This window comes from Nocardioides acrostichi (assembly GCF_015319165.1).
Classification (GTDB): Bacteria; Actinomycetota; Actinomycetes; order Propionibacteriales; family Nocardioidaceae; genus Nocardioides; species Nocardioides acrostichi.
Genome location: NZ_JADIVZ010000011.1, coordinates 57,672 through 114,052, shown reverse-complemented (window position 1 = coordinate 114,052; position 56,381 = coordinate 57,672). Strand labels below are relative to the sequence as shown.

Genomic DNA, 56,381 nt, shown 5'->3' with positions numbered 1-56,381 from the left:
GGTGCGAGTTCGGCCGTCGTCAGTTCACGTTCCGCTGACCGCGTCGGCCCGGCCCGGACGAACCAGCGATGGCCGTCGGTGGCGTAGAGCTCCTTGGTCTGGCGGTCGCGCGTGAGCGTGATGTGCATCAGTCGCTGGGTGCCGTAGGACCGGAACGGAGCCGAGATCCAGTCCCCGTGCCGGTTGAGGACCGTGTGCTCGCCGCCCGCGAGCTCTGCGATCGGCCGCGGCCCTTGGGCCGTCAGGACGCGCGTCTCACCCGCCAGGCAATGGAAGAACCCGCGACTCGGTGTCACATGGAACGACGGCGTCTTCTCGTCGTGGAAGGGGCACAGCCCCTTCTGGGAGCCACCTCCGGCGTTGCGCAGCGCGACGTACTGGCTGACGACGTCGTCGATGTTGGCCTTCTCGCGCACCTCCGCGATGCTCTGCTCACGGATCCGGCCCACCACGGACGCGATCCTACGCAGGCGCGCCGAGGCTCAGTAGGCGCCGGTCATCACGTTGTGGAGAACCTCTCCCGCGGCGTACCGCTCGAGCTGCTCACGCACCAGCCGGTGGGCGCGCGGCCACATGGCGCTCGACGCACCGCCCACGTGCGGACTGATGAGCAGGTTCGGCGCACCCCACCACGGGCTGTCGGACGGCAAGGGCTCGGTGTCGACCACGTCGACAGCCGCGTGCAGCCGCTCGGAGCGCAGCTCTGCGAGCAGGGCGTCGGTGTCGACGACGCCGCCGCGGGCCATGTTGACCAGCAGCGCGTCGTCCTTCATACGGGCCAGGAACCCGGCGTCGACCAGTCCGCGGGTCTCGTCGGTGAGCGGCACGATGAGGATGACGACATCGGCGTCGGGCACGAGGTCGGGCAGCTCGGAGAACCCGTGGACCCAGCCGGCCTCGGTCTCACGCGCGGTGCGCGCCACCCGCACCACCTCGGTCTCGAAGGGCAGCAGCCGCGCCTCGATCGCCTGCCCGATGGAGCCGTAGCCGACCAGCAGCACCCGCTTGTCGGCGAGCGCCGGGCGCCAGCGGGTGTTCCAACGGTGCTCGTCCTGATCGCGGGTCATACCGGGGACGTCGCGCAGCGAGGCGAGGGTGAGGGCGAGGGTCAGCTCGGCGGTGGAGGTGTCGTGAATGCCGCGCCCGTTGCACAGCGTCACACCGGCCGGCACCCGGTCGCGCACGTTGTCGACGCCCGCCGAGAGCACCTGCACGACCTCGAGCGAGCCCATCTGCGGCAGTACGTCTCCCACGTCGGCGCTCATGCCGTACGGCGCCACGTAGAAGCGCACGTCGCTCACCGAGGCGGGCACCTGGTCGCGTGGGTCGACCACCTCGTAGCGCAACCCCGACGGCGGCTCGCCGAGCTCGCTGGGGTCGAACGGCAGCCAGACCAAGGGTGCGTCACTCACGCTCTCGAACCTACCGGGCGGGGTGGGCGCGCAACCGCTCCCACCGGGCGAGTGCGGAGGCGTCGGTGAGCGAGGCGACCTGGTCGATCACCACTCGAAGCCGCGCGGCGTCGTCCCTCGCCTCTCGCCAGTCGTCGGCGAAAGGCCGGTCCAGCGAGTCGGGCGCGCCCCCGACCAGCCCCTCCACCACCTCGGTGAGCAACTCGCGCTGGCGCTCCATGGCTCGCAGCCTGTCCTCGGCCTGCATCACGTAATGGGCCGCGATGCCCTTGAGCACGGCCATCTCCAGTCGCGAGCTCTCCGGCACGACCAGGTCGGCGCGGTAGCGCACGATCGGCCCGTCCGCCGAGGCGCGCGTGGCCTGCTGGGCGGCGCCGCAGAAGCGCCCGATGAGGTCGCTGGTGAGGTTCTTCAGCGCAGCCAGACTGCGCCGGCTGCCGTCGTGCGGGGTGGCGGGCCACGACTCCACCGAGCGGAGCCCGGACAAGACGTCGTCGAGCAGGTCGTCGCTCGCATCGGGGCGGTACCACGCACGCACGGTGTCCCACACCGCCGCCGTGTCGAGCGCCGTGAGGTCGATGCGTCCGGCGACGACGCCGTCCTCGACGTCGTGCACCGAGTAGGCGACGTCGTCGGCGAGGTCCATGACCTGCGCCTCCACGCAGCGCCGGATGCCGAACGGCGCCCCGCGTCGCAGCCAGGTGAACACCGGGAGGTCGTCGTCGAAGACCCCGAACTTGGCCACCTCTCGGGGCGAGCCGTCGGCGTGCACGCCGCCGGGCCTCTCCGCCTCGGCCAGGGGCCAGGGGTACTTCGTGCAGGCGTCGAGGGTGGCGCGCGTGAGGTTGAGGCCGGCCGAGCGGCCGCGCTCGTCGAACGTCTTGGACTCCAGCCGCGTCAGCAGCCGTAGCGTCTGGGCGTTGCCCTCGAACCCGCCGCAGTCGACCGCGAGGTCGGCGAGCACCCGCTCACCGTTGTGACCGAAGGGCGGGTGGCCGAGGTCGTGCGCGAGCGCGGCGGTCTCGGCGATGTCGGGCTGGCTGCCCAGGGCGCGGGAGAGATCGCGCGCCACCTGGGCCACCTCGAGGCTGTGGGTGAGCCGGTTGCGCACGAAGTCGTCGCTCTGCGGCCCCACCACCTGGGTCTTCGCAGCCAGCCGACGCGACGACGCCGCGTGCACCACCCGGGCGCGGTCGCGCTCGAACGGCGTGCGCTCGGGCGCCTCGACCCGCTTAGGCGGCTCGGGCACGATGCGCTCGCGGGCGGCCGCGTCGTAGAGCTGGTCGGCGTCCATCGGCGCGAGCCTAGAGCAGGCTGCTGCCGCTACCGTGAGCGCACACAACTGGCGCGGGTGGGACACCACCGGGGAGTGACGTCGCGAGCATCGACCGCCTGGGTGCTCACCACCGACCCGGGAGCGCCATGACCAGGATCCTGCACCTCTCCGACACCCACATCTCCCGCACCGGCCCCGACATGGACGGCGTCGACGCTGTCGGCGCCCTCGAAGGGCTGCTGCGCGACGTACGCCACGTGCCCGGCCTGGACGCCGTCGTCGTCAGCGGCGACGTAGCCGACGACGGCTCGGCGGCCGGATGCCACACCGTGCGCGAGCGGGTCGGGGCGTTCGCGGCGGGGCGAGGCATCCCGCACCTCTACTGCACCGGCAACCACGATGCTCGGTCAGCGTTCCGGGAGGCGTTGGGGTCGGGGCACCTCGGCCCTGGCGGGGAGAACCGCGGTCGTCCCCTGGCCGGAACGGAAGGCGCCTGCGCCGCGGTGAGCGAGATCGCCGGGGTCCGCGTGATCACGCTCGACAGCCTGGTGCCGGGGCAGACCCACGGCCTGCTGGGCGACCAGCAACTGGCGGCCCTCGCGGACGAGCTCGCCACGGCGTCCGAACGCGGCACCGCGCTGGTGCTGCACCACCCGCCGCTGGGCATCGAGTGGATCCCGAGCGTGAGACGCGTGGTGCTCCACGACATCGACGCGCTGGCGTCGGTGGTGCGGGGCAGCGAGGTGCGGGCGATCCTCACCGGCCACCTGCACTTCGCGCACCTCGGCCACCTGGCCGGCGTGCCCACGTGGGTCACCCCCGGCGTGGTGACCCGCATCGACACCACCGCTCCAGCCCACCTCGTGCGCGGCGTGCTCGGGGCCGGCGCGACCGTGGTCGATCTGCCGGACGACGGCGGCGCGCCCGGTTTCCACGTGCTGCACGCCCGTGATCATCGCGCCGGCGAGCAGGTGTACCTCTACGACGCCGAGACCGGCGCTGACGCGCGGGAGTAGGTCAGGCGGAGCAAGGAGCACGCTCATCGTGCTGCGCATGCGCCGCACGATGGAGCAGGCCGATGATCCAGGCACTCGGGGCGACGCTCGCCACCACCGATGCGCGCATGGCCCGCGCGCCCGGAGTCCGCGCTGGGGTCAGCGTGGCCGCCTGACGCTTTCTCAGTAGACCGACACGTGCACGTGGTCGTAGTGGTTGGCTGTGGTGGAGCCACGGTCCTCCATGCCGCGCCAGCCCTCGCTGGAGCGCTGCACCGACCAGATGTGCTGGGAGTAGATGACGTAGCTGACGCCCAGCTCGGAGGCGTGCGCACGGACGAAGTCCGCGATGGCCCAACCCTCGGAGCCCGAGACCATGATGTCGACCGCGTGCCCGGTGGCGTGGTCGGTCTCGCCGCCACGGAAGTAGCCGTAGGTGGAGATGTCCGGGAACGCCGCGCAGACGGCCTCGTGAACCTTCGCGGTGTTCGGGGCGACGCCGGAGTCGGCCGTGGTGCCGTTCGTACAGGCGCCCCCGAGCGACTGCTCCGCGGGGTCGGGCTTGTCGGCGCTGAGGTAGCCGTGGGTGACCCAGCGGCTGGCGCCGTCGATGACGACCTCGTCGCGACCTCCGGCCTCACGTCCGGTGATGAGCACCTTCTTGCCGCTCTTGAGCTCACCGGTCTTGTCAGCGCGCTCCCCCGGCGTGGTCCAGAGGTTGAGCGTGGCCGTGGTGAAGCGGTGCGTGTCGGCCGCCGCGATCGCCTTCTTCGTCAGGCGCGGAGACGTCGCCAGCTCCACCGCCGTCTTGGGCCGCAGCGACTCACCGTCGACGACCGGCGCATCGGCCAACCGGTCGCCGGACCGTGAGACCACGGCGTCGCGGGTGCTCCCGCTCGCGGTGGCCACACTGCGCAGGTCGGCCGCGGTCGTGACCGAGGCGTCGGAGCCGGGCAGGTGGGTGCCGACACCCACGGCGACGACTCCGGCGGTGGCGAGCACCGCCACGGAGGCCGCGGCGAGGGTCGATCGGCGGGGGCGACGCGCGAGAGGGCCGGTGGTTCCGGTCTCGTTAGAGCTGCTGGGGCGGGCATCGGTGTCCCGCTTGTGGCGCAGATAGGCCACAGCGCTGATCCTTTGCTGTCGGTGACATCTGTCTTGGCATGCTCTCGCCAGTGGCAGGGTGGTGCCGAGGCGAGGCGCAGTCCGTTACGAAAGCACAAGGTGGCGTTCGTTATCGAATCTTGACACGCCTTGCGCCGGGTGTTCCCGGTCACCCCCACCGACGGCTCTCGCGTCATCCGCCGGAGCCGGCCGCGGCGTCCTCCACGACGACGCAGCCTGCGCCGTCCACATCGTCGAGCCACCCCTCGGGCAACACGACCTTGGCGCGGGGAGCGCCCTGGCGGCCCCGGGGGGTGCCCAGCTCCGAGACCGGGAACGGCTCGATGGGGTCGAGATCGGCGAGCAGGTCGTCGAGCGCCGCGAGACTGTCGACCAAGCCCAGGCGACGACGCATCTCACCTCCGGCGGCGAAGCCCTTGAGGTACCACGACACGTGCTTGCGAAACTCCGTGCAGCCGCGCGCCTCGCCCATGTGCTGGCTGAGCAGCTCGGCGTGGCGACGCATCATCGCGGTGACCTCACCCAGCCGCGGCAACGTGGTGACCTGTTCTCCGGCGAACGCGGCAGCCAGGTCGCGGAACAGCCAGGGCCGGCCGAGACAGCCGCGGCCCACGACCACACCGGCCGCCCCGGTCTCCTCGACCATGCGCACGGCGTCGCCCGCCTCCCAGATGTCGCCGTTGCCGAGCACCGGGATGTCGACGGACGCCGCCAGCTCGCCGATCGCGTTCCAGTCGGCGTCGCCGGAGTAGGCCTGGGCGACGGTGCGCCCGTGCAGCGCGATCGCGGCGCATCCGGACTCCTGGGCGATGCGGCCGGCGTCGAGATAGGTGAGATGCGCCTCGTCGATGCCCTTGCGGGTCTTCATCGTGACCGGCACGTCGTACGCCGTCGCCGCGCGCACGGCGTGCTCGAGGATCTGGGCGAGGAGTCCGCGCTTCCACGGCAGTGCTCCCCCGCCGCCCTTGCGCGTGACCTTGGGCACCGGGCACCCGAAGTTGAGGTCGATGTGGGCCACGCCGTACTCGGCGCAGAGGATCTCGGCAGCCTTGCCGACGTAGACCGGGTCGGTGCCGTAGAGCTGCACCGAGCGCACCGTCTCGGCCTCGTCGAAGACCAACATGTCGCGGGTGTGCTGATCGCCCTCGACCAGACCGCGACTGGTGATCATCTCGCACACGTAGAGGCCTGCCCCGTGCTCGGCACAGAGCCGACGGTAGGCCGCGTTGGTGATGCCTGCCATGGGCGCCAGCACCACCGGCGACGCTACGTGCAGCGACCCCAGCGCCAGGCCGGGGTGGGGAGCGGTCGCTGCGGTCACGCCGTCCATTGTCGGGGGCGGGTCGAGATGGCCCAAACGCGCGCTACCGCGATCGTCGTGGCCGGCGCCAGCGGCGCCAGAACACCACGCCGAGCAAGAGGTCGGCTGCGAGGAACGTGATCGGGAAGACCGACGGCTCCTGCATGCTCAGGACGAGCGCGATCAGACCGAGGCCGACCGCAGCGTAGGCGAGGCGCAATCGGTAGACGTGGTCGTCGTCGTGGAACCTCACTCGACCACCCCACTACCGTTGACGTCCAGGTACTACCCCCGAGCGGGGCAGTGACCGTCCTGCACTCTGGCAGGCTGGTCGCGTGCCCGCCGGACTCTCCATCGACGCCGTGCTCGCGCTGATGCAAGAGGTCGCCGCCGAGGTCATCACGCCTCGGTTTGGCCGGCTCGACGAGGGCGAGGTGGCCTCGAAACGTCGCCCGGGCGACCTCGTGACCGTCGCCGACCGCGAGGCGGAGGTGCTGCTGACCCGGGCGCTGGGCGCCGCGTACCCCGGCGCGCTGGTGCTGGGCGAGGAGGCGGTGGCGGCCGACCCGTCGTTGCTCGTTCGGTTCGGCAGCGCGGAGCACGCCTTCACGGTCGACCCCGTCGACGGCACCCGGCACTTCGTCGCCGGCTCGCCCGACCACGCCGTGATGCTGGCGGAAGTGCGCTCCGGCGAGGTGGTGCGCAGCTGGGTCTGGCAGCCGCAGCACCGATGCGCCTACGTCGCCGAGCGCGGCGCCGGCGCCTTCTGCGGCGAGCGTCGGGTGCGTCGTCCTGGCAAGGCGAGACGGATGCCACGACTCACCGGCACCTGCTGCGGCGTCGACTACCCGCGCCTCGCGGAGGGCACCGCCGACCTGGCCGTGTACCTCAAGCAGAAGCCCTGGGACCACCTGCCCGGCCGGCTGCTGCTCACCGAGGCCGGCGGGTCGGTACGGCGGCGCGGCCCGCTACTGGTCGCCTCCGGCTCCTGAAAACTCGTGACGGGTCACCTGAAAACTCGTGGCAGGTCAGGTGAAAACTGGCGACGGGTCAGGTGAAAACTGGCGACGGGTCAGCGATGAACGGGGCGCACGGTGAGGAGTTGGCTGGAGGATCCGAGGTGCCCGGCGGTGTCGTGCAGCACGGTGTGGGTCAGGCCGAGGCCGGTGGGGCCGAAGGTGACATCGGTGTCGAAGCCGGCCCACTCCCCGACCGGCTCACGCACCAGGTGGGCGGTGAGGTCGACGTTCGGGAAGAGGATCTCACGCGGGTCGGCCCTCACCGTCATGCCGTTGGAGACGTCGAGGATGCCGAGACGGCGCGCCCACGGGCTGACCGGCTCCCCGGCGACGAGCGGGTGTGCCGTGCGGGCCCAGAACCGGCCGCGGCCCGGCGCCTCCTGGTCGCGGCGCAGCTCGATGGAGGCGATGAAGCCACCCGGCCAGACGGTGGTCGGATCCCACGGCTCGCACGAGTCGGGGCCCGAGAGGGCAGCCACCGGAGTGCCTGCGATGGCGGCGGTGTCGCCCGGCTGCATCAGCCAGACCCTCGCCCGCACCGCGGCGCGACCCGCCACGAGCACGCGGGCCTCGACCAGCTCGATGGTGCGGCCGGGGCGCAACACCTCGAGCTCGGTGCTCACCTCACCGACCGGCATGACCCCGAGGATGTCGCACGAGACACGCGCCGGCAGCAGGGCCGCCGCATCGTCAGGGCGGCGACGGTCGCGGTCGACCTCGACCAGGTGCGTGAGCAGTCCGAGCGCCGGCGCAATGTGCTGCTCGGCCTCGTCCCACGCGCCGCCGGTCAGCTCCGTGGCGACGAACCGGTCGTCGTCGAGCCGCTCGAAGTAGGGGGAGGTCACTGCCCCTTCTTCGAGCCCTTGCCCGAGCCCTTGCCCGAGCCCCTGCCCGAGCCCTTGCCGGAGCCCTTGCCGGAAGCCTTGCCGGAAGCCTTGCCCGAGTCGCGTTCGACGCCGAGGGCGAGCACCTTGCCGGTCCAGGTGATCGGGCTGTAGTCCTGGTCGGGGCGGAAGCTCGCGGCGACCAGCGTCCCGCCGTCGGGCACCAGGTAGACCAGGCAGCGCAGCACCTTGTCGCCCTGGGCGAACTTCTTCGGAAAAGCCGCCGAGCCGCAGGGCTTGAAGTCGCCCTTGAACGACGTGGACTCGACCAGCGTGTCGTCGCCGTCGACGACGTAGAGCGGCGGACGCAGCCCACCCAGGTCGGTGTCGCCGACGTTCTTGAACGTGGCCGTGACGAAGTACGGGGCCGACTTCTTGACCTGCGCCGACAGCTTCCAGCCGGCGAAGGACTCCTTGAACGAGGTCTTGCGCAGATCCTTGACCTCGATGTCGAGGACGCCCACCTTCTTCTGGTTGGGCCGGTAGGCGACCGTAGCGGTCTCGCCGAGCGCCAACTCCGAGCCCTGCTCGGTGAGGTCGATGCGGCTCGGCACCGGGAGCGCGGACGCCGACTCCGACGGGCTCTCGCTGGCCGAGGGCGACGTCGAGGCCGAAGCGTCGGTGCCGGGCTCGTCGCCGCCGCCCGAGCAGCCGGCCAGAGTCAGGCTCAGCGCCAGCGCGCCGCCCGTGATGACGGCCCCGACCCGGCCACGGCTCTGCCCGCTCATGTGCACGCCCATCTCGTTCCTCCCGCTCACCGGCCCACCCGTGGGGCGCCCCTCACGCGCCGAGCAGCCGCTGGGCGAAGTAGCCCGGCACCTGGTCGAGCGCGATCCGCTCCTGGCGCATGGTGTCACGCTCGCGGACGGTCACGGCGTCATCCTCGAGGGTGTCGAAGTCGACGGTGACGCAGTACGGCGTGCCGATCTCGTCCTGGCGACGGTAGCGTTTGCCGATCGCGCCGGCGTCGTCGAAGTCGACGTACCAGTGCTTGCGCAGCTCCGAAGCGAGCGCCTTCGCCTTGGGCGAGAGGTCGGCATTGCGCGAGAGCGGCAGCACCGCGACCTTCACCGGGGCCAGACGAGGGTCGAGTCGCAGCACGGTGCGCTTGTCGACGCCGCCCTTGGTGTTGGGGGCTTCGTCCTCGTGGAAGGCGTCGACGAGGAACGTCATCAGTGAGCGCGAGAGCCCGGCTGCCGGCTCGATGACGTAGGGCTTATAGCGCTCGTTCGCGGCCTGGTCGTAGTAGGAGAGATCCTTGCCGGAGGCCTTGGCGTGCGTGGAGAGGTCGTAGTCGGTGCGGTTCGCGATGCCCTCGAGCTCTCCCCATTCCGAGCCGGCGAAGTTGAAGCGGTACTCGATGTCGACGGTGCGCTTGGAGTAGTGCGACAGCTTCTCGGCCGCGTGCTCGTAGTGGCGCAGGTTGGCGGGGTCGATGCCGAGGTCGACGTACCAGGCGGTGCGGGTGTCGATCCAGTACTGGTGCCACTCCTCGTCCTCACCGGGCTGGACGAAGAACTCCATCTCCATCTGCTCGAACTCGCGGGTGCGGAAGATGAAGTTGCCCGGCGTGATCTCGTTGCGGAACGACTTGCCGATCTGCGCGATGCCGAAGGGCGGCTTCATGCGCTGGCTGGTGACGACGTTGGCGAAGTTGAGGAAGATGCCCTGCGCGGTCTCGGGGCGCAGGTAGTGCAGTCCGGACTCGTCCTCGACGACGCCGAGGTAGGTCTTGAGCAGGCCCGAGAACTGGCGCGGCTCGGTCCAGGCGCCGCGCGTCCCGCAGTGGGGGCACGCGAGGGTGGCGAGGTCGACGGAGTCGGGGTCGTCGAGGCCCTTCTTCTCCGCGTAGCCCTCCTGGAGGTGGTCGGCGCGGAAGCGCTTGTGGCACGACTGGCATTCGGTCAAGGGGTCGCTGAACGTGGCGACGTGGCCGCTGGCGACCCAGGTCTCACGCGGCAGGATGATCGAGGAGTCCAGGCCCACGACGTCGTCGCGCTGCTGCACCATGGCCTTCCACCACTGGCGCTTGATGTTCTCCTTCAGCTCCACCCCGAGCGGGCCGTAGTCCCACGCCGACTTCGTGCCCCCGTAGATCTCGCCGCACGGGTAGACGAAACCTCGGCGCTTGGCGAGGGAGACGACGTTGTCGACGGCGGACGGAAGGGGCTTGGCCACTGCTGATCACTGCTCTCTACTGGAGGACGCCGGCTGGCTGCCGACGCGAGGGATCAGCCTAACGAGCGCGCGACCGCGGTGTTGAGGTCGGTACCGGGCTCGGCGACCTCGTAGGCACTCGGCTCGTCGAGAGCGCGTCCGAGCAGCGGCACGGCGTGCATCTTGACGTCGTAGGAGGACAGGGCGCGGCGGTAGGCGCCGACGTGCTCCCACCGGGTCGTGAGCGTCCACAGCTCGGGGTCGTCGACGTTGCGGCCCACGATTCCCGCGAGGAAGCCCGGCCGTGCCGCCAATGCCTCACGCGCGCGCTCGATCGCCAGACGGAACGCCTGCGACTCGACCTCGGGCACCCGGAACCGCGTCACGACCAGCATGGGACGAGCCTACGACCGCCCGAGTTGAAAATGATTCTCAGATAGGTGAGAATCATTCTCATGAGGTCGCTCCCAACCCGCCCAGCCCGTCGGCCGCGCATCGCCGTCATCCTTGCCATGGCGATCGTGGCCGCCGCCGGTCTCTCCGGCTGCTCGGCCTTCTCCGAGACCAGCACCAGCGCCGACGGCAAGGTCGACGTGGCCGCCGCGTTCTACCCCCTGGAGTTCGTGACGCAGCGGGTCGGGGGCGACCTCGTCGACGTGACCGACCTGACCCAGCCCGGGCAGGAGCCGCACGACCTCGAGCTCTCCGTGGCCGAGACCGCCGCGATCTCCGAGGCCGACCTCGTGGTCTACGAGAGCGTCCTGCAACCGAACGTGGGTGACGCCGTCGACCAGAACGCCACCGGCACCGACCTCGATGTCGCCGACGTCGTGCACCTCAAGCCCTTCGTGCCCGGTGAGGCGCACGACGAGGAGACCCACCCCGAGGGCGACGACGACACCAGCACCGACACCAGCACCGACGAGCACGACCACGACCACGACCACGGGGAGCTCGACCCCCACTTCTGGCAGAACCCGTTGCTGCTGGCGAAGGTGGCCGAGGCCGTCGCGGCTGACCTGGCGAAGATCGACCCCGATCACGCCTCCACCTACCAGGCCAATGCCGACAAGCTCGTCGACGAGCTCCAGCAGGTCAACCAGGAGTTCACCCAGGGGCTCTCGCAGTGCGAGCGGAGCACGATCGTGGTCTCCCACGATGCCTTCGGCTACCTCGAGCGCTACGGCCTGACCGTGGAGGGCATCGCCGGCCTCTCCCCCGACGCCGAGCCCACCCCGGCCGACCTCGGACGCCTCCAGAAGCTGATCGAGAGCGACGGCATCACCACCGTGTTCAGCGAGACCCTGGCACCGCCGGCACTCTCCGAGACCCTGGCCAAGGACGCCGGCGTCACGACCGCCGTGCTCGACCCGATCGAGGGTCTCACCGACGCCACCGCCGACGAGGACTACCTTTCACTGATGCGCGAGAACCTGGCTGCCCTGGAGAAGGCGAACGGCTGCTCATGAGCCAGCCCCCGGTCCTGCTGCGCGACGGCGCCGTCGCCGTCGGCGGCCGCCCGATCCTGCGACACATCGACCTGCGCGTCGACGCCGGGGAGTTCGTCGCCCTGATGGGGGCCAACGGTTCCGGCAAGTCGACGCTGGTGCGCGCGCTGGTGGGCATCCGACCACTCACCGCGGGCCGGCTCCAGCTCTTCGGCACCGACCTCGGCCGCTTCCACGACTGGTCGCGCATCGGGTTCGTACCGCAGCGGGGCGGCGCCGGGTCCGGCGTCCCGGCGTCGGTGTGGGAGGTCGTCGCCTCAGGGCGGCTCACCCGCCGTCGGCTGCTGCGACCGATGAGTCGTCACGACCGCACCGTGGTGGCCGACGCCCTCGAGGTGGTCGGCCTGGCCGACCGCGCTCGCGACGGCGTCTCGAACCTCTCCGGCGGTCAGCAGCAGCGGGTGCTCATCGCCCGGGCGCTGGCCGGTGAGCCCGAGCTCTTCTTCCTCGACGAGCCGACCGCCGGGGTCGACCTGCCGAACCAGGATGCGCTGGCCGGCGCGTTGGATGTGCTCAAGCAGCGCGGGGCGACCATCGTGCTGGTCGCCCACGAGCTCGGCCCGCTGGCGCCGCTGGTCGACCGTTCGGTGGTGATGCGCAGCGGCCGGATCGCCTACGACGGCGCCCCGCTGGGCGACCAGGCGGTACACGACCCGCTGTTCGGCGGCATGCTCGACGGCATGCACAGCCATCACCACGTCGACCACATGCACCGCAGCCCCCACGACGTGACACCGCCGATGAACGCGCCCCTGGACCGCCAGCCCCACGAGGAAGGGCACCGATGACCGCCGCGGAGCTGTTCGCGCTGCCCTTCATGCAACGCGCCCTCATCGCCGCCGTGTTCACCGGACTCGCAGCCCCCGTGGTCGGCACCTACCTCGTGCAGCGGCGGCTCTCCCTGCTCGGCGACGGCCTCGGCCACGTCGCGGTCACAGGCGTCGCGCTCGGCCTGCTGACCGGCACCTCGCCGACGTGGACGGCGGTGGTCGTCGCCCTGATCGGCGCCGTGCTCGTCGAGGTGATCCGCGAACGCGGGCACACCAACGGCGACGTGGCGCTCGCGCTGCTCTTCTACGGCGGCCTCGCGGGCGGTGTCCTCGTCACCGGGCTGGGCGGCCAGAGCGCCTCGACGCTCCAGTCCTACCTCTTCGGCTCCATCACCACGATCTCGGTCTCCGACGTGGTGGCCACGATGGTGCTCGCCGCCGTGGTCGTGCTCCTCGGCCTCGGGCTCTCACCGCAGCTGTTCGCGGTCGCCCAGGACCACGAGTACGCCCGCGTGGCCGGTCTCAACGTGCGCTTCTACAACATGCTGGTCGCGGTGCTGGCTGCCGTGAGCGTGACCGTCGCGATGCGCACCGTGGGCCTGTTGCTGGTCTCGGCGCTGATGGTGGTGCCGGTGGCGACCTCCCAGCAGGTGGCGCGATCGTTTCGCGTCACGCTGGCTGCCGCGATGGGGCTCGGGCTGTTCGCCTCCGTGGGCGGGCTGGTGGTCTCGGCGTTCGCGTCGTTCCATGCGCGGGTGGCACCCGGGCCCTCGATCGTGCTGCTGGCTCTGGCCTGCTACGTCGTCACGTGGCCGATGGGCGCCTGGCTGCGACGCCGAGCGAGGCTGCGAGCACCGTTCGCCGACCACGTTCCCGACTCCGCCGACCCCGACGAGCACGACATCAGCGAGCAGCACACGCACGACCACGGCCCCGACTGCGGCCACGTGGCCGTGCCGCACGGTGACCACGTCGACTATCTGCACGACGGCCACCGGCACGCCCCGCACGGCCGGCACTATGACGAGCACTGAGCCCCGGGTCGGGTCGGGTCGGGTCGGGTCGGGTCAGGAAGGGTTGGGCAGCGCTCCCCCGAAACGGCGATCCCGCTCGGCGAAGATCTCGATGGCCCGCCACAGCGCCAGCCGGTCGACGTCGGGCCAGAGGATGTCGGTGAACACCATCTCGGCGTAGGCCGCCTGCCACAGCATGAAGTTCGAGAGCCGTTGCTCGCCCGAGGTGCGCCAGATCAGGTCGGGCTCGGGCACGTCGGGCAGGTAGAGGTGGCGCGCGAAGGTCCGCTCGTTGACCTTCTCGGGGTTGAGCCGGCCGGCGGCGACCTCGCGCGCGATGCTGCGGGCGGCGTCCGCGAGCTCGGCGCGGCCACCGTAGTTGACGCACATCGTCAGCGTCAGCACGTCGTTGTCTCGGGTCATCTCCTCCGCTACCCGCAGTTCCTTGATGACCGATCTCCACAACCGGGGCGCCCGCCCCGCCCAGCGCACCCGCACGCCCAACTCGTGCATCTCGTCACGGCGACGCCGGATCACGTCGCGGTTGAACCCCATGAGGAAGCGCACCTCGTCGGGGCTGCGCGACCAGTTCTCGGTCGAGAAGGCGTAGGCCGAGATCGCCTTCACACCGATCTCGATCGCGCCCTCGACGACATCGAAGAGGGAGTGCTCGCCCGCTTCGTGCCCCTTCGTGCGGGGCAGACCACGCTCCTTGGCCCACCTCCCGTTGCCGTCCATCACGATCGCCACGTGCTGCGGCACGAGCTCGCGCGGGACGACGGGCGGCCGCGCCCCGGTCGGGTGCGGTGTGGGGGGTCGGACAGCGCGCTTCACGCCGCGCAGCCTACGACTCGGCGAACGCCGGCTCGCATCAGCGCTCGACGTAGGCCAGGGAGCGGAGTCCACGCTCGATGTGCCAGTTGAGGTAGGCCGACACCAGGCCGCTCGCCTCGCGAGAGGTGCGAGCATCGGCCCGTTCGACGACGTCCCAGTCCCCTGCGAGCAGCGCGCCGAGCAGGACGAGGGTCTCGGGCGCCGGGCTCGCCGAACCGGGCAGCCGGCACGTGCTGCACAACGCTCCGCCCATGGCCACGTTGAACCAGCGGTGCGGCCCCGCGAGACCACAGTGAGCGCACGCCTCGAAGCTGGGCGCGTACCCGGCCACCGCGAGCGAGCGCAACAGGTAGGAGTCGAGCACACCGGTGGGGCCGTGCACGCCCCGGCACATCGCCCGCAGGCCGCCGACCAGCAGCAGGAACTGCTGGGTGGCCGGCTCCCTCTCCTCGACCGCGAGCCGTTCAGCCGCCTCGAGCATCGCCGTCCCGGCGGTGTAGCGCTCGTAGTCGTGGCCGACGCCGTTCGCGAACGGCGTGATCGTCTCCGCCTGGGTGATGGTGTCGAGACTGCGACCCTCGGCGAGCTGGAGGTCGACGTGCGTGAACGGCTCGAGCCGGGATCCCCACCGCGACGTGGTGCGCCGCACGCCGCGAGCGACGGCGCGCACCCGACCGTGCTGGCGGGTGAGCAGCGTGATGATGCGGTCGGCCTCCCCCAGCTTGTGGGTGCGCAGCACGATCGCCTCGTCGCGGTACAAAGGCACGCCTCCATTGTGCCGTGCGCGGCCTGCTGCGGCTCCTAGGCACGCGGAACGCGAGAAACGCGCAAGATCACCGCAAGGTTCGACCCACAATCCACAAACCGGCATCGTGCGGCACCGAGGTCGGCGAGGATGAGCGCCATGACCGTCTCCGGTCATCGGTTTCTCTCCTTGCCGATGACATCGCTGCTGCTGGGTGTCGTCTACCTGGCGGGCACCACGTCGGTCATGTTGCGCCCGGCCGGCAACCCGGTCGCCGTCTGGTGGCCCGCCGCCGGGGTCGCAGTCGCCCTCGTGGTCTACACCCGACCTGGTCGTGCGCCGCTGGCACTGGCCTTCGTCAGCGTCCTGGTCGTGACCGCGCTGGCGAACATGACCGCCGGCCGCGACGCGGCTTCGGCCTTCGGGTTCGGGCTGGGCAATGCCGGGGAGGCCGTCGTCGCCGGGCTGATCATCCGCGCCGGATCGCCGGGGCGACCTCCCAGGATGCGCACGCTGGCCGACTTCCTCAGGCTGCTCGTGGCGGCGGTGGCAGGTGGCCTGGTCATCAGCGCGATCGTCGGCCTCGTGGTCGCGATGTCCGGCATGGGAGGGGGGTGGGAGGCGGCCCGAGACGTCCTCCCCTCGCACGCCGCGGCCGTCGTCGTCATCGTGGCGCTGACCATGAGCCGCTCTGGGAACCGGTGGCTGGGCTCCAGCCTCGAGCTCGGCGTCCAGGGCACGCTGGGCGCGGTCATCACGCTGCTCGTCTTCGGCCCGGACCAAGAGCTCTCGCTGACCTTCGTCCCGCTGCTGTTCTTGGCCTGGGCGGGTGTGCGTTTCGACGTGCGCGTCACCGCGGTGGAGATGTTCGGCCTGGCTGTCGTCTCCACCACCCTCACGCGCCTCGGCTGGGGCCCGTTCAACGGGGTGGCGCAGGGGCAGCCCATCTCGGCCTCGACCGCAGCGACCCTCAACCAGGCCTACCTGGTGGGGGCGGCGCTGCTCGGACTCTCCCTCGCGCTCATCTGGGCCTCCCACGGTCGCCTCCTGGACCGGGTCGCGGCGGCGGAGGTGTTGTTCCGGCGGAGCTTCACGGACTCGCTCCTCGGGCAGCTCCTGCTGCGACGCGACGGCGAGGAGCTCGTCGTCGCCGAGTTCAACGCCCGGGCCGCCGTCCTGCTGGGGCGCGACCACGACAGCCTCCTCGGCGCGAGTCTGCGCTCCTTGGTCGAGGTCGGCGGCCATACCCTCCCCGAGGAGACGTCGAGCGCCCACGACCAGACCTGGCGGGCCCAGGTCGAAGTGAGTGCTCGCGTGGACTCCCGCGTCGAGATGGCGCTCAGCCGGCTCCAGGACGACGCCGGCGAGGGCCCCATGTGGTCGGCTCAACTGCTCGATGTCAGCGCGGAGCACCACGCGCTGCAACAGCTGCGCACCGCCCAGGACCTCACGGCCGCGACCCTCGACACGACCGCGGCCATCATCTTGCTCGCGGACCTCGACGGCCGGATCGTGCGCGTCAACGCCGCCACGACGCAGACCACCGGGTTCTCCGCCCAGGATCTGGTGGGCCGACTGGTCTGGGAGACCACGCTCTCGCCCGGAGATGCCGAAGAGATCGAGGCAATGATGCTGTGGCCCAACCGCTCGGGCACCCCCCTGGCCCGGGAGCGGGACGCGATCACCAAGGACGGCAAGCGCCGGCGCGTCTCGTGGTCGAACAACATGGTGCGCGACGAGCTCGGACACCCCACCTACATGGTGATCACCGGAATCGACGTGACGACCGAGCGCGCCAGCGCCGGGCTGGTCAGCCACCTCATGCAGGCGGCCATCACCACCGCCATCGTCGGCGCCGACGAGAACGGCCGGATCACGGTGGCCAACCACGGGGCGGCCCGGATGCTCGGATGCGATCGGGCCGACCTGGTCGGTGCCCGGTTCGTCGACCAGCTCGACCGGGAGCAGCTGATCGAGCGCCTCGGCACCGCCGACCCCGCGACGGCGTTCTCCGCCATCGTCGAGCGTGCCCGCGTGAACGAGGCTGCGGTTCACGATTGGCGATGGGTGTCGTCGAGCGGAACCAGCAGGATCGTCTCGATGACGGTCAGTGCCCTCGAGGGCGCGACCTCCCACGTCGGCATCCTCATCGTCGCGCGCGACGTCACCGAGCAGCGCCGCGGCCAGGAGATGCTCATGGCGGCCCTGGAGAAGGAGCGCACGGCCGTGGAGCGCCTGAAGGCCCTCGACCAGGCCAAGAACGAGTTCGTCTCGACCGTCTCCCACGAGCTGCGAACGCCGGTGACCAGCATCGTCGGCTACACCGAGATGCTCAGCGACGGCAGCATCGTCGACCCACTGCCCGAGCAGCAGGTCATGTTCGACACGATCGCGCGCAACGGCCAGCGCCTCATCACGCTGTGCAACGACCTGCTCATGCTGGCGGGCCTGGACTCGGGCTCCGTCACGTGGAAGGCGGAGGACGTCGACCTCGGTGACGTCCTGAAGCTGGTCGAGGAATGGGCCACCCCGTTGGTCGCGGGTCGCTCACTCGACGTCCGATTCGAGCACCCGACGCGGCCACTGGTCGTCGTCGGCGACGGCGCGCAGATCGAGCGCGTGCTGAGCAACCTGGTGGCGAACGCAGTCAAGTGCACCGAGCACGGCTACGTGCGCGTCGACACCACGGTCGACGACGACCACGCCGTCATCCGCGTGAGTGACTCGGGCATGGGCATCCCCCTCGACGAGCAGGACCACGTGTTCCAGCGCTTCTTCCGCACCTCGAACGCGGAGAAGAAGGCCGTCCAGGGCACCGGCCTCGGACTGGCGATCGTGGCCTCGATCGTCGAGGCCCACGGCGGCACCGTGGCCCTCCAGTCGGAGGTCGACCACGGCGCCACCTTCACGGTGAGCCTGCCCCTCAAGCGCTGATCGCGTGATGCGATCCCCCGGGGCTCAGGCCCGGGGCGCCCGGTTGACCGCGCTGATCACTGCCTTGAGAGAGGCGGTCACGATGTTGGGGTCGACGCCGACGCCCCACAGCACCTGTCCGTCGACGGCGCACTCGACGTACGCAGCGGCGTAGGCGTCGCCACCCGCCGAGAGGGCGTGCTCGGCGTAGTCGAGCACCCGGACGTCGTCGAAGCCGACGCCGCTGATGGCGTCGACGAACGCAGAGAGCGGACCGTTGCCCTCACCGTGGAGACTGCGGATCTCGCCGTCGACATAGACGTTCACGTCGAGGGCGTCCTTCGCGCCGGCCGCCGAGGAGGTGTGCACGGAGTTGAGCTTCAACGGCGCCTCACGGTCGAGGTACTCGGCGCGGAAGGTCTGCCAGATCGCCTCGGGCGACATCTCACCGCCCTCGGTGTCGGTGTGCTGCTGGATGACCCGGCTGAACTCGATCTGCGCGCGCCGGGGCAGGTCGAGCTTGTGCTCGGCCTTCAGCACGTAGGCCACCCCTCCCTTGCCCGACTGGCTGTTGACTCGGATCACGGCCTCGTAGCTGCGACCGACGTCCTTGGGGTCGATGGGCAGGTAGGGCACACCCCACGCGTGGTCATCGACGTGGACGCCGGCAGCGGCGGCGTCTCGCTCGAGCGCCTCGAAGCCCTTCTTGATGGCGTCTTGGTGGGAACCCGAGAAGGCCGTGTAGACGAGATCGCCGCCGTAGGGGTGTCGCTCGTGCACGGGCAGCTGGTTGCAGTACTCGACCGTGCGTCGCACCTCGTCGATGTCGCTGAAGTCGATCTGCGGGTCGATGCCCTGCGTGAACAAGTTGAGACCGAGGGTGACCAGGCAGACGTTGCCGGTGCGCTCGCCGTTGCCGAAGAGGCAGCCCTCGATGCGGTCGGCGCCCGCCAGGTAGCCCAGCTCGGCGGCCGCGACCGCCGTGCCGCGGTCGTTGTGCGGGTGCAGTGAGAGCACGACGTGCTCGCGGTGGTTCAGGTGCCGGCCCATCCACTCGATGGAGTCGGCATACACGTTCGGCGTGGCCATCTCGACGGTGGCGGGCAGATTGATGATGACCGGCTTCTCGGCGGTGGGCTCGAAGACGTCGAGCACGGAGTTGCACACGCGCACGGCGAACTCGAGTTCGGTGCCGGTGTAGGACTCCGGGGAGTACTCGTAGAAGACGTTCGTCTCGGGAATGCGCTCCTCGAACTTGCGGCACAGCCTCGCGCCCTGCACGGCGATGTCCTCGATGCCGTCCATGTCGAGGCCGAACACCACGCGCCGCTGCAGCGTGCTGGTCGAGTTGTAGAGGTGCACGATCGCCTGCTTCGCGCCGCGCAGGGACTCGTACGTGCGCTCGATGAGCTCCTCGCGCGCCTGGGTCAGCACCTGGATCACGACGTCGTCGGGGATCAGGTGGTCCTCGATGAGCATGCGTACGAAATCGAAGTCGGTCTGGCTCGCGCTCGGGAAGCCGACCTCGATCTCCTTGTAGCCCATCTTCACCAGGAGCTGGAACATCTCCTTCTTGCGGGCCGGGCTCATCGGGTCGATGAGCGCCTGGTTGCCGTCGCGCAGGTCGACGGCGCACCACCGCGGCGCCTGCGTCATCGACTGGCTCGGCCACGTGCGATCGGTCAGCTGCACCGGGATGAACGGCACGTACCGCCCGTAGGGCATGCCGCTGGGCTGCTGGGGATTGCTCGCGTGGTTCGCGTTGGTGATGGTCATGATTCCTCGCTTGGGATGTGGGGCCTGAGGCCGGCGCACACGATCACTCCGCAGCGAGGGGGTCCGGCGGTGGCTCAGACCTCGCTGCGGCAGCGAAGGAGGAGGCTGTACAACATGACTGCGTCACCATAGCCCACGCTCGGTACGGTCGTGTCATGTCGTCCCGACTGGTGGTCGTGCACCACTCCCCGACCGCCACCGTGCGCACTCTGACCGATGCGGTGATCGCAGGAGCGAACGACGACGCGATCACCGGCGTCGAGGTCGTCGTCCGCGAGGCGCTGGAGGCGTCGGCGGACGACGTGCTCACCGCCGACGGGGTGCTGCTCGGCACGACGGCGAACTTCGGTTACATGAGCGGCGCCCTCAAGCACTTCTTCGACACCATCTTCCTCGAGGCCGGCGGCGCGTTGAGCGACGACGGCTCGGCATCCGGCGCGGGCGGCGGCTCGAAGGTGCCGTGGGGACTCTGGGTGCACGGCCGCTACGACACCACCGGCGCCGTGCGCTCGGTGGAATCGATCGTGCAGGCGCTGCCCTGGCGGCAGGCCGCCGAGGTGCTCTCGGTCGTGGGCGACGTCGGGGACGACGAGACCTCAGCCGCCTACGAGCTCGGCGGCACGCTCGCAGCTCTGGTGAGCGACTGAGCCACATCCTCGGGCCCGGGGTCGACCGTTGGCCGAGCCGCGAGTCGGCCCGCAGCGCCGGCAGCGTGCTCGTCCACCGGCGTGGTGGGTCAGGTGAGGTGTTCGGTGCCGTCGGGGTCGACGAGGAAGTGCCGGCCGTGGGGGCTGGTCCAGAGGTAGAGCCCGGGGCGGATGCGTCGGTAGCGCCAGCGCTTCTCGGACCGGCCTGGCTGATGACTCGGACTCGGATGCGTCTTGGCGCGGTGGTGGGTGCGGCACAGCGGGGCGAGCGTGTCGGTGCCGGTCTGGCCGGGTGGGCCGCCCTGGGATCGTGGGACGTATTCGTCGATGTGGTCGAGGTCGGCGCGCATCGCTGACCTGGTGCAGAAGGGGAAGGTGCAGGTCTGGCGTTGCTCACGGACTCGGTAGGCGATGCGGTCGGGGATCTCGTAGGCATCCACCGCGACCGTGTCGGCCAGATCGACGACCGGCTTCACGATGACTTTCGTGTCGGGGTTGCCGGCCCAGGTCGCGACCTGGGCGGCGGTCACCGTGGCGCGGTGTGCACCGGTGGCGGTGGACACGCGGGCCAGGTGGAGGCCCAGGGCACCGGTCGCGGGGTCGATGCCAGGTGTGCCGGTGCCAGTGATGGCCTCGCTGGAGAGGTGCACGTGGAGGACGAGTTGGCGGGCGGGCACGCTTGCGGGGACCGTGGTGGGGAGCGTGGTGGGTTGGGGTGGTTTCGACACGCCTTCGCCTTCGGCATCCGGCGGCTCAACCACCAGCGAGCCCGGTGGTTGAGCCGTGAGGCCGTCCACGGCCGAGCGCGTCGAAACCACCACCGAGGCTGGTGGTTGAGCCGTAAGGCCGTCCACCACCGGCGGGCCCGGTGGTTGAGCCGTGAGGCCGTCCACGGCCGAGCGCGTCGAAACCACCGGTGGGCCTGGTGGTTGAGCCGTGAGGCCGTCCACGGCCGAGCGCGTCGAAACCACACCACCGGTGACCTCGCCAGCGAGGTCGAGCATGGTCTGGTTCCGGGCGAGTTGGCCCAGGGCGGCGGCGCGGCGTTCGCCGAGGTCCAGCGGTGAGCCGAGCGCGGACTGCTCCGCGGCGAGGTGGCGGAGGGCGTGGTCGAGGTCTTCGGCATCGGCACGGTCCAGGAGCCCGTCGAGGCGGACGAGGCCGTCGAACGCACACACCGCACCCTGGATAGTCGATCGGCCGGACTGGTCGAGCTCGATCGTCACGTGCTTGGCGGCGTGGGCGTCGGCGACGTCGGCCTCGGCTGTTTCGGGTTCGTAGCGGGCGATCGCGTCCGCGACGAGACCGTCCAGGGCCCGCAGGCCGGTCTTGTGTGCGATGGGTGCGATCATCCGGTCTACAAAGGCGGCAGCCTCGGCACCGACCTTCATCGTCTCTTCGGCGATGCGGCGTACCCGCCAGGGTGCGACGCGCCCGGAGGTCATGGCCTCCCAGAGCAGTGGGAGGCGGAACCGGGTCTCCATCACCGCCCCCACGAACGCCCGACCCGACGCATCGGAGCGACCCAGTGCGGTGGCGAGCTCGATGACCGCGAACTGAGCCACCAGCGGCGCGCCCGGGCCACCGGCCCCGATGAGCCGATCACCACCCTCGACCTCATAAACCGCCAGCAACTCATCGGTCACCACCCCCAACGGACCACCGGCGACACAGTCCGGCACATGACCCTCCGCGTGCGCGGCACACCACTCCGCGGCCGCCTCCCACAGCCGCACCTCGGCGGCCTGGGCTTCGCGTTGCGCCGACACCGCACATGCCAGCAGCCCTGAGGGCTGGGGTGCGGAAGCCGGCGTCATGACCCGATTCTAATCGAACACCTGTTCTATCGGAAGGTCTGGCGGTGAACTGTGGAGAAGATGTTGCCTTGCCCGTTACGGGGTTTCGACGCGCTCGTCGCTGGCGCTCCTCACGGCTCAACCACCGGTGCGTCAGCGCCGTGCGGGGTGTCGACGCGCTCAACCACCGGTGCGTCAGCGTCGTGCGGGGTTTCGACGCGCTCGTCGCTAGCGCTCCTCACGGCTCAACCACCGGACGACGCGCTCGTCGCTGACGCTCCTCACGGCTCAACCACCGATGACGAATCTCGGGTACCTCTGCGGTGGCGGGTACGATCCTCGACGGCCCTCAGCCCCGCCTTGTCCCAGGGAGTCGTCCGTGTCGCACGCAGCGCCCACCCACGCGCGCGGTCGCTCGATCGTGGCGCGAGCCGCGGCGGCATTCGCGGTGCTCCTGGTCGTGGCGGGGTGTTCGACCGACGACGCCGAGTCCGACGATCCTTCGGAGAGGACCTCGCGCGCAGCGGTCGAGGCCGCGCCCGAGGTCGGCTCCTGCCGAGACCTCGACGCCGACGCGGTCGCGCAGCCGAGCAACGACAGCGCATCGATCGACTGCGCCGAGCAGCACACGGCCGAGACGATCGCGGTCGAGGCGTTCCCGGCGCTCTTCGACGACGCCGCGTACGACGATGCGAGGCTGGGCGAGCATGTGTTCCCGGTGTGCTCCAAGGCGTTCCAAAAGCACCTGCGCGCCGACGACTCGGCCGTGATGCGCACCGTGCTGTCGTGGGCGTGGTTCCGGCCAGACGAGCAGGCCTGGGACGACGGGGCGCGCTGGTTCCGCTGCGACCTCATCGGCGGCAACGACGCGCTCACCGACTACCTGCCGCTACCCGAGAAGACCAAAAAGCTGCTCGAGGGGCGTCCACCCGACGAGTGGATGGTGTGTGCCGACGGCAAGTCGATGTCGTCGACCAAGGTCGTCTGCTCCCAACCCCACACCTGGCGTGCTGTCACGACCATCAAGGTCGGCGAGGAGAAGGATCCCTACCCCGGTGACCGCATCGTCGAGGTCACCAGCCGCGACTACTGCTCCGACTCCGTGGGCGCGTGGCTCGGGTATCCCGACTCCTACGACTTCGGCTACACCTACTTCAAGCAGAGCGAGTGGGACGTCGGCGTCCGGCGCTCGGTCTGCTGGGCGAGGACGCACCAGTGAGCCGGCTGCGCACACCTCTGGCCGTACTCGCCGCCGGGACCGCCCTGCTCCTGGCCGGGTGCTCGGGCGAGGAGAGCCCGAGCCCCGAGACGGCCGGCTCGAGCGCCCCGACCTCGTCCGCGGCCAGCGCCACACCGACGAAGCCGGCGGCGGCGAAGTCCGCACCCACCCCTGCCAAGGGTGCCTGCTACCGGCTCAGCTACGACCAGGCCCTCGCGCCCACGGCGACCAGGAAGCCCACCCCCTGCAGCACGCGCGACACCACCACCTTCACCTTCGAGGTCGGGCAGCTCAGCACCAACGTCGGCGGTCACCTGCTGGCCGTCGACTCCGCCCGCGTGCGCAACCAGCCGGCCACCACCTGCCCGGCGGCACTGAGTCGGTTCGTCGGCGGTGGCACCGACGCCCTGAGGCTCAGCGTGTTGCGCAGCGTGTGGTTCACGCCGACCGTCGAGCAGTCCGACGCCGGGGCCTCGTGGTTCCGCTGCGATCTGGTCGCGCTGGCCGAGCAGGGCGAGCTCGCCCCGCTGGTCGGACGCCTGCGCGGCGTCCTCGCCACCCCCGAGGGTCGTACCCGGTACGGCCTCTGCTCCCCTGCCGAGCCCGGCACGACGGGCTACCTGCGCATCCCCTGCTCGCAGAAGCACTCCTGGCGAGCGATCCAGGTCGTCGACATCGCGGGCGACTCCTACCCCGGCGAGGACACCGTGCGCGCCGCCGGGCAGAGTCAGTGCGAGAACGCCGGCCGCGACGCGGCGTCCGACCCGCTCGACTTCACGTGGGGATACGAGTGGCCCACCAAGGAGCAGTGGGCCGACGGCCAGGACTACGGGCTGTGCTGGGCGCCCGACTGATCCTCAGAAGCCCAGCTTGCGCAGTTGGCGCGGGTCACGCTGCCAGTCCTTCGCGACCTTGACCCGCAGGTCGAGGTGCACCGGGGTACCGAGCAGGGTCTGGATCTGCTGACGCGCCGCCGTGCCGACCTGGCGCAGCCGGGCACCCTTGCGGCCGATGACGATGCCCTTCTGGGAGTCCCGCTCCACGAAGAGGATGGCGTGCACGTCGAGCAGGGGCTTGTCGGCCGGACGGTCCTCGCGCAGCTCCATCTCCTCGACGAGGACGGCGATCGAATGCGGCAGCTCGTCGCGGACGCCGTCGAGCGCGGCCTCGCGGATCAGCTCGGCTACCAACACCTCCTCCGGCGAGTCCGTCAGCTCCCCCTCGGGGTAGAGAGGCGGCCCGGGCGGCATCAGCGGCACGAGCAGGTCGGCGAGCAGTCCGACCTGGTCACCCGCGGTCGCCGACACGGGCACGATCTCGGCCCACTCGATGTCGAGGTCGGTCCCGAGCGCCGAGATCGCCATCAGGTGCTCACCGATTCGTTCGGGGCCCGCCAGGTCGGTCTTGGTCGCCACGGCGACCTTCACGGTGTGCTTGAGCTTGGCGACCTCAGCGGCGATGAACCGGTCGCCGGGCCCGATCTTCTCGTCGGCCGGGAAGCACACGGCCACGACGTCGACCTCGCCCCAGGTCGCGGCGACGAGGTCGTTGAGCCGCTCGCCGAGCAGCGTGCGCGGCCGGTGCACGCCGGGAGTGTCGACCAGCACGAGTTGGGCATCGGAACGGTGCACGATGCCGCGGACGACGGTGCGCGTGGTCTGCGGCTTGTCGCTGGTGATCGCGACCTTGGTGCCGACGAGGGCGTTGGTGAGCGTCGACTTGCCGGCGTTGGGCCTGCCGACGAACGACACGAAGCCGCTGCGGTGGTCGGCATCGACATCGGTCGCGAAGACCGGAGGCGCCGGGGGTGGCAGATCGCTCACTGTTGTTGCTCCTGCTGGTCGCGGGCCGCGTCGTAGTCGGCCCAGATCTCTTCGTCGCTCTTGCCGGCGGCCTTGCCCGCCGCGTAGATGGGGCCGGGGTCGACGGCGCGGGGCTGGCGCTTGGCGCCCCCGCGCCAGTAGCCCATCACGTCGTAGTGCGTCGAAGGCAGCCGACGCTCGCGCATCAGGTGCTTGCGGATCGACCGCATCTGCGAGGACTCCCCCGCCATCCAGAAGTAGCCCGTGCCCTCGGGCCAGGTCAGGTCGCCCACCACATCGGCCAGTGACGACAACCCGTCGCCGGGTTGGGCGAGCCAGGTGACCTGTGCGTGCGTGGGCAGGTAGGCGGCCATCTGCTCGGCGTCGGGCACCTCGGCCCAGATCGAGACGGGCACCGTGCTCGCCTCGGCGATGCGAGCCATCGCAGGCATGGCGGTGAGGTCGCCGACGAGCATCAGCCAGCCGGCGTCGGCGGGGGCTCCGAAGGATCCCTTGGGATCGGTGACCACGACCTCCTGCCCGATCGGTGAGTGCTCGCCGTCCAGTTGGGCCCACTCGGTGACCAGGCCCTCGTCGTGGACGACGACGTCGAGGGTGAGCTCGCGGGCCGCGGCGTCCCAGCGGCGCACCGTGTAGTACCGGCTCTGGAACTGGCCGGGGACGACCAGTCCGACCCACTCATCGCACACGCCCGTGGACCCGAACCAGCCGAGGCCGGGGCCACCGAGGACGAGCCGGAGCAGGTGGTCGCTCAGCCGCTCGCGGCGCAGGACCGTAGCGGTGTGCTGGGTGGGGCGGTTGCTCACGGACGCCAGTGTGGCCGCAATTCGAAGCCGTCGACACCGTCCTCGGTGCGTGTCGCGAGCACCTGATGGAGCTGGATCTCGTTGCGCTCGAAACCCAACCGGCTCCCGGCCATGTACAGACCCCAGACCCGAGCCGTGCCGACGCCGACCTCGGCGACGCACTCGTCCCAGTTCGCCACCAGGTTGCGGCACCAGTCGCGCAGGGTCATGGCGTAGTGCCGGCGCAGGTTCTCCTCGTGCATGACCTCGAGGCCGGCGTCTTGTGCCGCCGCGATGATGGTGCCGGAGCCGGTGAGCTCGCCGTCAGGGAAGACGTAGCGGTCGATGAACTGGCCGGTCGAGGTGACCTCGTTGTGGTGCCGGGTGATGCAGTGGTTGAGCAGCCTCCCCTGCGGACGCAGGTGGTCGTGCAGCCAGCCGAAGTACTCGGGGTACTGCTTGACGCCGATGTGCTCGGTGAGTCCGATCGAGGAGATGGCATCGAAGTCGCTCTCGAGCACGTCTCGATAGTCACTGTGGCGCACCTCGGCGCGGTCGCCCAGGCCGTCGGCGTCGATGGCCTCCTTGGCCCACGCCGCCTGTTCGCGACTGAGCGTGACGCCGAGCGCCTGCACGCCGTAGTGCTTCGCCGCGTGCCGGACCATGCCGCCCCACCCGCAACCGATGTCGAGCAGCCGCTGACCGGGCTGGAGGCCGAGCTTGCGGCACACCAGGTCGAACTTCTCCTCCTGAGCCTCCTCGAGCGACGCCTCCCCGGTCGGGTAGACCGCGCAGGTGTAGGCCATCGACGGACCCAGCACGAGCTCGTAGAAGCGGTTCGACACGTCGTAGTGGTGGTGGATCGCCTCGGCGTCGCGGGTCAGCGAGTGCCGCACGCCCTCGAGGGTGCGCCGCCAACGCGGGAGCGCCTCCTGCGGTGGCGGTGCGGGCAACAGGTTGGTGAGGCCGACCGACGACGCGAGGCCGCGCAGCAGCGACACGGCCTCCAGCGGCGAGGGCGCACGAAACCGGAGGTGGTTCTGGAGCAGCCGCATGGCCTCGTAGGGATCGCCCTCGTGCACGCCGTGCACGACCAGGTCGCCGGAGACGTAGGCGCGGGCCATGCCGAGGTCGCCGGGTGCGGTGAGGAGGTAGGCCAGACCGCGTTCGTTCTTCAACTCGAGTCGGATGTCGGCGTCGTCGGGGCCGGCGACGGAACCGTCGAAGGCCTCGAGTCGCACGGGCAGGCCGTCGCGCAGGAGCGAGGCGATCGCCTCGCCGATGGCCAGTGTGCTCATTGGTCTCGCACCGCCTTGTCGTAGAGAGAGGTGAGTCGGTCGTCGGGGTCGAACTCGGCCTTGACGGCGGCCAGGTGGGCGCCGTCGTAGAGCCGGTCGAAGGTGTCGCGGTCGTAGAAGGCCTCGGAGTACAGCGACTTGTGCCCGCCCAGGGCGTGCACCTGCTCCTCGATGGCCCGATTGGTGGGGCCCCGTGGCGCCTCGGGGCCGACGTGCACCGTGCCCCAGAAGCCGATGTTCACGTAGACCTCGCCGGAGGCGAGCGGGTAGGTCGGCCAATCGCGCTGCGCGACCAGCGGGCACAGCCACACCGGGCGCATGCCCACGTGCTCGTCGAACCAGTCGAGGAACGCGGCGGTCTGCTCGACCGGCACCTCGACGTCCTGCACCACCCGCTCGCGCTGCGGGCGTCCGGCCCGTCGGTCCAGACGGTCGACGATGCCGAAGCGTGAGTCGAGCCCGACCAACCGGTGGTAGACGTCGGAGCGTCGCCACCGCCGCGGCCACACCTGCCGCACCAGGGGGTTCTGGACGCCGAACGCCCCCGAGCACCAGAACCAGTCGGTGTCCCAGCGCCAGAGGTAGTCGTTCATGCTCAACGTGTCGGTCTCACGCTGCTGGATCGAGCGGTAGTAGACGCCCTGCCCGGTGTAGTCCGAGGGCGACTCCGTGACCTGGTCGGTCCAGGTCGCCAGGGTCAGGTAGTACTCTCCGGGCGCGAACGCCACACCGTCGAGGCCGTCGACCACCCGGCCCTCGTAGCTGCCGGACTCGGTGATCGCCGCGATCTGCTTGGCCAGGAGGCCGGCGTCGTCGAAGCGCACGTGGCGCAGGGAGACGAACCCCGGCACGCGTTCGAGTTCGATGCGCAGCCGGGTGGCGTAGCCGAGCGAGCCGTAGGAGTTCGGGAAGGTGTCGAACAACGCCTCTCCCGGCCGCGTGGTGACGACCTCGCCGGCGCCGGTGAAGACGTCCATGTCGAGCACCGACTCGTGGGGCAGACCGTTGCGGAAGCTGGTGGACTCGATGCCCAACCCGGTGACCGCCCCGCCGAGGGTGATGGTGCGCAATTGCGGGACGACCTTCGGGATGAGCCCGTGCGGCAGGGTCGCGGCGACGAGATCCTCATACGTGCACATGCCCTGCACCTGGGCGGTGCCGGCCTCGGAGTCGACCTCGAGCACGCCCGCCAGACCGGAGACGTCGAGCCCGGTACGAGCGGCGTCCGCCCGCGGCCGGAAGAGGTTCGAGGTCCGCTTGGCGAGCCGCACCGGTGCCCCTGCGGGGATCGCGGCGTAGGAGGCTCGCAGACGCTCGACGGCATCGTCGTGTAAAGCCCAGGTGGTCACTCTCGTCAAGTTACTCCTGTCGCCTCCGTCACGTCGTCGGCGGCACCCCCGAGCCCCGGGATGCCACCGGCACCCGGCGACGTCGTCGGCGTCGACGGCGCCGACGACGCGCGGATCAGTGTCCCGAGCCGAGCTCGGCGTCCTCGACCGCGGCCTCGGAGACCACGTCGTCGATGTAGCCGCGCGCCTGCTCGTCCGGCAGCCGCAGGAAGTAGGCCATCACGTACACGCCCGCCGAGACGAGGCCCAGCAGCAGGATCGACGACACGAACCCGAGGTCCACCCGGTTGCCCGTGCTGGGCTCGGGGTAGTTGCCGAAGTACGAGACCAGCGTGAGGCCCACCAGCCAGGGCAGCACCCAGGAGCCGGCCTTGAAGTCCAGCCGCTGACCCTTGAGGCCGCCCGTCAGGGCGAACACGCCGAGCAGCGCGAAGCCGATCAGCACGGCCACCATGAGCTTCCAGACGACGGTCCAGCCGCTCCAGTAGACGATGAGGTTGGATCCCCAGAAGGCGAGGAACGGGATGACGTGTCCGCCGGGGAGGCGGAAGGGTCGCTCGGCATCGGGCATCTGACGCCGCAGCGCGACCTGCACGAGCGGGCCGGAGGCGAAGGACAGCACCGTCGCCGAGGTGATGAACCCCACCAGTTGCTGCCAACTCGGGAACGGCAGGAAGGCGACGAGGCCCACCACGAACGCGACACCGAGACCGAGCATCGGCACGCCCTTGGCGTTGGTCTTGGCCAAGGTCTTCGGGGCATTCCCGTTGCGGGCCATGGCATAGGTGATGCGGCTGGTGACGGTGGTGTAGATGAGGCCGGTGTCTCCGGGCGAGATGATGGCGTCGATGTAGAGCAACACCGCCAGCCAGCCGAGACCCAGCGCGGTCGCGACGGCGGCCAAAGGACCGAAGTCGTTGGCGAAGTTGAGCTTGCCCCACTCACCCGACTTGGCGAGCACGGACGGGTCGAGCGAGCCGATGAACGCGATCTGGAGCAGGATGTAGAGCACCGCGGTGATCAGCACCGACCCCACCACGGCGATGGGCACGTTGCGCTTGGGGTTGTCGGTCTCGCCGGCCAGCTCGATCCCCTGCCGGAAGCCGAGGAACGAGAACACGATGCCGCTGGTCGCGACGGCGGTGAACACGCCGTGCCAGCCGTAGGGGCGGAAACCCTCGTCGGTGAAGTTCTGCCCGTGGAACGCGGTGAGGAGGAAGGCCCCGATGACCAGCACGATCATGAAGATCTTCCAGCCGACCAGCACGTTGTTGATACGGGCGAACCAGCGCACGCCGAAGTAGTTGATGACGACGAACACGCCCATCAAGACCACGGCCGCGCCGTAGCCCAGGGCCGTGAGCGTGTGCACCGTCTCGCCGTTGACCGTGTGCTCCTCGGTGAAGGGCGCGTACTTGGTGCCGTACTGGAGTGCCGCCGCCACCTCGATCGGTGCCGTGGTGGCCACGGCGATCCAGGTGATCCAGCCGCCGGTGAACGAAGCGAAGTTGCCGAACGACATGTGCGGGAACCGCACGACGCCACCACTGAGCGGGTACATCGTGCCGAGCTCGGCGTAGACCAGGGCGAGGAAGAGGATGAGGACGCCGCCCAGCGCCCACGAGATGACCGCCGCGGGCCCGGCCTCGCGGGAGGCGTTGAGGGCGCCGAACAGCCATCCCGACCCGATGATGGAGCCGACGCTGGCGAAGAGGAGCCCGACGATGCCGACGTGACGCTTGAGCTCGTGGCCCTCGTCGCCGGCGGCCGCGGAGGGACGTGTGGTTGTCGTGGCCATCCCAGGATCGTTGACCCAGACCACCGGTTCAGTCCACTCACCCCGACGGGCGAAACACGAAACCGCCGAAGATTCTCAGGCTTTATCTCGGTTTTTCTCAGAAATCTTCAGGGATTCACAGCCCAAGGACGGCTACGCACGATCCGGTCGTAGTCGGTCGAGACCGGGCGGCCGCTCAGGACCGCTGCGGCGTCGGCGCTCGAGGTCTCGAAGTCGGGGTGGCGCGGCTGGCCGCGGGTCCAGCCGAACCCGGTCTCCTGCCGGGGGCGGCATACGGCCCGGGCCCCACCGTGGACGAGCACGACCACGTCGCCGAGCACGACGTCGACGAACGCGTCGTCGATCATCTCCGCCAGCGACGCCGAGCCCCAGTCGCACGCGTCGCACTGGCAGTCGGTCTCCAGGTAGCCCTCGGCCGGATCCCCCAGACCGAGCTCCACGCAGGTGGCCAGGCCGTCGATCGCCTCGATGCCGCGCACCAGGAGAGGCTCACAACCGGGCCGGGTCGGCCTCAGCCAGGACGCGGCGTCGACGTGGATGCCCGGCCGCTGCCGGAGCGACGCGGGGTCGGCGTCCGCACGCACGGCCAGCCCGAGTTCGACCAATGTGGCCGACCACGCCGCGGCCCGTGCGCCGGCGTAGCGCCACTTGGCGGGGTCGGACACGACCGAGTAAGCCGCGTCCGGGACATCTCGGTCGGGCCACGGGTCTGGCCAGGGCGGGGTGTCCGCGCCCGTGACGACGAACGCGGCGTCGACGGCGGCCAGCAGGTGGTCTCGTTCCATGCGGGCCTCCTCGTCGGTACCGCCTCAGGTGGTGACGGTCTCGACCAGGGTGCCGCGCAGGTCGCCGCGGTGCACCGGGATATCGGCTCCGCCGAAGTCGCGGACGGCGTCGAGGTCGGGGCCGGCCACCGCGCCGGCGTCGGTGAGCACCACAGCGCCCTCGAGGCCGGCGGAGCCGGAGGCGACGGCCATCGCCACGCAGACGCCGAGCGCGCTCACCTGCAGCGAGGGCAGGTCGACGGTGGCCGCGGCGTACGTGCGACCGTCGGAGTCGCGGACGGCGGCACCCTCGGCCGCGCCGGTGCGGGCGCGGGTGGCGCGGGCCAGGGTCGCGAGCTTCTTGTCCTCGGCGGAGAGCTGGTCGCTCACTCGTCCTCCTCGTGGTCGTCGTCGAGAGCCTGTCCCGACCGGCTGATGAGCACGGTGTCGATCTTGTTGCGCCGCCCCGCCACGGAGGCAGCCACGAACCGCAGGCCGTGCGCCTCGACCGAGCTGCCGGGGATGGGCACGAGGCCGAGGTGCTTGGCCATCAGACCGCCGACGGAGTCGACGTCCTCCTCCTCGACATCGTCGCCGAAGATGTCCTCGAGGTCGTCGACCGGGTAGCGCGACGAGACCCGGAAGACGCCGGGTTCGACCTCGTCGACGGCGACCTCGTCGCCGTCGTACTCGTCGCTGATCTCGCCGACGATCTCCTCGAGGATGTCCTCGATCGTGACGAGTCCCGCCGTGCCGCCGTACTCGTCGACGACGATCGCCACGTGCTGGCGGCGTGCCTGCATCTCCTTGAGCAGGTCGTCGACCGGCTTGGACTCCGGCACCCACACGGGCTCGCGCATCAGGGACTCGATGCGCTGGGTGAACTCGACGTCGGGATCCTCGAAGTCGCGGCGCACGATGTCCTTGAGGTAGGCGATGCCGACCACGTGGTCGAGGTTCTCCTCGATCACCGGCAGCCGCGAGTAGCCGCTGCGCAAGAAGAGGGAGAGCGTCTGGCGCAGGTTCTTGTGCCGCTCCACGAACACGACGTCGTTGCGCGGCACCATCACCTCACGCGCCGTGGTGTCGCCGAGCTCGAAGACCGAGTGGATCATCTTGCGCTCCTGGGCCTCGATCAGCTCGGAGGCCTCGGCCAGGTCGACCAGCTCGCGCAACTCGGTCTCGGTGGAGAACGGGCCCTCCGAGAAGCCCTTGCCCGGGGTGATGGCGTTGCCGAGCAGGATGAGCAGCCGCGGCACCGGGCCGAGCACCCGGGTGATGACCGAGAGCGGGGCAGCCGAGAAGAGGGCGACGTTCTCGGAGTGCTGGCGGCCCAGCGTGCGCGGGCCGACGCCGATCACCACGAACGACACCAGCAGCATCACACCGATCGTCGTGAGCGCGCTGGCCCAGCCCGCACCGTGGTAGATGCGCTGCACCTGCCGCGTGACGATGACGATGGCCGAGATCTCGCAGCCCATCCGCAGCAGCATCGCGGTGTTGAGGTAGCGCGGGGCGTCGTCGAGCAGGTGCAGCAGCCGCGTGGCGCCGGCCCGGCCCTCGTCGGCCAGCTCGACGGCGCGGGCACGCGAGAAGGTGCCCACCGCGGCGTCGGCGGCGGAGAAGACACCGGCGAGCACGACCAAGAGGGCAGCCAGCAGCAGCGACCCCGGAGCAGAGCCGATCATCGGGCGTCGGTTCGCCAGGCGGCCAGCAGGTCGTCTTGCAGCCCGAACATCTCCCGGTGCTCCTCGGGCTCGGCGTGGTCGTAGCCGAGCAGGTGCAAGATGCCGTGGGTGGTGAGCAGCTCGAGCTCGGCCCTCGTGCCGTGCCCGGCGCTCTCGCCCTGGCGCTCGGCCACGAGCGGGCAGAGCACCAGGTCGCCCAACACGCCCTCCTCCGGCTCGGTGTCGACCAGACCAGGCCGCAGCTCGTCCATCGGGAAGGCGAGCACGTCGGTGGGCCCCTCCTTCTCCATCCACTTCGCGTTGAGCTCGGCGATGGTGTGCTCGTCGACGCACGTGACGCACAGCTCGGCCTGCGGGTGCACGCGCATGCGGTCCATGACGAAGCGGGCGAGCTGGGTCAGGTGCCGGACGTCGACCCCGCGACCGGACTCGTCGAGGATCTCGATGCTCATCGGCGGCGCGCCCTGGACTCCGCGGAGGTGCCGCGCCCCTGACCGGCAGGCGCGCTGCGCGACTGCTCCTGGACCTGCTGGACGGCGTCCCACTCGTCGTAGGCGGCCACGATCTTGCCGACCAGCTTGTGCCGCACCACGTCGGCGCTGGTGAGCCGGTGGAAGCCGATGTCGTCGACGCCGTCGAGGATCTCCTCGACGATGCGCAGGCCCGAGCGCACCCCGCCGGGCAGGTCGGTCTGGGTGACGTCACCGGTGACCACGATCTTGGAGCCGAACCCGAGGCGGGTCAGGAACATCTTCATCTGCGCCGGGGTCGTGTTCTGCGCCTCGTCGAGGATGATGAAGGAGTCGTTGAGCGTGCGACCGCGCATGTAGGCCAGCGGCGCGACCTCGATGGTGCCGGCGCCCATGAGCTTGGGGATCGACTCGGGGTCGACCATGTCGTGCAGCGCATCGTAGAGCGGGCGCAGGTAGGGGTCGATCTTCTCGCTCAGGGTGCCGGGCAGGTAGCCCAGGTTCTCGCCGGCCTCGACCGCGGGACGGGTCAGGATGATGCGCGAGACCTCCTTGGCCTGGAGCGCCTGCACCGCCTTGGCCATCGCCAGGTAGGTCTTGCCGGTGCCCGCCGGACCGATCCCGAAGGTGACCGTGTGGGTGTCGATCGACTCGACGTACCGCTTCTGGTTGAGCGTCTTGGGTCGGATCGAGCGCCCGCGGTTGGAGAGGATGTTCAGGCTCAGCACGTCGGCCGGGCGCTCGCTGGTCTCGGTGCGCAGGATCGCCAGCACCCGTTCCACGGTCTCGCCGGTGACGGACTGACCCGTGCGCAGCACCGCGACGAGCTCGTCGAGGAGCCGCTCGACGAGCGCGATCTCGCCCTGGTCGCCCTCGATGGTGATCCGGTTGCCTCGCACGTGCAGGTCGACGTCGAAGGCCCGCTCGATGAACCCGAGGTGGGCATCGCCCGGGCCGAGCAGGCTCACCATGTCGATGCTGTTCGGCACGACCACGGTGTGCCGGGAGCGCGCGGGAGGCGGGGTGGTGGTGTCGGTCATCGGTGCCCGGGTGCGGGCCCTCTCTGTTCCGGGGGTCTGGTCTGGCGGTCCGGCCGCCGGTCGGGTCGACGGAACGCCTGCTCGTCATGCTACGGCCAGCAACCGACGGGCCTCCACCGCGATTCCCGCGCGGCGCAGCGGACCCCCAGCCCCCTCACAGCCAGACGACGTACCGTGGCCCCATGGGCTCCCCCGACGCGCTGCGTGAGGACTGGCCCGAGAACGACCCCGAGGATCACGACGACGACACCGAGCCCTCCTGGTTCCCCGGTCACGCACTGCCCGAGCACGCCCGGTCCATCGGGCTAACGCACCACACACAAGAGGGTGCGCTGCTCGAGTTCGCCGGACGCCTCGACGGATCCCGGCCGGCGCACCGGATCATGGCGTGGTTCCTGCTCGTGGTGTTCGGTCTGCCCGTGTTCTTCGCCGTCCTGCGCGTGATTCTTTACTTCTGAGGTGCTCCGTCGTGTCAACCGACGCCCGGGGCGATGCGTGCCACTAGCGTGACCTCGTATGGACTCCTCCTCGCTCCCCGCGCCGTGCCCGGCGTCCGGGTCGTGACCGAGTCCGCGCGCGAGCAGTGGGGCGCCGACGAGGCACTCGACGCGCTCTACCTCGCGCACTGGCGCGGCCTGGTGCGGCTCTCGACGCTCCTGCTCAACGACTCCGGCGCCGCCGAGGAGGTCGTGCAGGACGCCTTCGTCGCCATGCACGCGCGGTGGTCGCGGCTGCGCGACCCCGACAAGGCGCTGGCCTACCTGCGACAGAGTGTCGTCAACAAGTCGCGATCCGTGCTGCGACACCGCGGGGTGGTCGAGCGTCACGTGGCGACGCGGCGCGTGGAGCCTGCCCCGACGACGCCCGACGCCGCCACGCTCGAAGGCGACCGGCGTGACGCCGTCCTGGCCGCGATGGCCCGGCTGCCCGAACGTCAGCGGGCCGTGCTGGCGCTGCGGCACTACCTGGAACTCTCCGAGGCCGAGATCGCCGACACGCTAAGGATCAGCCGGGGTGCGGTGAAGAGCCACGCCTCGCGCGGCTCGGCCAGGCTGCGCGAGCTGCTCGCGCCGTACCTGGAGGCGGAGCGATGAGCCAACGACCCGACGAGCTGACCCGTCTCTTGGGCGAGGCCGTCTCCGACGTGCACCCACCCGACCGGCTGACGGCCATTCGCAAGCGCACGCGGGCGGCCCGCTCGCGTCGCCGTCGCTGGTGCGCCGGGGGCGGCGCCCTCGTCGCGGCGGCGGCCGCCGTGACAGCCGTCGCCGTCGTCGGTCAGCTCGGCGATCAGCGCGTCGTCGACCCGGCCGGGCCGGCCGCGAGCGACTCCACCGCGACCGTACCGGCCCCCACCGCCGGTGTCGGACAGAGCTCGGCGGTGCAGGCGGCCTACGAACTGGGCTCGACCCCGAGCGGCGTGCGCCTCTTCCGGGAGTTCCGCGAGGTGCAGGGCCAGCCCGCGCAGATGATCCAGACCCTGCTCGGGGAGGATCCCCTCGACCCCGACTACCGCACCGCCTTCGGCGACGGCGAGATCGACGCCGTCGCCATCGGCTCCGGAGAGGTCACCTTCACGCTGACCGTGCCCCCGTCCTCCCTGTCGAACCGAGCCGTCGACCAGGCCGCCTACACGGCGTGGGGAGTGCTCGGACGGCGTGTACCCGTCACGCTCACCGCGCCGGATGCCGCGAGCGACCCGGGCATCGACAGCTCGCTGAGCATCACGGTGCAGCCCGATCGCGACGACCTCGACGCGCTCGCGCTGGTCTCCATCAGCGACCCCGGCGAGGGCACGGTGGTCTCGGGATCCTTCACCGCCCGCGGGCGTGCGTCGTCGTTCGAGGGCTCGGTGCCATGGAAGATCCTGGACTCCACGGGCACCGTGGTGAAGCGGTACAGCGCCCAGGCTCGTGGCGGCGACGGTCTTCGCCTCTACCCGTGGCACACGAGGATCGACGTGTCCGACCTGGCCCCCGGCACCTACACGTTCGTGGCGAGCACCGACGACCCCACCGGCGGAACCGAGGGGCCCGGCCCGACGTCCGACACCCGGACCATCGTGGTCGAGTAACATCAGTCACGCTGGTATCAGCAGTCACTGTGGCACCATCAGTCACTTCCCCGACCGACTGGAGCACCATGAGCACCTTCGGGAGCACCTTCGGGAGCACCTTCCCCCGCCGTCACCTCGCCAGCCTGGCGACACTGGCCCTGGTCGGCGCCCTCGGACTCAGCGCGTGCGGCTCCGACGACAGCGCGACCGACCCGGCGTCCGGACCGGTCACCGGCGCCACCGACACCTCCTCGCCGAGCGCGAGCGAGTCCTCCACCGCGAGTGCCAGCGCGAGTGCGAGCGGGGGCAGCGACGGCACCGATGACGACCCGGCTCCGGCAGGCACCGTGCCGGTGTACTACGCGGGTGACACGCCCCAGGGCACCCGCCTCTTCCGCGAGTTCCGCAAGGTCAGCGGCGACCTGGCCACCGGTGCCGCATCGATGGCGGTCTCGGGCGTGCCGCTGGATCCCGACTACCGCACCCTCTTCCCCACCGACGCCGGCATCGCGTCGGTGAGCCACGACGGCGACCGGATCACGGTCACCGTCGAGGCCGGGACGCCCACCGACCGTCCGTCCGGCATGTCGCGCAAGACCGCCCGACTGGCCGTACAGGCCCTCATCTACACCGCGCAGGGCGCGCTGCAGAGCCGCGACCCCGTCACCGTCGTCGACGCCTCCGGCTCCCCCGTGCGACTGCTCGGCATCGACACCGCCGACGGCCTCGGCAACGCGCCGCAACTGAACGTGCTCGCACTGGTCAACGTCACCGCACCGGAACAGGACTCCACCGAGCCCGCGACCTTCACCGCATCCGGCGTGGCCAGTTCACCCGAGGGCAACGTGCCCTGGCAGGTGAGCGACTCCTCCGGCAAGGTCGTCAAGCAGGGCTTCGCCACCGCCGAGGGGTACATGGGCCAGCTGTTCCCGTGGGAGGTGCAGGTCGACCTCTCCGGGTTGCCGGCCGGCCAGTACACCTTCGAGGCCTCCACCGACGACCAGTCCGGCGGCGAGGGCTTCGACCCCACCTCCGACACCAAGGCCTTCACGCTGAAGCCGTGAGGCCGTCGGTCGCCCTGAGGGCGCTGCGACGCGACGACGCCGACCTGGTGCTCGCCTTCGAGCTCGACAACCGTGCGTGGTTCGCTCGCCACGTGTCTGATCGGGGTGACGAGTGGTTCGAGCGGTTCGGAGCACACTTCGAGGCGGATCTGGCAGACCAGGCCGCCGGCACGTGCGCCTTCCACCTGATGCTGGACGACGAGGGCCGGGTCGGCGGCCGGTTCAACCTCTACGGGATCGAACCCGGCTCGGCGCGAGTCGGGTACCGGGTGGCGCAACGGATCGCGGGACGCGGCAGGGCGACGGCGGGCCTGGTCGAACTGTGTCGGATCGCCGCACGCGAGCACGCTGTGCATCACCTCTCGGCAGCCACCAGCGACCTCAACGTGGCGTCGACGCGCGTACTCCTCAAGGCCGGGTTCATCGCGGTCGGGGCGGCCGACCCGGCCGACCTCGGCGGCAAGACCGGTAGGGAGTATCGGCGCGACCTGGCGAACGAGTGACTCCGGCCTCGGTGGAGACTCGGCCACGCTCGGCGGGCACCGCCGGACGAGCACCCCGGGGTGCGGGCTCGCCGGATGAGGTTCAGGTGAGGTGTTCGGTGCCGTCGGGGTCGACGAGGAAGGTCCGGCTGTGGGGGCTGGTCCAGAGGTAGGTGCCGGGGCGGATGCGGCGGTATCTCCAGCGTCTCTCGGACCGGCCTGCCTGGTGGCTGGGGCTGGGGTGGGTCTTGGCGCGGTGGTGGGTGCGGCACAGCGGCGCCAGTGTGTCGGTGGAGGTCTGGCCGGGTGGCCCGCCTTCTGATGGTGGGACGTATTCGTCGATGTGGTCGAGGTCGGCGCGCAGGGCTGTGCGTTGACAGAAGGGGAAGGCGCAGGTCTGGCGTTGTTCCTTGACTCGGAAGGCGATGCGGTCGGGGATCTCGTAGGCATCAACCGCGACCGTGTCGGCCAGATCCACGATCGGCTTCACGACGACCTTCGTGTCGGGGTTGCCGACCCAGGCAGCGACCTGGTCCGCGGTCACAGTCGCTCGGTGAGTGCCGGTGTGGGTGGAGACGCGGGCGAGGTGGATGCCCAGTGCGCCGGTGGCGGGATCGACGGATGGTGTGCCGGTGATGGCCTCGCCGGAGAGGCGCACGTGCAACACGAGTTGGCGCGCGGGGATCGTGGTGGGTGGGGGTGGTTTCGACACGCCTTCGCCTTCGGCATCCGGCGGCTCAACCACCAGCGGGGCTGGTGGTTGAGCCGTGAGGCCGTCCACGGCCGAGCGCGTCGAAACCACCACCGAGCCTGGTGGTTGAGCCGTGAGGCCGTCCACGGCCGAGCGCGTCGAAACCACCGGCGGGGCTAGTGGTTGAGCCGTGAGGCCGTCCACGGCCGAGCGCGTCGAAACCACACCATGGGTCACTCCGCCGCCGAGGTCGAGCATGGTCTGGTTCCGCGCGAGCTGGCCCAGGGCGGCGGCACGTCGTTCGCCGAGGTCCAGCGGTGAGCCGAGCGCGGACTGCTCGGCGGCGAGGTGGCGTAGGGCGTGGTCGAGATCCTCGGCGTCGGCGCGGTCGAGGAGTCCGTCGAGCCGCACGAGGCCGTCGAACGCGCAGATTGCGCCCTGGCCGGGTTGGTCGAGCTCGATGGTGACGTGCCGTTGTGCGTGGGCGTCGGCGATGTCGGCCTCAGCGGTTTCGGGCTGGTAGCGGGCGATGGCGTCGGCGACGAGGCCGTCGAGGGCGCGAAGGCCGGTCTTGTGCGCGATGGGTGCGATCATCCGGTCTACAAAGGCGGCAGCCTCGGCACCGACCTTCATCGTCTCTTCGGCGATGCGGCGTACCCGCCACGGAGCCACGCGTCCGGAGGTCATGGCCTCCCAGAGCAGTGGGAGGCGGAAGCGGGTCTCCATCACCGCACCCACGAACGCCCGACCCGAAGCATCGGAGCGTCCGAGTGCGGTGGCGAGCTCGATGATCGCGAACTGAGCCACCAGCGGCGTGCCCGGGCCACCGGCCCCGATGAGCCGATCACCACCCTCGACCTCATAGGCCGCCAGCAGCTCATCGGTCACGATGCCCAGCGGGCCACCGGCGACACAGTCCGGCACATGCCCCTCGGCGTGCGCGGCACACCACTCCGCGGCCGCCTCCCAGAGCCGGGTCTCGGCGGCTTGGGCTTCGCGTTGCGCCGACACCGCACATGCCAGCAGCTCTGAGGGCTGGGGTGCTGGCGCCGTGGTCATGACCCGATTCTAGTCGAACACCTGTTCTATCGGAAGGTCTGGGGGGGATCTGTGGAGGAGATGTTGCCTTGCCCGTTGCGGGGTTTCGACGCGTTCGGCCGTGGACGGCCTCACGGCTCAACCACCGGACGACGCGCACGGCCGTGGACGGCCTCACGGCTCAACCACCGGACGACGGGCTCGTCGCTGGCGCTCCTCACGGCTCAACCACCGGTGCGACAGCGCCATACGGGGTTTCGACGCGCTCGGCCGTGGACGGCCTCACGGCTCAACCACCGGACGACGCGCTCGTCGCTAGAGCTCCTCACGGCTCAACCACCGGCGCGCCAGCGCCGTACGGGGTTTCGACGCGCTCGGCCGTGGACGGCCTCACGGCTCAACCACCGGACGACGCGCTCGTCGCTGGTGCTCCTCACGGCTCAACCACCGGTGCGTCAGCGCTGCGCGCCGACTCCCTGCTCGACCACCGGCGCCCGGCTCAACTGCCGGAAGTCGCAGTCCAGCGGGCGGTGCGGGAGAGCAGTGCCGCGACAGCGGCGACACCGGCGGTGGAGGTGCGCAGCACCTCGCTGCCGAGCCGCACACTGAGCGCACCCGCCTGTGTGAAGGCGGAGACCTCGGCGCCGGTGAGCCCGCCCTCGGGGCCGACGACCACGACGACGTCGCCCTCCCCCGGCACCTCGAGCCCGGCCAGTGGAGTCGTCGCCTCCTCGTGCAAGACCACAGCGAGCGCCGCGTCACGCATGAGATCGAGCACCTTCTCGGTGCGGGTGAGCGGCAGCACCTGCGGATGCCAGGCTCGGCGGGCCTGCTTGGTGGCCTCTCGCGCGGTGCTGCTCCAGCGCGCGTGACCCCGCTCGGCGCGTTCACCCTTCCAGACCGCCACGCTGCGCTCGGCCGCCCAGGGCACGATGCGCGCCGCCCCGATCTCGGTGAGCACCTCGACGGCCAGCTCGCCCCGGTCGCCCTTCGGCAGCGCCTGCACCACGGTGACGGACGGCGTGGGCTCCGGAGCCGTGGCGACCTCGTCGAGGCGCACCTCGAGCCGGCGCTTCGCGGTTCCGACGATCGTGCCCGTGGCGGAGATACCCAGCCCGTCGGTGAGCACGACCAACTCACCCTCCCGCAGTCGCCGCACCGCGACCGCGTGGTGGGCCTCGTCGCCCTCGACCACCACGACGTCGCCTCCGCGCGCCCCGGCCAGCGAGTCGACCAGGTGCACCGGCAGGCTCATGGTCTCGTCGTCCTCGAGCAGGCGTCAGTGCGTGTTGAACGCGTCGCGCAGCCGGCCGAAGACCGACTTGGTGCCGGGCTTCACGGTGCCCTCCGGCGACTCCTCGCCACGGATCGCGGCCAGCTCGCGCAGCAGCTCCTCCTGGCGCGGGTCCAGGCGCGTGGGGGTGTCGACGGCGACGGTGACCACCAGATCGCCGCGCCCACCACGCAGCCCGGGCACGCCCCGACCGCGCAGCACCTGCTCGTGGCCCGACTGGGTGCCCGGCTTCACCTCCAGCTCGAAGTCGGTCTCGAGGTCGGTCTGCGTGTCGCCGATGTCCTTGTTCGCGAGCACATCGGCCTCGAGGGTCGGGAGCGTGAGCTGGGTGCCCAGCGCGGCCGCGGTCATCGGCACCGACACGGTGCAGTGCAGGTCGTTGCCGTGCCGCTTGAACACCGCGTGGTCGGCCACGTGGATCTCGACGTAGAGGTCACCGGCCGGGCCGCCGCCCGGACCCACCTCGCCCTGCTCGGTGAGCTGCACCCTGGTGCCGGTGTCGACGCCGGCGGGGATCTTGACGGTGAGCGGACGACGCGAGCGGACCCGGCCATCGCCCGAGCACTCCCGGCACGGGTCGGGGATCACCGTGCCGAACCCCCGGCACGCGGCGCACGGGCGCAGGGTGCGGATCTCGCCGAGGAACGAGCGCTGCACGTGCGCGACCTCGCCCTGGCCGCGACAGGTCTCGCACGGCTGCGGGTGACTGCCCGGCGCGGCGCCCTCGCCACCACAGGCGGTACACCGCACCGCGGTGTCGACCTTGATCTCCCGCGTGGTGCCGAAGGCGGCCTCCGCGAGCTCGACCTCGAGCCGGATCAGCGCATCCTGCCCGCGACGTACGCGCGGACGCGGACCACGACCCTGGCCGCCGCCTTGGCCACCGCCTCCGAAGAAGGCGTCCATGATGTCCGTGAAGGAAAACCCGGCGCCCTGGCCGAAACCACCCGCCCCAGCGCCGCCGAACGGATCGCCACCGCGGTCGTAGGCCGCACGTTTCTGCGGGTCCGAGAGCACCTCGTAGGCGCGGGAGACCTCGCTGAACTTCTCCTTGCTCGCCGGGTCCGGATTCACGTCGGGATGGTGTTCGCGGGCGAGCCGACGGTAGGCCTTCTTGATGGCCGCTGCGTCGGCGTCCTGCGACACTCCGAGGATCTCGTACAGGTCCTGGCTCAACTCGTGTTCCTTCTTGGGTCTGCGGTCTGGGTGGTCGGGGGTAGCCGGGTCAGCCTTCGTCGAGGATGCGGCTCACGTAGCGGGCGACCGCGCGGACGGCGGCCATCGTGCCCGGGTAGTCCATGCGGGTCGGGCCGACGATGCCCAGCGCAGCGAGCGAGTCGCTCTCGGGCCCGTAGCCGGTGGTGACGACGCTGGTCGAGGCGAACTCCTCGAAGGGGCCCTCCGCGCCGATGCGCACGGTGACGGTGCCGCCCGGCGCCGCTTCACCGAGCAGCCGGAGCAGCACCACGTGCTCCTCCAGCGCCTCGAGCAGCGGCCGCACGGCGGTGTCGAAGCTGTCGCCGTAGCGGGCCAGGTTGGCGGCCCCGCCGACGGCGACCCGCTGGTCGGACGGGCCGTCGGCGAGGGCTGCGCAGAGGGTCTCGACGACGGCCCCCGTGGCCACGGCCTGGCCCGGCACCGGCGCGCTCGCCCGCAGCCCCAGCACGGCGTCGGCCACGCTCTGGCCGACGCTGGCGTGCAGCACGAGGCTGCGCAGGTCGGTGAGGTCGTCGTCGGTGAGCGGAGCCGCGAGCTCGACCACCCGCTGGTCGACCCGGCCCGAGCTGAGGATCAGCACCACCAGCAGCCGCTCGGGGGTCAACGCGACGAGTTCGACGTGTCGCACCGTGGAGCGCGAGAGGCTCGGGTACTGCACGACGGCGACCTGCCGGGTCAGCTGCGAGAGCAGCCGCACCGAGCGCCCCACGACGTCGTCGAGGTCTACCGCGCCGTCCAGGAAGGTCGAGATGGCGCGGCGTTCGGCGCTGCTCAGCGGCTTGACCGTGCTCAGCCGGTCGACGAAGAGCCGGTAGCCCTTGTCGGTGGGCACCCGGCCGGCGCTCGTGTGCGGCTGGGTGATGTACCCCTCCTCCTCGAGCACCGCCATGTCGTTGCGCACGGTGGCCGAGGAGACACCGAGCCGGTGCCGCTCCACCAGCGCCTTGGAGCCGACCGGCTCCTCGGTCGACACGTAGTCCTCGACGATGGCCCGGAGCACGGCCAGCCTGCGGTCGGACTGCATGCGCTCACCTCCGGGTCGATTGGCACTCGTGTCTCCCGAGTGCCAAGCCTACTAGGGCGCGACACCCCGGGCCGCCGGAGGCGTGTCAGAGCACGTCGACCAGGACCCGCAGCCGCTCCTGCCGTCGGCGACGGAAGCGAGCAGCGAGCCAGACCGTCAGCGCGAGCAGCAGTCCCGTCAGGACCACGCCGAGACCGACCCCCACCGAGACGGTGATCGTCAGCACCACGCCCAGCACCACCATCGCGGCCGTGAGCGCGAGCAAGACGACATCGCCCACGCGCACCACGATGCCCATGTCCTGCTGGGCGCGCACCCGGCGCGCCAGCTCTCGGCGCCAGGCCTCCCGGTCGGCACCCTCGGGCACCTCACCGGTGCGCAGAGCCCGACGGAGCAGTCCGAGCTGCCCCTCCCCGCCCAGCCGACGGCGAGCGCGCAGCACCGCCACGACCAGGAACACCACCAGCACGATCCACACCGCCGCCAGGTAGGCGTACTTCGCGGTGGAGCCGTCGTCGAAGAGATCGGGACCGACCCTGACCGCGAACCAACCCACCAGACCACAGACGAGCGGCAGCGCCATGCGCACGGCACGCGGTTGGCGATCCCACCACCGATCGTCCGGTGGCGTCGCGCCGGGACGGGACATGCTGCTCCGGTCGGTCACACGTCCAACCGATCAGATCGGAGGCGTCGGCTGACTCCCCCGGCCGAGCGGCCTACGGTGGGTGCGTGAGCGAGGCGACGTGGTCCGAGGTGGCCGAGCGGGTCTGGGTGGGCCGCCACCCGTGGTGCGACGTGAACGTGACGGCAATCGGCGGTGAGCGCGGACTCGTGGTCGTCGACACCCACGGCTCCGCCGCGGCCGGACGACGCGTGGTCGACGACGTCCGCCGCCTCGGCGCCGGCTCGGTGGTCGCGGTGGTCGCGACCCACGCCCACTACGACCACTGCTTCGGCACGGCAGCGTTCCGCGAGGCCTTCGGCGACGACCTGCCCGTGCACGCCCACGAGGGGTGTGGCGCCGAACTGCTCGAGACGGCCGCTCGGTTCAAGGCCGCCTACGAGGCGGAGATCGACGAGGCCCACCGCGACGACGTGCTCGCCACCGAGGTCGTGACACCCGACCACCTCTTCTCCTCTGCCGCCTTCATCGACCTCGGCGACCGGGCGCTGGAACTGGTGCACCCCGGCCGCGGGCACACGGGCGGCGACCTGGTGGTCCGCGTGCCCGACGTCGACGTCGTGCTGGCCGGAGACCTGGTCGAGGAGGCCGGGCCCCCGGGCATCGGTGCGGATGCCTTCCCCCTGGAGTGGGCGCCCACGCTCGACGTCCTGCTCTCACTCACCACCCGCGCCTCGCTGGTGGTGCCCGGCCACGGCGCGGTCGTCGATCGCGCCTTCGTCGAGGAGCAGCGGGCCGATCTGGCCGTCATCGCCGGCACCATCACGCACCTCGCCCAGAGCGGCGTCGCCGTCGACAAGGCGCTGGAGGCCGCCGAGTGGCCGTGGGAGCGCGAGCTCCTGCGCACCGCCGTGCAGCGCGGCTACGCCCAGCTGCCGCGCAGCGAGCGGCGACTGCCGATGGCCTGACGGGTGAGGGGCCGGCCGCGCCCTCGCGCGTAGCGTCGAGGGATGAGTGAGCAGGAGTCCGAGCACACCGACGAGAAGCGACACGGGATCTCCGATGAGCAGCTACCCGAGGATCTCGTACCCGGCGACGACAACCCGCTGGCCGAGGGCCTCCCCGCCGGCGAGGGTGCTGAGCTGCTCGAGGACGGCAAGGTCGCCGACGAGATGGACGACGCCGACGAGCGGGACGACGAGTCCAGCGAGGACTAAGTCCTCCGGCGGGGCACCGCCACCCGACAGCAGGCTTCTCCTAGCCTTCGCCAGGTGAGTGATCGCTACGGCACCGATGTGATGAGCACCGACTGGCGCGCACCCAAGCGCGGCCGCGCCAAGGAGGCTCCGGCGGCTCTCGGCGACGTCGTCGAGGAGGTCACCACAGACTTCTGTGGCGAGATCGTCACGATCGACCGGGACTTGCACGTGCTCACGCTGGAGGATCGGCGCGGCACCCGACGCACGTTCCCGTTGGGGCCGGGCTTCCTGCTCGACGGGCGCCCGGTGATCCTCACTGCTCCTCCGCGCACCGCGGCCCCGAAGGCGCCGACACGTACGGCGTCCGGCTCCGTGGCGGTCGCTGGCGCGAAGGCCCGCGTCGCGCGCGCGAGCCGGATCTTCGTCGAGGGCCGGCACGACGCCGAGCTGGTCGAGAAGGTGTGGGGCGACGACCTACGCATCGAGGGCGTCGCCGTGGAGTACCTCGGCGGCGTCGACGACCTCGCCGACCACCTGCGCGACTTCCGGCCCGGCCCCGGACGCCGCGTGGGCGTGCTCGTCGACCACCTCGTGGCCGGCTCCAAGGAGAGCCGCATCGCCGGCAACATCATGCGCTCGGCGCTCGGCCCGCATGTGCTGATCGTCGGTCACCCGTTCGTCGACGTGTGGCAGGCAGTGAAGCCCGACCGGCTCGGGCTCAGGGCATGGCCGCAGATACCGCGCTCGATCGAGTGGAAGAAGGGCACCTGCCAGCACCTCGGCTGGCCGCACCGCGACCAGGCCGACATCGCCCGTGCCTGGAAGCGGATCCTCGGCCGGGTCGACAGCTTCGCCGACCTCGAGCCGGCTCTTCTGGGTAGGGTCGAGGAACTCATCGACTTCGTGACCGCCGACCGGGAGGACCAGTGAGCTACCCCCAACAGCCGCCCGGAGGCCAGCCGCCGGCCGGCCCGCCCCCGTACTACGCCAAGCCGCCGATGAACCCGGGCGACGAGCGCACGTGGGCCGGCGCCGCACACTGGACCGCCCTGGTCGCGGGCTTCGCGCTCGGCGGGCTCGCCTTCCTCGGCCCTCTGGTCGTGATGCTCGTCAAGGGCAACGACTCGGCCTACGTCCGCGCCCACGCGGTGGAGTCGCTCAACTTCCAGCTCTCCTTCCTCATCTACGGCGTGGTGGCGGCGGTCTCGATCTTCGTGCTGATCGGTCTGCTGCTGCTGCCGATCGTCGGCATCTTGTGGCTGGTGTTCACCATCATCGGCATCACCAGGGCCAACGGGCCCGAGTTCTACCGCTACCCGCTGACGATCCGCATGGTCAGCTGAGCGCAGGTCACCCCACCAGTTCGCGGACGACGGCGTCCGCCAGCAGGCGACCCCGCTGGGTGAGCACCCAGCGGTCGCCGGCGGGCTCGAGCAGCCCGCGGGAGGCCAGTGCCTGAAGCGTGCCCGCGGCGTCGGCGACCGGCAGTAGGCCGAGCAGTTCCGGGCCGAGACCGTCGACCAGACGGGTCTCGAGCAGCACCCGCTCGACCAGACGGTCGTCGGCGCTCAGCACCTCGCGGGCGAGCGCGGGCGAGAGCCCCTCGGCCAGCCGGGCAGCGAAGGCGGCCGGGTGCTTGACGTTCCACCAGCGGGTGCCTCCGACATGGCTGTGCGCTCCCGGTCCGACGCCCCACCAGTCGCCGCCCCGCCAGTAGCCCAGGTTGTGCCGACAGCGGGCGGCGTCGTCGCGCGCCCAGTTGCTCACCTCGTACCAGCCCAGGCCCGCTGCCGCGAACCGCTCGTCGGCGGCGAGGTACTTGTCGGCCAGGTCGTCGTCGTCTGGCATCGGCAGCTCGCCACGCCGCACCCGCCGGGCCAAGGCGGTGCCGGACTCGACGATGAGCGAGTACGCCGACACGTGGTCGGGTGCGCAGGCCAGCGCCGCGTCGACCGACTCCAGCCAGTCGGTCATCGACTCGCCGGGCGTGCCGTAGATGAGGTCGAGGCTGACCTGCTCGAAACCGGCCTCGCGGGCCCAGCGGACCGCGGCCGGCACCCGCAGCGGGTCGTGGGTGCGGTCGAGGGTGCGCAGCACGTGGTCGACGCTGCTCTGCATGCCGTAGGAGATGCGGTTCACCCCGACCGCGCGCAGCTCCTCGAGCGACCACGCCGTCACACTGTCGGGGTTGGCCTCGATCGTGACCTCGATGTCGGGAGCGAGCCCCACCTCGGCGGCCGCCGCCGAGAGCACCGCGCCGATGTCCCCCGGGCTGAGGAGCGTCGGGGTGCCGCCCCCGAAGAACACCGTGTCGATCGGACGCCCGACGTCTCCCAGCACGCGCCGGATACGGCGCACCTCGGCGATCGCCGCCTCGGCGTAGGTATGCCGGGAGGCACCGGCGGCCGCCGCCGGGCCACCGAGCTCCTCGGCGGTGTAGGTGTTGAAGTCGCAGTAGCCGCACCTCACCGAGCAGAACGGCACGTGCACGTAGAGGCCGAACGGGCGTTGGCCGAGGCCGTCGGTGGCGGACGCCGGCAGGGCGCCGTCCGGGGGCACGGGCTCGCCGTCGGGGAGGGTGGAGGGCACCGCACCATCCTGCCGGGCGGCGGTCCGGGTCGGCGCGGCGGCCTGAGTCGGACTCAGCCGTAGAAGGCCTCGATGCGCTGCTTGTTGTTCTCCTCAACGACGTTGCGCTTGACCTTCATCGACGGCGTGAGCTCACCGGACTCGATGGTGAGGTCGTGGTCGAGGATCTCCCACTTCTTGATGCCCTCCCACCGGTTGAGCTTCGCGTTGAGCTGCTCGACGTAGCCGCCGACCATCGAGTGCACCTTCTCGGAGGAGACGATGTCGGAGTACGAGGCGCCGGCCATGCCGTTCTCGGCCGCCCAGTCGGTCATCGCGTCGGGGTCGAGGGTGATGAGGGCGACGCAGAAGTTGCGCTCGGCGCCGAACACCATGAACTGGCTGGTGTAGGGGCAGATGACCTTGAACTTGGACTCGATCGCCGTCGGCGCGACGTACTTGCCGCCCGAGGTCTTGAAGAGATCCTTGATGCGCCCGGTGATCGTGAGGAAGCCCTCGGCATCGAGGCTGCCCTTGTCGCCGGTGCGCAGCCACCCGTCGTCGGTGAAGGTCTTCGCGGTCTCCTCGGCCAGGTTGTGGTACCCGGCCATGATGTGCGGCCCCCGCAGTTGCACCTCGTCGCCTTCACCGATGCGCACCTCGGAGCCGGGCATGGCCTGGCCCACGGTGCCCATCTTGTAGTCCTCGAGGTGGTTCACGGTCGCGCCGGCAGCGTTCTCGGTCATGCCGTAGCCCTCGAGGATGAGGATGCCCGCGGCGTGGAACCAGGAGGCGATCTCGGCGTTCAGCGGGGCCGAGCCCGAGATGAAGAAGCGCACCCGGCCGCCGAACCGCTCGCGCACCTTGCTGAAGACCAGCTTGTCGAAGAGGGCGTGCTGGAGCTTGAGCGGTAGCGGGATGCCCTCGCCCTCGCGCCTGCGGCGGTCGACCTCGAGGCCGACCTTGAAGGCCTGGGTGAAGATCTTCTCCTTCGCTCCACCCTCGCTGGCCGTCATCGTGACGATGCGGGCGTGCGCTTTCTCGAAGATGCGGGGGGCGGCGCCCATGAAGGTCGGCTTGACGACGCCCAGGTTGTCGACGATCTTCTCCACCCGCCCGTCGATCGCGGTCGCGAAGCCGCAGGCGAGCTGGGTCGAGAGCAAGACCTTGCCGAACGAGTGGGACATCGGCAGCCAGAGGAACTGGAGGTCGGTCTCGTCGAGGATGTCTTGGGCCTTGATGGCGGCGCCCTCGTAGACCCAGGCGCGGTGCAGCAGCCGCACGCCCTTGGGCCGACCGGTCGTACCGGAGGTGTAGATGAGCGTGGCGAGCTGGTCGGCCGGGATCGCGCGGGCCACCTTCTCGACCGCCTCGGGATCCTGGGCCAGGTGCTTGGCGCCGAGCTCGGCGAGGCCGTCGAGGGTGATCACCCAGTCGCCGTCGTCGTCGCTGCCGACGCCATCGAAGAGCACGACCTTGCCCACGGACGGCAGGTCGGAGCGGCACGCCCGGAGCTTGGCCAGCTGGGTCTCGTCCTCGGCGAACACGACCTGACACTCGGAGTCACCGACGATGAAGCCGGTGTCCTCCTCGTTGGTGCTGGGGTAGACCGTGGTCGTTGCGCCGCCGGCGCACATGATGGCGAGGTCGGCCAGGATCCACTCGTAGCGGGTCGACGACGCGATGCCCACGCGCTGCTCGGTCTGGAGGCCGAGTGCCAGCAGCCCGGCGGCGAGGTCGACGACGCGGTCGCCCGCCTCGCGCCAGGTCACCGACTCCCAGGTGTCCTTCTCGCCGACCGGGTAGCGAAACGCTTCGCCTCCGGGCGAGCTCTGCACCCGGTCGAGGAAGAGCACGGCCACGTTCTGGGGCAGGTGGTCGACGAAGCTGGTGTCGTGGTTGACGGGCATGACGCTCCTGGCACGAGTCTCGGACTGACGGGTGCGGGGCGCCGACCGAGGGTCGGGCGCGCCTCAGGCGTAACCTACGTCACTTCACCTACTGGCGGGTAGCAGCCCGGGGAGTCGACCTGCGTCAGCGATGCTCGGCGACGTACTGCTCGGCTTTCTGACGGGCCTTCGGCAGCAGATCGGGGACGTCGAGCAGTCGCGGGAGCAGCGCGGGTTCGCCGTTGAGAGCACGGAACATGGTCGAGACGGTGATGCCGTGCCCGGGGCGATGCGCGACCCGCAGCTCGTCACCGACCTGGACCGGCCCCTCGGCCAGCACCTTGAGGTAGGGGCCGGGGCGGCCGACCGCGGTGAACCGCTTGACCCAGGCCGTGGCGTCGTAGCCCGACTCGCCCATCCAGCACTTGAAGTCGTTGCAGGGGGTGCGCACCGAGCGGACCTCGAACAACGCGCCGCCGATCTCCCACCGTTCACCGACCTCGGCCTCGTTGACGTCGATGCCGGCGGTCGTCAGGTTCTCGCCGAACTGGCCGTCGGGGATCTCCATGCCCAGGCGCTCGACCCAGACGTCGAGATCCTCGCGTGCGAAGGCGTACACGGCCTGGTCGGGGCCGCCGTGGTGCCGGGTGTCGGAGACCTGGTCGCCGTCGAGCCCGAGGGTGCCCACGTGCACCGGACCCGTCACGGGCGTCTTGTCGATGGACGTACGGCCGACCCCCGCCCACTCCCGCTCACGGGGTCGACCGACATTCACAGACACGATGCTCGCCATGGCCCGATCCTCTCAGACGCACCCCTCGTGCCGAGCCTCGTCATCGGGCTGATCGACGGGTTCACGGAGTCCCTGGCCGAGAGACTGCTGGTCGGCGTCATGCTCGGCCTGGCGTGGTGGGACCGTCGACGTCGCGGCACCTCAGTGCGCATTCTCTGGCCCGTTCCAGGCGAGATCCCGATCCCGCTCCATCTCTTCTTCGTGGCCGGCGGGCTGCACCGCGACTGGCGCACCCGAACCCTGCGAGTACCCATGCTCGACTCCGAGGTGGCGATGGCGATCCTCTCGGCCACCGACCTCACCGTCTTCATGGCCCTGTATTCACGCGCCAAGGACGGCCCGACATCGAGCAGATGCTCGCGGCACACGACTCGACGGTCGATCTCGACGAGGCCATCGGGTGGGTCGGCGCGATCGTCGGCGTCGACGACGCTCGTACGCGTCGTCTCCTCGCGCTGCGGGCTGACACCTAGACACGCCGTGAGGCTCCGACTGCGAGCAGTCCCAGCGTCGTCGAGAGCATCAGCACGGCGACGAAGGCCGACCGATCCGCGGCCGAACCCACCGCCGTGAACAGCAGGCCGGCGACGGCGACGGCTGCCGCGGATCCGACCGCGTCAGCCAGCGTGACGGCGGCAGAAGCCCCGCCCCGCTCGTGATCGGCGGCGCGGGCCAGCACCACCGCGGTGATGCGCGGGTACATCAACCCCATGCCGGACGCCGCCACGAGCCATCCGAGCCCGACGAGCACACCGGGCGAGGGCGTCAGGAGCACGAGCAGGATCGACCCGATCCCGAGGCTCAGCAGCACCGCGCCGAGGCCGAGCGCGGACTCGTCGCGCAGCCGCTCCCCCAGCCGGCCCTGCACCTGCGAGGCGCTCGCCCAGCCGATCGTGGCCGCGGTGAGCACCAGTCCGCTGACCCAGACGCGAGCGCCGTACTGCTCCTGGAGCAGGAACGGCAGGTAGGCCTCACTGGCGAAGAACGCAGCGCCCACGAGGCCGCGCAGCAGCACGACGCTCGGCGCTCCCGCGGCACTGCGCAACGTTCCGACCGGGAGGAGAGGCCGCAGGGCGGCCAAGGCCGCGGCCAGCGCCCCGACCGCGAGCACCGCGCGCGTCGTCCCGCTTGCAGCACCGGCGACGTTGAGACCCAGCAGGGCCAGTGCCACGAGGGAGGCCAGCGCGATGCGTGTCGCGACGACCCGCCCCGGGGCCGGAGCTCCGGCCGAGGGCAGCGAGCGGGCGACGCGCAGCGCCGGCCCGAGCAGTCCGAGGGCGCCACCCGCGAGCACGACCGCACCGAGGAAGACCCACCGCCAACCCACGGTGTCGGCCACGACACCGGCCAGGAACGGCCCCACCACACCTGGCAGCACCCAGGCTGCGGCGAAGGCGGCAAGGATGCGGACCCGGTCGACGGGTGCGTAGACCTGCGCCACGAGCACGTACAGCGACACCGACAGCGCCCCGCCGCCGAGACCCTGCACGAACCGACCCGCCACCAGGGCCTCCATGCTCGGTGCCAGCCCCGCCACGGCGAGCCCGGCACCGAACAACGCGACCGAGGCGAGCAGCGGACGCACGGCACCGACCCGGTCGGACCACAGCCCGGCCACCACCATGCCCACCAGGCTCGAGGAGAGCGTCACCGAGAAGGCCACCGAGTACAGGGCGCGCCCGTCGAGATCGGCGCTGACGACCGGCATCACGGTCGCCACGGCCAGTGCCTCGAAGGCCACCAGGAACACCAGGGCGATCGACCCGATGGTCGCACCGCGGTAGACCGGGGCGAGCAGCGGCGTGGGGCGGGAGCGGGGGGCCAGGGCGGTCACGCGAGCACGGTAGAACCTCGAGTGCTGTCGAGGTCCAGTCCTCGCGCGCCCCCTCGGGTGTCCGGCTCAGGCGCGGTGCTCGGCGTCGATCGCCGCGGTGGTCTCGAGCAGGTGCGGCAGCAGCCCGACGACGCCGGCGTGGTCGAGGACCAGCTCGGGTACGGAGATCGAGACGGCCGCCACCACCCGGTCGGCGGCGTCGTGCACCGGGGCGGCGATGCAGTGCACGTGGGCCTCGTGCTCGGCGACGTCCTCGGCCCACCCGCGCTCGTCGACCAGCTCCAACTGAGACCGCAGGGCACTCGCACGGGTGATCGTGCTGGGAGTGAAGGACCGCAGCTCCAGGCCCGCCACCACGGCGTCTCGGCGTCGTGGGGGAAGGGCGGCCATCAGCACCTTGCCCACGGCCGTGCAGTGCAAGGGCGCGGGCAGCCCGATCCGCGAGTACATGCGCACCGCGTGCGTGCTCTCGACCTTGTCGATGTAGACCACGTGACCCTGCTCGGCCACCGCCAGGTGCACGGCCTGGCCCCCGGTCGCCCGGGCGAGCCGCCGCAGGTGGATCGCCGCGACGTCGCGGATCGGATGCTGCTCGAGCCCGATGTCGGCGACGTGGAAGAGCCGGCTGCCCAGGTGACACCGGTGCTGGTCGTCGCGGCACACGAAGCGCTGCTCCTCCAAGGTGCGCACCAGCCGGAGCACGGTGGTCTTGTGCACCCCGAGGCTCGCGGCGAGCTCGTCGAGGGTCCGGGCCCCCGACGCCAACTCCCCCAGGATGTCGAGTCCCCGGCGCAGGCTCTGGCTCACGCGCGCGCGCCCTCCGGCACCTCGACCCCGTCGGGGCCGACCCGGGTGCCCGCCCAGACCTCCTCCGTGGCACCGCGCAGCAGGGCCCGCAGGGGGGCCGCCGCGGCCGATGCCTGGTCGGCCTCCGTGGCCAGGGTGAGGGCGGCCTGGAGGTGGCCCATCCGCAGGCAGACCGCATCGGGCTCGCCGCTGAGCCGGGCAGCCAGGAACCCCGCCGCGAAGCCGTCGCCGGCACCGATCGTCTCGACCACCTGCACGGTCAGGGCGGGCACCTCCACGTGGCCCCCGCCGGGTCTGCGCACGCAGGCACGGTGGGCGTCGTCCTTGAGGACGACGGTGGGGCGGCCCCCCAGCATGTCCACGACGGCGTCGGCGTCCTCGGCGCCGAACGCGACACCCGCCTCGTCGGCGCCGGCGAGCACCAGGTCGGCACCACGCAGCAGCCGCAGCAGCGGCTCGGGGTCGCGCGACCCCCACAGCACGGGCCGCCAGTTGAGGTCGACCGAGAGTTCCCAGCCCTCCGCGTCGCGACGACGCAGCAGCGCGTCGACGACAGCCGAGGGATCCTCGACGACACCGACCGTGATGCCGCTGACGTGGACGAGGTCGACACCCCCCAGCGCAGGACTCGACTCGATGAGGGCGGCGTCCAGCGCCGTGGCCGCCGAGCCCGCTCGGTGGTAGCGCATCGAGGAACGTCCTTCGACCCGGTCCTTGAAGTAGAGCCCGGTGGGCCGTTCGGGGTCGCGCACGACGGCGGACACGTCGACTCCACCGCGCCGCATCTGCGTGAGCAGCAGGCGCCCGAAGGAGTCCTCGCCGACGCGGGAGAGCCACGAGACGTCGAGGCCGAGGTCGGCGAGGGCCAGGGCGACGTTGCACTCCGCGCCGCCGACACAGCGAGCCAGCAAGGTGGCGTGCTCCAGCGAGGAGTCGTCGTAGCCACGCAGGACCAGCAGACCCTCGCCGATGCAGACCACTCGCGACATGGATCCTCCTCGCGCGCTCCCGGCGCGCCTCTCGCTCTTGGACACCCGACGGCGCCCCGGCGACGACGGTAGGCATCGGTGGCATCCGACGCAATGGTCGTTGCACATGACGCAACATACGCCGGGGCTTTCTGATCAGTCTGCACACCGCTACGCGCCCTCTAGCACGTGCTAGTTTGGGCCCCCACACCCCCTCACCTCCCGAGGAGACCCGTGATCACCGGCCTGCCGTCGCCACGCGTACCCGACCCGCGCGATGCCCCCGTCCTCGGCTGGGGCGTCCTCGGCACCGGCTGGATCGCCGACAAGTTCAGCAGCGCGCTGCGCGCCGCCACCGACCAGCGCCTCGTGGCGGTGGCCTCGCGAGAGCTCCCTCGCGCCGAGGCGTTCGCCCGCTCGGTCGGGGCGCAGCGCGCCCACGGCGACAGCGCCCGACTCTTCGAGGATCCCGAGGTCGACGTCGTCTACGTCGCCTCCCCCCACCACCTGCACCTGCGCGACGCGTCGGCAGCCATGCGCGCGGGCAAGCATGTCCTGGTCGAGAAGCCCCTGGCCCTCGACGCCGGGGAGGCTCGCGCGCTCGCCCAGGTCGCCCACGAGACGGGCCGGTTCTGCATGGAGGCCATGTGGACGCTCTTCTTGCCCAAGCTCGACGTCGTGCGTCAGGTCGTGGCCGAGGGCATCCTCGGCGAGCCGCAGACGGCGATCCTCGACCACGGCGAGTGGTTCGAGCCCGATCACCGCATCTGGCGACCCGAGCTGGCCGGCGGCGCGCTGCTGGACCTGGGGACCTACACCTACGCCGTGGCCGACCACCTCCTGGGCCCGGGCAGCGTCGTGGCGGCCGACGTGCAGATGACCTCGACCGGCGTGGAGGGTCAGGTGCTCGGCGCCGTGACGCACGCGTCCGGTGCGCGCTCGGTGCACCACGCCAGCATGCTGGCCGAGACACCGGCGCGCGTCGTGATCACCGGCACCGACGGCCTGCTCGAGATGGGGTCGCGCTTTTGCATGCCGGGCCCGTTGACCCTCCGCTCCCGCGACGGCGCCAGCACCGGGAGCTGGGACGAGCCGGCCACCGGTCACTCCCAGCTGTTCTGGCAGGCCGCGGAGGTGGCCCGCCTGGTCGCCGCCGGCGCCACCGAGTCGCCGCTGCGCCCCCTGGCCGACTCCGTCCGTACACTGGAGCTCGTCGACCAGGTACGCGAGGTCAGCGGCCTCGGACGACGCCCCGCCCTCTGAGCCCCCGCCCCGCCGGAGCAACGGGCTCAGGAAAGGACGCCGGGACCGACCAGAGAGGTAGTGGCGTGGAGCACCGCCCACGGACGACCGACCGCCCGGCGACGATGGCCGACATCGCCCAGCAGCTGGGCATCTCCCGCCAACTGGTCTCGATCGTCATGCGCGACGCACCCGGCGCCAGCGCCGAGACGCGCCGCCGGGTGCGCGAGACCGCCGACGAGCTGGGCTTCGCGCCCCACACCGGGGCCCGCACCCTGCGGCGCACCCGGAGCTGGACCTTCGGAGTCGTCTTCGTGCCGAGCCACCCGGCCGAGCACGAGATCGTGCAGTCCCTCTATCCCCTGGCCGCCGCGCACGGCTACGACGTCGTGCTGAGCGCCGTGACGGGCACCCGCGGCGTCCAGCCTGCCGTCGACGAGCTCCTGGGCCACCGCTGCGCGGCCGTGCTGCTCATCGGATCCGCCCTGGATCCCGCCGAGCTGGAGGATCTCTCGGGTCGCGTGCAGATCCCGCTGGTCGCCGTGGGCACTGCCGCGGGCGGCACCGGCCACGACGTCGTACGCTCCGACGGCCGCGCGGGAGTCGCGGCCGGCGTCGAGCACCTGGTCTCCCTCGGGCACCGCGAGATCGCCTTCGTCGACCTGGCGACCATGCCGGCCGCCGCCCTGCGCCGCGCGGGCTACGAGCAGACGATGCAGCGGCACGAGCTGGGCACCGATGTCGTCCTCGCCTCAGGGCACTACACCGACGACGCCTACTTCGAGGAGTCCGGCTCGGAGGCAGCGCACACGCTGCTCGCTCGTGACGAGCCCCCCACGGCGGTCATGGTGCCCAACGACGGGTCGGCGGTGACGCTGCTGCTGACCCTGGCTCGGCACGGCCTCCAGGTGCCCCGCGACATCTCCCTGGTCGGGTACGACGACATCCCGGCCGCCCGCCTGAGCGCGGTCGAGCTCACGACGGTGCGCCAGGATCCCGAGCTCATGGCCCGGGCCGCGGTCGACGCGGCGGTGCGTCGCATCGATCACCCCGAGTCCGATCCGCTCGAGTCGATCGTCGACACCTCGTTGGTGCTACGCGGCAGCTGTGCCGCCCTCCGCACCGACGGCTGACCCACCCGACGCCTCCACCTCTCCCGCGCCGGGGCCAGAGCGACCCCGTCCA

General features: G+C 71.0%; 54 protein-coding genes, 1 pseudogene and 1 riboswitch. Of the genes and pseudogenes, 20 read left to right on the top strand and 35 right to left on the bottom strand.

Annotated elements, in window-relative coordinates; genetic code table 11:
• Positions 1 to 266: 266 nt before the first annotated feature.
• The 3 genes and pseudogenes from ISG29_RS21065 to ISG29_RS17140 form a co-directional block, all read right to left on the bottom strand.
• Positions 267 to 452: pseudogene (locus tag ISG29_RS21065) on the bottom strand (CHC2 zinc finger domain-containing protein); the annotation flags it as partial.
• A gap of 30 nt (positions 453 to 482) precedes the next feature.
• Positions 483 to 1,412: a 2-hydroxyacid dehydrogenase gene (locus ISG29_RS17145; protein WP_194504679.1), complete on the bottom strand. Its 930-nt coding sequence runs from the start codon at positions 1,410 to 1,412 to the stop codon at positions 483 to 485.
• 10 nt (positions 1,413 to 1,422) lie between these two features.
• The gene (locus ISG29_RS17140; RefSeq protein WP_194504678.1) at positions 1,423 to 2,706 is read right to left on the bottom strand and encodes a deoxyguanosinetriphosphate triphosphohydrolase; all 1,284 of its coding nucleotides are present in this window, start codon (positions 2,704 to 2,706) and stop codon (positions 1,423 to 1,425) included.
• A 34-nt stretch (positions 2,707 to 2,740) separates the two neighbouring features.
• A riboswitch (ZMP/ZTP riboswitch) is annotated at positions 2,741 to 2,817 on the top strand.
• Between the two features lie 17 nt (positions 2,818 to 2,834).
• Here ISG29_RS17140 and ISG29_RS17135 point away from each other — a divergent pair.
• Positions 2,835 to 3,704 (top strand): metallophosphoesterase family protein, encoded by an 870-nt coding sequence (locus ISG29_RS17135; RefSeq protein ID WP_194504677.1) that lies wholly within the window; start codon positions 2,835 to 2,837, stop codon positions 3,702 to 3,704.
• Between the two features lie 162 nt (positions 3,705 to 3,866).
• Here the strand turns inward: ISG29_RS17135 and ISG29_RS17130 are convergent, their stop codons facing one another.
• The 3 genes from ISG29_RS17130 to ISG29_RS17120 form a co-directional block, all read right to left on the bottom strand.
• Positions 3,867 to 4,808, bottom strand: coding sequence for a hypothetical protein (locus ISG29_RS17130; protein ID WP_194504676.1), 942 nt, complete (start codon positions 4,806 to 4,808; stop codon positions 3,867 to 3,869).
• Positions 4,809 to 4,980: 172 nt separating this feature from the next.
• A complete protein-coding gene (gene dusB / locus ISG29_RS17125; RefSeq protein WP_407940236.1) occupies positions 4,981 to 6,129 on the bottom strand; it encodes a tRNA dihydrouridine synthase DusB in 1,149 nt (382 codons plus the stop codon).
• Between the two features lie 43 nt (positions 6,130 to 6,172).
• A complete protein-coding gene (locus ISG29_RS17120) occupies positions 6,173 to 6,361 on the bottom strand; it encodes a hypothetical protein (RefSeq protein ID WP_194504674.1) in 189 nt (62 codons plus the stop codon).
• 82 nt (positions 6,362 to 6,443) lie between these two features.
• Here ISG29_RS17120 and ISG29_RS17115 point away from each other — a divergent pair, with 82 nt between their 5' ends.
• Positions 6,444 to 7,100: an inositol monophosphatase family protein gene (locus tag ISG29_RS17115; RefSeq protein WP_207793276.1), complete on the top strand. Its 657-nt coding sequence runs from the start codon at positions 6,444 to 6,446 to the stop codon at positions 7,098 to 7,100.
• 80 nt (positions 7,101 to 7,180) lie between these two features.
• Here ISG29_RS17115 and ISG29_RS17110 read toward each other — a convergent pair whose 3' ends face one another.
• The 4 genes from ISG29_RS17110 to ISG29_RS17095 are packed head-to-tail and all read right to left on the bottom strand — an operon-like array spanning position 7,181 to position 10,563.
• The gene (locus ISG29_RS17110) at positions 7,181 to 7,972 is read right to left on the bottom strand and encodes a thioesterase family protein (RefSeq protein WP_194504673.1); all 792 of its coding nucleotides are present in this window, start codon (positions 7,970 to 7,972) and stop codon (positions 7,181 to 7,183) included.
• A complete protein-coding gene (locus ISG29_RS17105; RefSeq protein ID WP_194504672.1) occupies positions 7,969 to 8,739 on the bottom strand; it encodes a hypothetical protein in 771 nt (256 codons plus the stop codon). Before ISG29_RS17105 ends, ISG29_RS17110 begins: the two co-directional genes overlap by 4 nt.
• Before the next feature lie 52 nt (positions 8,740 to 8,791).
• Entirely contained in the window at positions 8,792 to 10,189 is a 1,398-nt protein-coding gene (locus ISG29_RS17100; RefSeq protein WP_194504671.1) for a glycine--tRNA ligase, read from the bottom strand.
• Between the two features lie 53 nt (positions 10,190 to 10,242).
• Positions 10,243 to 10,563 carry an antibiotic biosynthesis monooxygenase family protein gene (locus ISG29_RS17095; protein ID WP_194504670.1) on the bottom strand — a complete coding sequence of 107 codons (321 nt, stop codon included), beginning with the start codon at positions 10,561 to 10,563 and terminating at the stop codon, positions 10,243 to 10,245.
• Between the two features lie 60 nt (positions 10,564 to 10,623).
• Here ISG29_RS17095 and ISG29_RS17090 point away from each other — a divergent pair, with 60 nt between their 5' ends.
• From ISG29_RS17090 to ISG29_RS17080, 3 genes are read left to right on the top strand one after another with little or no spacing between them, the layout of a single operon-like run.
• Positions 10,624 to 11,637: a metal ABC transporter substrate-binding protein gene (locus ISG29_RS17090; RefSeq protein ID WP_194504669.1), complete on the top strand. Its 1,014-nt coding sequence runs from the start codon at positions 10,624 to 10,626 to the stop codon at positions 11,635 to 11,637.
• Positions 11,634 to 12,464 carry a metal ABC transporter ATP-binding protein gene (locus ISG29_RS17085; RefSeq protein WP_194504668.1) on the top strand — a complete coding sequence of 277 codons (831 nt, stop codon included), beginning with the start codon at positions 11,634 to 11,636 and terminating at the stop codon, positions 12,462 to 12,464. Before ISG29_RS17090 ends, ISG29_RS17085 begins: the two co-directional genes overlap by 4 nt.
• Complete coding sequence (locus ISG29_RS17080) at positions 12,461 to 13,480, top strand: metal ABC transporter permease (RefSeq protein WP_194504667.1); 1,020 nt, start codon at positions 12,461 to 12,463, stop codon at positions 13,478 to 13,480. The genes ISG29_RS17085 and ISG29_RS17080 overlap by 4 nt, the downstream gene beginning before the upstream one ends.
• Before the next feature lie 33 nt (positions 13,481 to 13,513).
• Here ISG29_RS17080 and ISG29_RS17075 read toward each other — a convergent pair whose 3' ends face one another.
• Positions 13,514 to 14,293, bottom strand: a complete 780-nt coding sequence (locus ISG29_RS17075; RefSeq protein ID WP_328829631.1) for an isoprenyl transferase — start codon at positions 14,291 to 14,293, stop codon at positions 13,514 to 13,516.
• Between the two features lie 37 nt (positions 14,294 to 14,330).
• Positions 14,331 to 15,059 carry a DNA repair protein RecO gene (recO, locus tag ISG29_RS17070; RefSeq protein WP_194504665.1) on the bottom strand — a complete coding sequence of 243 codons (729 nt, stop codon included), beginning with the start codon at positions 15,057 to 15,059 and terminating at the stop codon, positions 14,331 to 14,333.
• 138 nt (positions 15,060 to 15,197) lie between these two features.
• Between recO and ISG29_RS17065 the strand changes: the two genes are divergently transcribed.
• Positions 15,198 to 17,972, top strand: a complete 2,775-nt coding sequence (locus ISG29_RS17065; RefSeq protein WP_194504664.1) for a PAS domain S-box protein — start codon at positions 15,198 to 15,200, stop codon at positions 17,970 to 17,972.
• A 24-nt stretch (positions 17,973 to 17,996) separates the two neighbouring features.
• On the opposite strand, the gene leuA is transcribed toward ISG29_RS17065, so the two are convergent.
• Complete coding sequence (leuA, locus tag ISG29_RS17060; protein ID WP_194504663.1) at positions 17,997 to 19,727, bottom strand: 2-isopropylmalate synthase; 1,731 nt, start codon at positions 19,725 to 19,727, stop codon at positions 17,997 to 17,999.
• 155 nt (positions 19,728 to 19,882) lie between these two features.
• Between leuA and ISG29_RS17055 the strand changes: the two genes are divergently transcribed.
• Complete coding sequence (locus ISG29_RS17055) at positions 19,883 to 20,374, top strand: flavodoxin family protein (RefSeq protein WP_194504662.1); 492 nt, start codon at positions 19,883 to 19,885, stop codon at positions 20,372 to 20,374.
• 89 nt (positions 20,375 to 20,463) lie between these two features.
• On the opposite strand, the gene ISG29_RS17050 is transcribed toward ISG29_RS17055, so the two are convergent.
• Complete coding sequence (locus ISG29_RS17050; RefSeq protein ID WP_194504661.1) at positions 20,464 to 22,191, bottom strand: HNH endonuclease signature motif containing protein; 1,728 nt, start codon at positions 22,189 to 22,191, stop codon at positions 20,464 to 20,466.
• Between the two features lie 358 nt (positions 22,192 to 22,549).
• Here ISG29_RS17050 and ISG29_RS17045 point away from each other — a divergent pair, with 358 nt between their 5' ends.
• Entirely contained in the window at positions 22,550 to 23,389 is an 840-nt protein-coding gene (locus ISG29_RS17045) for a septum formation family protein (RefSeq protein ID WP_194504660.1), read from the top strand.
• Positions 23,386 to 24,243, top strand: a complete 858-nt coding sequence (locus ISG29_RS17040) for a septum formation family protein (protein ID WP_194504659.1) — start codon at positions 23,386 to 23,388, stop codon at positions 24,241 to 24,243. Before ISG29_RS17045 ends, ISG29_RS17040 begins: the two co-directional genes overlap by 4 nt.
• A gap of 3 nt (positions 24,244 to 24,246) precedes the next feature.
• Here ISG29_RS17040 and era read toward each other — a convergent pair whose 3' ends face one another.
• The 10 genes from era to ISG29_RS16990 all read right to left on the bottom strand — a co-directional run bounded on the left by era (position 24,247) and on the right by ISG29_RS16990 (position 34,404).
• Entirely contained in the window at positions 24,247 to 25,212 is a 966-nt protein-coding gene (gene era, locus ISG29_RS17035; RefSeq protein WP_407940235.1) for a GTPase Era, read from the bottom strand.
• Positions 25,209 to 26,018, bottom strand: coding sequence for a siderophore-interacting protein (locus ISG29_RS17030; RefSeq protein WP_194504658.1), 810 nt, complete (start codon positions 26,016 to 26,018; stop codon positions 25,209 to 25,211). Before ISG29_RS17030 ends, era begins: the two co-directional genes overlap by 4 nt.
• On the bottom strand, positions 26,015 to 27,295 hold the full coding sequence (locus ISG29_RS17025; RefSeq protein ID WP_194504657.1) for a class I SAM-dependent methyltransferase: 1,281 nt from the start codon (positions 27,293 to 27,295) through the stop codon (positions 26,015 to 26,017). The genes ISG29_RS17030 and ISG29_RS17025 overlap by 4 nt, the downstream gene beginning before the upstream one ends.
• The gene (locus tag ISG29_RS17020; protein WP_194504656.1) at positions 27,292 to 28,644 is read right to left on the bottom strand and encodes an FAD-binding oxidoreductase; all 1,353 of its coding nucleotides are present in this window, start codon (positions 28,642 to 28,644) and stop codon (positions 27,292 to 27,294) included. Before ISG29_RS17020 ends, ISG29_RS17025 begins: the two co-directional genes overlap by 4 nt.
• A 115-nt stretch (positions 28,645 to 28,759) precedes the next feature.
• Positions 28,760 to 30,442: an APC family permease gene (locus ISG29_RS17015; protein WP_194504655.1), complete on the bottom strand. Its 1,683-nt coding sequence runs from the start codon at positions 30,440 to 30,442 to the stop codon at positions 28,760 to 28,762.
• A 107-nt stretch (positions 30,443 to 30,549) separates the two neighbouring features.
• Positions 30,550 to 31,227 (bottom strand): DUF6226 family protein, encoded by a 678-nt coding sequence (locus ISG29_RS17010; protein ID WP_194504654.1) that lies wholly within the window; start codon positions 31,225 to 31,227, stop codon positions 30,550 to 30,552.
• Positions 31,228 to 31,251: 24 nt separating this feature from the next.
• Complete coding sequence (locus ISG29_RS17005; protein WP_194504653.1) at positions 31,252 to 31,596, bottom strand: cytidine deaminase; 345 nt, start codon at positions 31,594 to 31,596, stop codon at positions 31,252 to 31,254.
• Positions 31,593 to 32,894 (bottom strand): hemolysin family protein, encoded by a 1,302-nt coding sequence (locus ISG29_RS17000; protein WP_194504652.1) that lies wholly within the window; start codon positions 32,892 to 32,894, stop codon positions 31,593 to 31,595. Before ISG29_RS17000 ends, ISG29_RS17005 begins: the two co-directional genes overlap by 4 nt.
• On the bottom strand, positions 32,891 to 33,346 hold the full coding sequence (ybeY, locus tag ISG29_RS16995) for an rRNA maturation RNase YbeY (protein WP_194504651.1): 456 nt from the start codon (positions 33,344 to 33,346) through the stop codon (positions 32,891 to 32,893). The genes ISG29_RS17000 and ybeY overlap by 4 nt, the downstream gene beginning before the upstream one ends.
• A complete protein-coding gene (locus ISG29_RS16990) occupies positions 33,343 to 34,404 on the bottom strand; it encodes a PhoH family protein (RefSeq protein WP_194504650.1) in 1,062 nt (353 codons plus the stop codon). The genes ybeY and ISG29_RS16990 overlap by 4 nt, the downstream gene beginning before the upstream one ends.
• Before the next feature lie 182 nt (positions 34,405 to 34,586).
• On the opposite strand from ISG29_RS16990, the gene ISG29_RS16985 reads away from it, so the two are divergent.
• From ISG29_RS16985 to ISG29_RS16965, 5 genes are all read left to right on the top strand, one after another.
• Positions 34,587 to 34,862 carry a hypothetical protein gene (locus tag ISG29_RS16985; RefSeq protein WP_194504649.1) on the top strand — a complete coding sequence of 92 codons (276 nt, stop codon included), beginning with the start codon at positions 34,587 to 34,589 and terminating at the stop codon, positions 34,860 to 34,862.
• Between the two features lie 48 nt (positions 34,863 to 34,910).
• Entirely contained in the window at positions 34,911 to 35,498 is a 588-nt protein-coding gene (locus tag ISG29_RS16980; RefSeq protein ID WP_328829621.1) for a SigE family RNA polymerase sigma factor, read from the top strand.
• On the top strand, positions 35,495 to 36,478 hold the full coding sequence (locus ISG29_RS16975) for a Gmad2 immunoglobulin-like domain-containing protein (protein ID WP_194504647.1): 984 nt from the start codon (positions 35,495 to 35,497) through the stop codon (positions 36,476 to 36,478). Before ISG29_RS16980 ends, ISG29_RS16975 begins: the two co-directional genes overlap by 4 nt.
• Before the next feature lie 68 nt (positions 36,479 to 36,546).
• Positions 36,547 to 37,524 carry a Gmad2 immunoglobulin-like domain-containing protein gene (locus tag ISG29_RS16970; protein WP_194504646.1) on the top strand — a complete coding sequence of 326 codons (978 nt, stop codon included), beginning with the start codon at positions 36,547 to 36,549 and terminating at the stop codon, positions 37,522 to 37,524.
• Entirely contained in the window at positions 37,521 to 38,027 is a 507-nt protein-coding gene (locus ISG29_RS16965; protein WP_207793273.1) for a GNAT family N-acetyltransferase, read from the top strand. The genes ISG29_RS16970 and ISG29_RS16965 overlap by 4 nt, the downstream gene beginning before the upstream one ends.
• Positions 38,028 to 38,109: 82 nt before the next feature.
• Here the strand turns inward: ISG29_RS16965 and ISG29_RS16960 are convergent, their stop codons facing one another.
• The 5 genes from ISG29_RS16960 to ISG29_RS16940 all read right to left on the bottom strand — a co-directional run bounded on the left by ISG29_RS16960 (position 38,110) and on the right by ISG29_RS16940 (position 43,920).
• A complete protein-coding gene (locus tag ISG29_RS16960; protein WP_194504645.1) occupies positions 38,110 to 39,756 on the bottom strand; it encodes an HNH endonuclease signature motif containing protein in 1,647 nt (548 codons plus the stop codon).
• 478 nt (positions 39,757 to 40,234) lie between these two features.
• A complete protein-coding gene (locus ISG29_RS16955; protein ID WP_194504644.1) occupies positions 40,235 to 40,990 on the bottom strand; it encodes a 16S rRNA (uracil(1498)-N(3))-methyltransferase in 756 nt (251 codons plus the stop codon).
• Positions 40,991 to 41,014: 24 nt separating this feature from the next.
• Positions 41,015 to 42,205: a molecular chaperone DnaJ gene (gene dnaJ / locus ISG29_RS16950; protein WP_194504643.1), complete on the bottom strand. Its 1,191-nt coding sequence runs from the start codon at positions 42,203 to 42,205 to the stop codon at positions 41,015 to 41,017.
• A gap of 49 nt (positions 42,206 to 42,254) precedes the next feature.
• Entirely contained in the window at positions 42,255 to 43,271 is a 1,017-nt protein-coding gene (gene hrcA / locus ISG29_RS16945; protein ID WP_194504642.1) for a heat-inducible transcriptional repressor HrcA, read from the bottom strand.
• Positions 43,272 to 43,356: 85 nt separating this feature from the next.
• Positions 43,357 to 43,920: a hypothetical protein gene (locus tag ISG29_RS16940; protein ID WP_194504641.1), complete on the bottom strand. Its 564-nt coding sequence runs from the start codon at positions 43,918 to 43,920 to the stop codon at positions 43,357 to 43,359.
• 83 nt (positions 43,921 to 44,003) lie between these two features.
• On the opposite strand from ISG29_RS16940, the gene ISG29_RS16935 reads away from it, so the two are divergent.
• Genes ISG29_RS16935 through ISG29_RS16920 form a run of 4 tightly spaced genes read left to right on the top strand, consistent with a single transcriptional unit; the run spans position 44,004 to position 46,438 of the window.
• The gene (locus ISG29_RS16935) at positions 44,004 to 44,864 is read left to right on the top strand and encodes an MBL fold metallo-hydrolase (RefSeq protein ID WP_194504640.1); all 861 of its coding nucleotides are present in this window, start codon (positions 44,004 to 44,006) and stop codon (positions 44,862 to 44,864) included.
• Positions 44,865 to 44,906: 42 nt separating this feature from the next.
• Positions 44,907 to 45,113 carry a hypothetical protein gene (locus ISG29_RS16930; protein WP_194504639.1) on the top strand — a complete coding sequence of 69 codons (207 nt, stop codon included), beginning with the start codon at positions 44,907 to 44,909 and terminating at the stop codon, positions 45,111 to 45,113.
• A gap of 54 nt (positions 45,114 to 45,167) precedes the next feature.
• Complete coding sequence (locus ISG29_RS16925) at positions 45,168 to 46,025, top strand: DUF3097 domain-containing protein (protein WP_194504638.1); 858 nt, start codon at positions 45,168 to 45,170, stop codon at positions 46,023 to 46,025.
• The gene (locus ISG29_RS16920; protein ID WP_328829615.1) at positions 46,022 to 46,438 is read left to right on the top strand and encodes a DUF4870 domain-containing protein; all 417 of its coding nucleotides are present in this window, start codon (positions 46,022 to 46,024) and stop codon (positions 46,436 to 46,438) included. The genes ISG29_RS16925 and ISG29_RS16920 overlap by 4 nt, the downstream gene beginning before the upstream one ends.
• A gap of 7 nt (positions 46,439 to 46,445) precedes the next feature.
• On the opposite strand, the gene hemW is transcribed toward ISG29_RS16920, so the two are convergent.
• The 6 genes from hemW to ISG29_RS16890 all read right to left on the bottom strand — a co-directional run bounded on the left by hemW (position 46,446) and on the right by ISG29_RS16890 (position 53,975).
• Positions 46,446 to 47,684, bottom strand: coding sequence for a radical SAM family heme chaperone HemW (gene hemW / locus ISG29_RS16915; protein ID WP_194504637.1), 1,239 nt, complete (start codon positions 47,682 to 47,684; stop codon positions 46,446 to 46,448).
• Positions 47,685 to 47,737: 53 nt separating this feature from the next.
• On the bottom strand, positions 47,738 to 49,573 hold the full coding sequence (locus ISG29_RS16910) for an AMP-dependent synthetase/ligase (protein ID WP_194504636.1): 1,836 nt from the start codon (positions 49,571 to 49,573) through the stop codon (positions 47,738 to 47,740).
• A gap of 124 nt (positions 49,574 to 49,697) precedes the next feature.
• Positions 49,698 to 50,345, bottom strand: a complete 648-nt coding sequence (locus tag ISG29_RS16905; RefSeq protein WP_194504635.1) for an MOSC domain-containing protein — start codon at positions 50,343 to 50,345, stop codon at positions 49,698 to 49,700.
• Positions 50,346 to 50,814: 469 nt separating this feature from the next.
• The gene (locus ISG29_RS16900; RefSeq protein WP_207793272.1) at positions 50,815 to 52,179 is read right to left on the bottom strand and encodes an MFS transporter; all 1,365 of its coding nucleotides are present in this window, start codon (positions 52,177 to 52,179) and stop codon (positions 50,815 to 50,817) included.
• Between the two features lie 66 nt (positions 52,180 to 52,245).
• Positions 52,246 to 52,986 (bottom strand): IclR family transcriptional regulator, encoded by a 741-nt coding sequence (locus ISG29_RS16895; RefSeq protein ID WP_194504634.1) that lies wholly within the window; start codon positions 52,984 to 52,986, stop codon positions 52,246 to 52,248.
• The gene (locus ISG29_RS16890) at positions 52,983 to 53,975 is read right to left on the bottom strand and encodes a sugar kinase (protein WP_194504633.1); all 993 of its coding nucleotides are present in this window, start codon (positions 53,973 to 53,975) and stop codon (positions 52,983 to 52,985) included. Before ISG29_RS16890 ends, ISG29_RS16895 begins: the two co-directional genes overlap by 4 nt.
• A gap of 213 nt (positions 53,976 to 54,188) precedes the next feature.
• Between ISG29_RS16890 and ISG29_RS16885 the strand changes: the two genes are divergently transcribed.
• Both ISG29_RS16885 and ISG29_RS16880 read left to right on the top strand, forming a co-directional pair.
• On the top strand, positions 54,189 to 55,217 hold the full coding sequence (locus ISG29_RS16885; RefSeq protein WP_194504632.1) for a Gfo/Idh/MocA family protein: 1,029 nt from the start codon (positions 54,189 to 54,191) through the stop codon (positions 55,215 to 55,217).
• Between the two features lie 65 nt (positions 55,218 to 55,282).
• Positions 55,283 to 56,329, top strand: coding sequence for a LacI family DNA-binding transcriptional regulator (locus ISG29_RS16880; protein ID WP_194504631.1), 1,047 nt, complete (start codon positions 55,283 to 55,285; stop codon positions 56,327 to 56,329).
• Positions 56,330 to 56,381: the final 52 nt, after the last annotated feature.

What these genes read in the sequence shown, in the direction of transcription:
- ISG29_RS17135 (WP_194504677.1), top strand. Translation starts at nt 2,835, where the DNA reads ATGACCAGGATCCTGCACCTCTCCGACACCCACATCTCCCGCACCGGC.
- ISG29_RS17015 (WP_194504655.1), bottom strand. Translation starts at nt 30,442, where the DNA reads ATGGCCACGACAACCACACGTCCCTCCGCGGCCGCCGGCGACGAGGGC.
- ISG29_RS17095 (WP_194504670.1), bottom strand. Translation starts at nt 10,563, where the DNA reads ATGCTGGTCGTGACGCGGTTCCGGGTGCCCGAGGTCGAGTCGCAGGCG.
- ISG29_RS16970 (WP_194504646.1), top strand. Translation starts at nt 36,547, where the DNA reads ATGAGCACCTTCGGGAGCACCTTCGGGAGCACCTTCCCCCGCCGTCAC.
- ISG29_RS17000 (WP_194504652.1), bottom strand. Translation starts at nt 32,894, where the DNA reads ATGATCGGCTCTGCTCCGGGGTCGCTGCTGCTGGCTGCCCTCTTGGTC.
- ISG29_RS16890 (WP_194504633.1), bottom strand. Translation starts at nt 53,975, where the DNA reads ATGTCGCGAGTGGTCTGCATCGGCGAGGGTCTGCTGGTCCTGCGTGGC.
- ISG29_RS17090 (WP_194504669.1), top strand. Translation starts at nt 10,624, where the DNA reads ATGAGGTCGCTCCCAACCCGCCCAGCCCGTCGGCCGCGCATCGCCGTC.
- ISG29_RS17105 (WP_194504672.1), bottom strand. Translation starts at nt 8,739, where the DNA reads ATGAGCGGGCAGAGCCGTGGCCGGGTCGGGGCCGTCATCACGGGCGGC.
- ISG29_RS17140 (WP_194504678.1), bottom strand. Translation starts at nt 2,706, where the DNA reads ATGGACGCCGACCAGCTCTACGACGCGGCCGCCCGCGAGCGCATCGTG.
- ISG29_RS16975 (WP_194504647.1), top strand. Translation starts at nt 35,495, where the DNA reads ATGAGCCAACGACCCGACGAGCTGACCCGTCTCTTGGGCGAGGCCGTC.
- ISG29_RS16930 (WP_194504639.1), top strand. Translation starts at nt 44,907, where the DNA reads ATGAGTGAGCAGGAGTCCGAGCACACCGACGAGAAGCGACACGGGATC.
- ISG29_RS17055 (WP_194504662.1), top strand. Translation starts at nt 19,883, where the DNA reads ATGTCGTCCCGACTGGTGGTCGTGCACCACTCCCCGACCGCCACCGTG.
- ybeY (WP_194504651.1), bottom strand. Translation starts at nt 33,346, where the DNA reads ATGAGCATCGAGATCCTCGACGAGTCCGGTCGCGGGGTCGACGTCCGG.
- ISG29_RS16940 (WP_194504641.1), bottom strand. Translation starts at nt 43,920, where the DNA reads ATGTCCCGTCCCGGCGCGACGCCACCGGACGATCGGTGGTGGGATCGC.
- hrcA (WP_194504642.1), bottom strand. Translation starts at nt 43,271, where the DNA reads ATGCAGTCCGACCGCAGGCTGGCCGTGCTCCGGGCCATCGTCGAGGAC.
- ISG29_RS16960 (WP_194504645.1), bottom strand. Translation starts at nt 39,756, where the DNA reads ATGACCACGGCGCCAGCACCCCAGCCCTCAGAGCTGCTGGCATGTGCG.
- leuA (WP_194504663.1), bottom strand. Translation starts at nt 19,727, where the DNA reads ATGACCATCACCAACGCGAACCACGCGAGCAATCCCCAGCAGCCCAGC.
- ISG29_RS17010 (WP_194504654.1), bottom strand. Translation starts at nt 31,227, where the DNA reads ATGGAACGAGACCACCTGCTGGCCGCCGTCGACGCCGCGTTCGTCGTC.
- ISG29_RS17050 (WP_194504661.1), bottom strand. Translation starts at nt 22,191, where the DNA reads ATGACGCCGGCTTCCGCACCCCAGCCCTCAGGGCTGCTGGCATGTGCG.
- ISG29_RS16905 (WP_194504635.1), bottom strand. Translation starts at nt 50,345, where the DNA reads ATGGCGAGCATCGTGTCTGTGAATGTCGGTCGACCCCGTGAGCGGGAG.
- ISG29_RS16955 (WP_194504644.1), bottom strand. Translation starts at nt 40,990, where the DNA reads ATGAGCCTGCCGGTGCACCTGGTCGACTCGCTGGCCGGGGCGCGCGGA.
- ISG29_RS17025 (WP_194504657.1), bottom strand. Translation starts at nt 27,295, where the DNA reads ATGAGCACACTGGCCATCGGCGAGGCGATCGCCTCGCTCCTGCGCGAC.
- ISG29_RS17080 (WP_194504667.1), top strand. Translation starts at nt 12,461, where the DNA reads ATGACCGCCGCGGAGCTGTTCGCGCTGCCCTTCATGCAACGCGCCCTC.
- ISG29_RS16910 (WP_194504636.1), bottom strand. Translation starts at nt 49,573, where the DNA reads ATGCCCGTCAACCACGACACCAGCTTCGTCGACCACCTGCCCCAGAAC.
- ISG29_RS16985 (WP_194504649.1), top strand. Translation starts at nt 34,587, where the DNA reads ATGGGCTCCCCCGACGCGCTGCGTGAGGACTGGCCCGAGAACGACCCC.
- ISG29_RS17085 (WP_194504668.1), top strand. Translation starts at nt 11,634, where the DNA reads ATGAGCCAGCCCCCGGTCCTGCTGCGCGACGGCGCCGTCGCCGTCGGC.
- ISG29_RS17065 (WP_194504664.1), top strand. Translation starts at nt 15,198, where the DNA reads ATGACCGTCTCCGGTCATCGGTTTCTCTCCTTGCCGATGACATCGCTG.
- ISG29_RS16990 (WP_194504650.1), bottom strand. Translation starts at nt 34,404, where the DNA reads ATGACCGACACCACCACCCCGCCTCCCGCGCGCTCCCGGCACACCGTG.